The following is a 57671-nucleotide window of genomic DNA, read 5'->3' as shown; positions in this document are numbered from 1 at the left end:
TATAATTTTAAGATAGGTGCTGCCGCCCCATCAAATGATTCTGCGACACGCTTCCCAGAACCTGAGATAATAAATGTAACTGCATTTCCGCTTAACCAGCCATCTTGAGCAATAATTTCCTCAACGATGTTTGTAACGTAAGGTGAACGTTGATTAAGCCCCGCTTCACCTGTAGTATTCCACATAGCAACATCATTCCAATTTACAGAACTCATTGTTAGATCTCTTGAAGTAATATCATTTAAATTAGAAGTAAAAGTCCCACTCTCTGTTGCCAATTCCCCATTGATCATTAAATTAGTAATATCAGCATCTGCACTTGTTTCATCAGTTTGAAATTGCAAGTATGCTCTAGATAATACAGCACCCTCTGGCATTTGAACATTATCAAAACGCACACCAATGACTTGATCAATACCATCATAAACCAACTCTAAATCTGAGCTTTCCGTATAAACTAATCCTGTTCCTATTTCTTCTTCAGCATCATCACTAGAATTAAGCACCTCATTAATAGCTTCTACAACATCATCAGGAATTCCATTACAATTACAAAAACCATCTTCTTCATCATCAATTGTACTCGCATCGCCATCATCACATGGTGTACCGTAAGTAGGACAGTCATTAGACTCTAATGAATATGTTATAATTAGCTGAGGTGCTGCACCAGAATCACCATTAAATGACTCTGCTGTTCTTTCACCAGAACCTGATATAAAAAAGGACATAGAACTATATGGTAACCAATCTGGTTGATCTACAATTTCTTGAACAATAGTTCTTAAGCTTGGTGTTTTCTGATTTTCTCCAGCCTCTCCTACAGTTTCCCATGCAGGAACATCACTCCAAGTGACTGCGGCGTCTGTTTTTTCTCTAGATGTAATATTGTAAGCCTCTGTAGTAAAACGTAAACTATTAATAGCTTTCTCACCTTTGATAACTAAGTTAGTTGCTACTGAATTAGATTCATCTGTTGTAAATTGAATAGCTGCATCTAAAATAACAGCACCTTGTGGTAAGGTAACGCCATTAAAGCGCATACCAACAGTTTGGTTGAATTGATCTTCAAAAGCATCATAAACCATTTCTAAATCAGAACTATCTGTATACATCGCTCCACCTGCTTCTGCTTCTTCAGCATCATCATCTTCATGATTTATTTGGTAATTCAATGTTCCTGATTCTTCTACTCCAATACAATTACAGTTACCATCTTCAAAATCTAAAACCGTATTAGGATTTCCGTCATCACAAGTCGTACCTTCTGGATTACATGGCAATTGATAGAATAATTTCAATTCTGGTGCTGCCGAACCATCAAAAGATTCTGCGATTCTTACTCCTGAACCTGATAAAATAAATGTCATTGCATTACCGACTTCCCAACCTGTTTGAGAAATAAGTTCATATACAACATTATTTAAATATGGTGTACGCTGATTAACACCAGCTTCTCCTACTGTTTCCCATTGTGCAACATCGTTCCAGTTTACAGCGCTAACCGTTAATGGTCTTACTGAAATATCATTATTATTAGAAGTGAATGTTTCACTAGCTAATGATAATTCTCCATTAATGATTAAATTAGTTACATCACTTTCAGTACTTGTTTCATCAGTTTGAAACTGGATATAAGATCTATATAATGTAGCGCCTTGTGGGATTTGAACATTTTCAAAACGAATACCCACCAATTGATCGATATCATCATAGATTAACTCTAAATCTGTACTTTCCGTATAAACTAAACCTGTTCCAATCTCCTCTTCAGCATCATCACTACTGTTTTGTACTGCAATAGTTTCTTCTACTAATTCAAAATCTGGCACACCTTCACAATTACAAAAACCATCTTCTTCATCATATAAAGTCGTTGCATTTTCATCATCACAAGTTATACCTACAACAGGACAAGGATTATCATCTATATTAGAATTAGAGATAGTAACAACACTTCCTGTTTCTGGTGAAAAGATATTTAATGCTTCAGGCAATGTAAAAGGATCTGTATTACTTCCTTCTGCAACCTCATCTGCATTATTAACATCTATGGTACGTAACTCAATTTTTTCGTTATCAACAAAAACTAGTTTAAATTGATTGAAAGACCCTGAGTTTCTTGTCCAACTCTTATCGTCATCATTATCTCTTAATGGTGCTCCCCAACATCCTTCACCTGTGTAAACAGTTCCGGCTTGTTCTTCAATAACAAAACCTTCATCATTTCCTGGATCTGATGATGGTTTTATTGGCCATGTTGTTTTAGCCATGTGCGAATCACAATCTACAACCAATCTTACTTGTTGGTCATAAAATAATTGTGCCCATGCTCCATATTGTGCATTTCCTTCAGATTTACCTGAAGTATGTGGACGCATTGGCTTATGATATTGTGCCATTTTCCATGTTAAATAAGAAGACGTATTTAAATCATCTTCTAACCAAGTTAACTGATCACCAAGCACTGAAATTTCAGAATTTAACGTGTAAGTTCTAATCATATTATTTCCCCACGTCATTGCATAATAAGAATCCGCGTTTGGCGTATCAAAAAGGTCATATATAGAAGATGTGTTTTCATGATTACCTCTAGCTGGTACAATTGGAAACATTCTTCCATCTGCAGCTGTAGTTAATTGCCAATCCTCAAACCAATCTTGCCACTCTGAATCACTATCAGCATTGGTCATATCTCCACCAAATAAAACGGCATGTGGTTTTAACTTACTTACCAATTTATTAGCATTTTGTCTTGGTGTTCTGTTATTTCTAGAATCTCCTCCCGCAATGAAAAACAATCTACTGTCGTCATCTGGTGCTGTTCTAAACCAAAATTGTTGACTTACACCTTCGCTATCATTTATTAAAAAATAATAATTTGTATTTGGTAATAAACCAGATAATCTTGCAAACTGATTGGTCATTCCTTTTGCTGACGTCTCTCTATCTACCGTTTTATTAAAAGCATATGCACTAAAGTCAGTACCATGATCTATGGTATCATAATAAACAGAAGCATTAGAACCAGAAATTTGATTCCAAGCTACTGTAATTGTTGTTGCAGGATCATCTAAAAGAATAAGCCTGTACTTGTCATTATTTGCATAACCTAAGCGAACTAGGCCAAGCAAAATAAGAAACATTAGAGGTGATTTTAATTTCATAATAGGGTTTAGTTTTTAGTTTTAGTGTTTTGTTTTAAGTGTTTTATCATAAATGCCATATAACATTAAAGTCGCCAGAGGCAATAAACCATGCGGTAATCTATAGACTGTTAAATAGGAAAAGTGATGTATAGAATTAAGGAAGAAATCAGGATTAAAACCAGCAACTATTCGAGCAAGTGCTGTTAAGATTCCCCAAATGATGATATAAATAAAAGCAGGTTTCACCAATTTAGGAACAAACAGAAAAACTGCTGCTATGACATCTAAAAGGCCAACTGCAAACAATAGTTGCCTCGCATGAGTTTCTGTGACACCTAATATTTTAATGGTCATATCTATAAAATGACCTGGCACATATATGAATCCCATTGCAAAAAGTCCATGCGGAATAAACGTCAACGCAATTGATACTTTTAACCAAAAAATAAGTTTCTGCTTATTAAGTGTTTCAAAATCTTTAGTAAAGAAGAGTACTAAAGGTGCCGCAAATTGCATGGTAAGCTCAAAGAATTGTAAGAAGTCATAGTTTTTATCTTTCACCATACATACACCAAGTATAAATAAGATGAATAAACTAAACCCTATAATACTTTTTTTAAGTTTTATATAAGGAATCTGTTTCCAAAAGAGACTGACAAATGCGGACACAAATAATGTGACGCTAAAAAACAAGGTAAGATTCGCTATGCCTTTATTGGTTTTAGAACTTGTAGCATAATCATACCACGGCGTGTTAAAAACATTTTCTACAATAGGACTCATTAAGCTTTCATCCCAAAGGATGGCTCTAAATGGTGCTCCGAAAAAATAAAATTGGTAGGCTCTTGCTATAAAGATTAGAAAAGCGCAAATCTGGATTATAAAAAAGGGTTTCAGTTTCATTTCACAAAAAAATGAAATTAAAACCCCTAAGCTATTACGTAAATGTTATTCGATTATTACAATATTTACACAATAATGTTATGCATATTATTAAATTATTACCACAATCTAATTTTAAGACAAAATGATGAATACTGAATGTTTTTCAATTATAAAATTGAATGCTTTTGTTTAAAAACTTAGTTTTCTGTCACAAACTCTAAAGCACGTTTTTCGTTATAATACACATTCCCCTTATCTATAAACGCAACATGACCTTCAGGAATGCTCTAAGTTACAAATCAATTTTTAATAAACTTCTTAGTCAATTTTGATTCACTAGAATGAATCTCCAAGAAATAAACTCCTTTAGTTAAACTTGAAACATCTAAATCGTAGTTTAAATTAGATAACTTAATTTCTTTCAATAGTCTACCATTAATATCTACTATAGAAATTTTATCAATGATTTGGTTTGATTTTATTTCTAATATAGAAGTTGTTGGATTAGGATATAGTTGAACAGTTTGCTTATTAAACTCATCAACACTCAAAGGTTCTACAATTTGAGTATTAACTGTATTTGTTATAATTGGCGGATTAAAATCAAAATAAATATCGGCTACAGCACTATAAATATCACCTACTTGAACATTAGACTTTGGCTTTATCTTAAAAGCAATAAAACCATGAGAATTTGGCTCATCATTGGTACTATCTGGTAAATTGATAGTATTGAATATAAAACTGACATCAGTTTCGTCAATTATTTCCACACGACCCGCATGACTTAAACTTTCCAATTGCATAGTGGTCCAATCTAATTTACTATCCAATATATGTTCTACTCTTACATTAATTGCACTTGCGGTTCCTGTATTTTGAAAACGGATTAAATAGTGTAAATATTTGTCTGCTTCTTCAATCGTGATTTCATCACCTTCTAAGACTGTGATGTCGTTTGGATCGTAGGAACCTATAACAGTTTGCTTTAAAGCGAATACATTGTCTTCTTCTGTTTCGTCACCAGAAACTGGGTTTATGGTTGCAGTTGCCACTAGCTCATCATCGATGTTTGTGGTTGGTGGTGCAAACACGTTGAATTCTAAATCTACGGTGCTTTTTTCAAAAGGGTTTAAACCTATGAAATTGAATGTTAATGTGTTTGCTGTTTGTGACGTTATGGCTTCACTTGCGCTTAAGAAGTTTAGTTTTGAATCGTCGAACTCAAAGGAAACTGAACCGCTTAGTTGGGTTGTGCCAATATTGTTGTACACTATTTGGTAGGTGGTGTTGAAGCCTGGTCTTGGGTCATTTATTGAAGGATAAATACTAATATTTAAATCATTAAAAACAATTGTAGGCACTATGCAAAAATCGATTGTTTCACTATTACCTAAACCAACAAAATTTGAAGTATAAGTACCAGGACTTACATTATAATAATCTGGCAATTCCGTCGTCATTTCGGTTATAAAAGTTCCTTCTTGCGGAAAAAGTTGATAAATACCGTTAGGCAAGGTAAAACTTGATAAACTGTTCTGACCATCTGTTGTTGTAACTAATAAATTTTGTACAAAGAAATCCTCGGAACTACACCCATTCAAATTTAAATCAAGTTGTATTTGCCCTAATATTTCATTTGTTAATATTCCAAGATTTTCATACCAAATAATTTTATCCTTTGGCTCAGTAGTATTATTTCTCGAAAAAGCTGTGAGAACATCCATATCCCCATCACCATCAATATCTGTTACATTTAATGATTTTGCTACATCCGCGTTGATGTTGTCTGCCATATTTTGTTTTATACCAAAACTTCCTTGACCATCTAAATTTTCAAACCAAGAAACTCCCCATGGGTTTGTTGAAATTACATCTAAATCTCCATCATTATCCATATCCTCAGAAGAAACATTATTAGCTTGAATTACATTTTGTGATATTTCTCTGCGAGGACTAAAATTCCCTAATCCATTTATGTTTTCAAACCAATCAATTTTGCCTTCACTAGTTGAGGTAGACAATATATCCATATCACCATCTCCATCTATATCAGCGGCATAAACTGATGATGCTCCAAGAACATCTGTTGTTATAATTTGTTGGCTATCAAAGTTACCTTGCCCATCTGTATTTTCATACCAAGCAATTTTATTGTCATTGAATGACGCTGATACTATATCCATATCACCATCACCATCAAGATCACTTGAATATAATGATATTGCAAATTCTGCATTAGTAGTAATGATTTGCTGGCTTCCAAAACCACCTAAACCATCTGTATTCTCATACCATGCTATTTTATTGTCATAAGCAGAAGCAGAAACTACATCCATGTCTCCATCTCCATCTATATCTATTGCGTATACACTTTGTGCACCATCTGCATCTGTAGTTATTTGTTGTTGTTGACCAAAATTACCTAAACCATTTATATTTTCATACCATGCTATAACATCTGAATTTCTCGAGGCAGAAAGTACGTCCATATCTCCATCACCATCAATATCAGCAGAATAAACTGAATTAAATTCAGATCCATTAGATATAACTGTTCTTTGCAAACCCAAATCAAAACTACCTAAACCATCTATATTTTCATACCAGGCTATTTTACCATCACCTTTAGATGCAGACAAAACATCTACGTCTCCATCTCCGTCTATATCACTAACATGTGTAGAAGTTAAATTGTAAACAATTGCTGAAATAATTTGCGGAATACTAAAGTTACCTTGCCCATCAGTGTTCTCATACCACGCTATTTTATCATCATGTCTAGACGCAGACAAAACATCTATATAACCATCGCCGTTGAAGTCCCCAGAATATAATGATACCGCAAAATCTGCATTAGTAGTTATAATTTGTTGACTTCCAAAACTCCCATAACCGTCTAAATTTTCATACCATGCTATTTTATTGTCAGTTGCCGATGCCGAAATTACATCCATATCGCCATCGCCATCAAAATCATTAGAATATACTGATCTTGGAAAACTTACATTAGTAGAAATAACTTGTTGATTTCCAAACGATCCATTACTACCTAAGTTTTCATACCATGCTATTTTGTTGTCGTACAATGAAGCAGAAAGAAAATCTAAATCTTCATCACCATCTAAATCCATTGCATATAGACTATATGGTCCATCTGCTTCAGTGCTAATTATTTGTTGCGCACCAAAATTACCTAAACCATCTAAATTTTCATACCAAACTATTTTATCATCACCAACATGAGAAGACATAATATCTAAATCCCCATCACCATCTAAGTCAAAAGTAATAAATGAAGATAAATTACTACTAGTATTACCATTAGTATCCATTGCTAATAGACTTCGTTCAGCGAAGTTTCCATTACCATCTAAATTTTCATACCACCAGATACGACCTTGTATGTAAGAGGCTGCAAGCACGTCTATATCCCCATCGTTATCAAAATCTGTTGCATGAACTAATGTTGGTCGAGAACTAGACGATTGGGGTAGATCTATATGATTACCAAAATTCCCAAGACCATTGGTGTTTTCATACCAAACAATTGACCCGCTGATACTATTACCAGTACCTGAAATCACATCGAGATCGCCATCTCCATCTAAATCTGCTGCATAAATATTCTCTATAGGCCGTTGATCTGTACTAATTACTTGTTTAACTTTAAAATCACCATTTCCATCTACATTCTCAAACCAAACAATTTTATCGTCAGAGCTAGCGAGCACATCTAAATCACCGTCACCATCAAAATCTCCACTAAAAATGCTCGTTGGGTCATTTACAAATTCTCTCTCATTAATTATAAAATTCTCTTCAAACCCAATCTGCCCAAAACAAAATTGCAAACAAAAGACCAAAATAAGCGTAACGTAAAACTGTTTCATATATATAGATTAATAATCAGCAAATTAACATTTATTAACAAACTCCAAAGCACGCTGCTCATTATAATACACCTTCCCTTTTTGAATAAACCCAACATGACCTCCATATTTAGGCATTTCTAAATACACATTTGGGTTCTCTTTCGCTTCTTTTACAGGATAACATCCCGATGACAAAAAAGAATCATTGAGTGCATTAATGATTAAAGCTGGGATTTTAATATTCGGCAAAAACTGAGAACAACTCGATTTCTCATAATAATCTAAAGCATCTTTAAAACCATGTGCTTTTGATGTGTATATATCATCAAAATCTTTTAAGGTTTTAATAGCATTAAAATCGGCCATAGATATATCATTAGGAAATTGCTCTAACTTAGGCTTCAATTTATCTTTTAGATGTCCTAAAAATCGAATAGCATAATGTTTATTCTTCAAGCTTAGTAATTCGCCACATGAACCTTTTAAATCACAAGGTGAGGATACAGCTATGACAGACTTTAATTCTGTAGGAAGTGCTCTACCTTCTCCCACGTATTTTAATACCATATTAGCACCTAAACTTATGCCTTTAATATAGATTTCATCATATTGCCCTTTTGATAAAACATGTTGTACCACAGCATCTAAGTCTTCCGTAGCACCAGAGTGGTAACTTCTAAACAACAGATTTGGTTCTCCACTACAGCTTCTAAAATTTACAGCACAAGCATCTATATTGTTTTCATTAAATAGTTTTGCTGCTCCCGTAATATAAGGGCGTTGCGCACGACCTTCTAAACCGTGAAGTAAAATAATAACTTTATTAGATTTTTGTTTGGCATAGCTCCAATCTAAATCTAAAAAATCGGTATCTTCTAAAATGATACGTTCTCTCGTTTGCTCTACTCCTTTTACCTTTCGTGCTAAACCTGAAAACACGGTTGACACAAAACTTTTTCTTGCCCAAAATGGCGGTTTGTAGGTAGATTCTATTACTGGCATCTTTCTTAATTATCTCTATTTAAACTTACTCTATTAACCTGTCTTATAGTCGGTTATAATGAAATTGCTTTTTTTTGCAATTTTGTATCGAGAACTTTTTAAAGCATTAATTACTAAAAACTTCTCGATACAATTTCTCATGCTTCGAAATCACTCGAAGTGAGAACTCTGATGTGATTATTACATATTATTTAAGTACAGTAAACTCAATTGCTGAGTCATTATACACTTTATGTGTTTGTTTCTTGAAATCTGATTCCTTAGCTTCAAAAATATTATCTACATAAGTCTGTGGATTTGCATCTATATAAGGAAAGAATGTACTCTGTATTTGTACTTGAATTTTATGTCCCTTTTTAAACGTATGAAACACATCTTGTAACTTTATGTTAACTGCTGTTTTCTCATTTGGAATAAATGGCTCTGGTTCTGACATACTGTTTCTAAAACGACCACGTAACACTTCACTTCGCACCATCATGTGGTAATTACTTAGTTTTAAGTGATCTTGAACATCGTCTGTGTTTTCAGTATCTGCAGGATATACATCAATCACTTTTACAATCCAATCGGCTGCTGTTCCTGTTGTTGAAACCTTCAATTTTGCTAAAATATCACCAGCTAACGTGATATCTCCGTCTAATATTTCAGTTTCAAATGTTAACACATCTGGACGTCTTGAAGCAAAACGTTGATCGTCTGTCATGAATTTACGTGGTGTAAATCCAACACCTATATCTTCCGTATATGGCACTGGTTTCATTGGATCACTAACAAAATCAGATGTTGCTATCATACGATTTTCTTGTTGTGCTAAACGCTCGTAAGGTTGCATAAAGTAATCTTCTTTAGTTGTGTTTTCTGGTGGCCAAGTTTCAAAAGATTGCCATTCTTTTGTCCCCGTATTAAACATTTGCGCTTCAGCTAAACTAGTCTCACCATTAGCTTCACCTTTTAAGAAATGATTAAAGAACTTCGTTTCAATATGCTTCTGAAAGTAATCAGATATACCGTCTCCAAAATGAATATTACCAACCACTTGTCTTTCACTATTTCTAGCCCAATCACCATGACTCCATGGTCCAAAAACTACGGTATTATAATTATTGCTATTCTTTTCTATAGCTTTATAAGTATTAAAAGGTCCGTATAAATCTTCCGCATCAAACAAACCTCCAACAATCATTGTTGCTGGTTTTATATCTTTTAAATGTTGAATAATCCCTCTTGATTGCCAAAAGTCATCATAAGTAACATGTGTTTTCAGTTGCTCCATAAACACATTGGTACTATCATAGTACTTATCTAATTTACTTAACGGCATATGATCTAAGAAAAACTGATGCTGGTCTTCTGTTTGTAAATCTGGTAATGTATACCAAGATTCAGTTGTGGGTTGATCTTTCATATAACCAAATAAACCTGTTGCTCTCCAATAACTTAACATATAAGCGCCATTATGAATAAAATCATCAAAGAAAAAATCACCAATACACGCTTGTGGTGACACCGCTTTTAATGCAGGATGCGAATCTAAAAGCGAATAAGTGGCATAGAATCCTGGGTACGAAATTCCGTAAGTCCCAACATTACCATTATTATGAGCTACATTATTTACTAACCATTCAATAGTATCGTAGGTATCACTAGCCTCATCAAATTGTTTTCCTGTTTTATTAGGAATATAAGCACGCATATTATCGTAAACACCTTCACTATTCCAACGTCCTCTAACATCTTGATACACCATAATATTCCCCTCTTCCATCAGGTATTTATTTGGTCCAATTTTGGTTTTGAATTCATTTTCTCCGTAAGGCCTAGAGCTATATGGCGTTCGCATCATTAACATTGGATACGTTTTTGTGGTATCTTTTGGAGTATAAATGGTCGTATGTAAATTTATACCATCTCGCATCGCTATTGACACTTCTTGCTTTGTGTAATGATCTTGAACAAAGGTATCTTTGACTTCAACCTTGGTCTGTTCTTTAATTTCTGAATCGGTTGTTTTTTTACAACTTATAAAAGTGAATACAATGAATGTAATAAGTAGAATTCTTTTAATCATAGTAGCGTTTTAATTTTTGAAAGGTTTAAAGATAAATAGTGAATTTATACCTACAAGAATTTTAAAACCTTGCAAGATATAACAAGATATTAAGCAACTTCAACTGAGGTAAACTCAAATTTACCACCATCAAAAAGTCCTTTATCACTTAGTTTTAAAGCTGGAATTACCAACAGAGCCATAAATGATAAACTCATATAAGGCGCATGAAGTTTACTTCCCAATTGTTTGGCCATTTTATCGAGTTCTGAATATTGTTTCCCAATAACTTCGGCATTTTTATCACTCATAATTCCTGCAACAGGCAGTGCAACTACTTTCTGTTCTGTATCACTAACTGCACAAATACCACCTTCATTTTCTACCAATAAATTCACCGCTTTACAAATGGCTTCGTCTGAAACTCCAATAGCAATTATATTATGTGAATCGTGACCAACAGAACTTGCAATAGCTCCTTCTTTTAATCCGTAATTTTTAATGAATGCAATAGCAGGTTTATCATTTTTATAACGATTAACAACCGTCATTTTCAATACATCTGTTTCAGTATTAGACACCAGATTTCCATTTTCAATCTTAGAATCTACGATAATTTCATTGGTTACTAATTCTCCGTCTAAACACTCAATCACTCTAATTTCTTTTGCATCAGATTCAAATCTAAAATCTGAAACGTCTTTTTTATCGGTGTTGAAATTATTTAAATTCTGAAAATCTACATGCTTCACATGTGAAACTCCATTAGCAAATACCAGCTCACCATCAATATAGGTTTCAAGCGTTTTAAAATCTTTTAAATCTTCTACTACGATACAATCTGCATCATCTCCAACATTGAGCAAACCCACATCTAAATTGTAATGTTTCACCGGGTTTACACAAGCCGACTGCAAAACTTTAAATACATCAATTCCTTTTGCTACTGCTCTTGCACACAATTGATTAATGTGACCTAATAATAAATCGTCTGGATGTTTATCGTCACTACAAAACATCATATTCTCGTAATTCTCATCCAACAAACCAATTAAAGCTTCAAAGTTTTTGGCAGCACTACCCTCTCGAATAATCACTTTCATACCCTTTTGTAGTTTTTCTGCACCTTCTTCAAAAGTGAAACACTCGTGATCTGTAGAAATTCCTGCAGAAATATATTTTGTTAAATCATCGCCTCTTAAACCTGGTGCATGTCCATCTACTGGTTTATTATAGTGTTTTGCCCATTCTATTTTCTTAAGCACTTCAGCATCATCATAAATGACTCCTGGGTAATTCATCATTTCAGCCAAATACTTAATATCTGGATTCTCCATTAATGCCTTTATATCATCCGAATCTATAACCGCTCCTGCAGATTCAAAGCTCGTCGCAGGCACACAAGATGGTGCTCCAAAATTGAATTTGAATGGTGTTTCTTTTCCATTATTTATCATGAACTCTACACCTGCAACACCAAGAACATTGGCAATCTCATGGGGATCTGAAACTGTAGAAACTGTACCATGTTTTACAGCTATCTTAGCAAACTCGGAAGGCACCAACATAGAACTTTCAATATGAATATGTGCATCTACAAAACCAGGTAAGATGAAGTGGTTTTCTTCACAGTCTACCTCTTCAACACTTGAGATTTTACCATTTTTAATAGTTACTTCTCCTTTAAAGATTCTGCTATTTTCTATGTCTACTATGTTTCCTTTTAGTTTCAAATTATTTCTATTATATTTAAATTAAATATTTAATTTTAAAGTAATTAAATGTACTTTAAGTAAGTTCAACTTTAAGTATTGATTTTGATTTTGTTGTGATCTTAAATCTCTCATCGGCACGTTGTCCAATCACCCAAATCACCTTATCGTCGGACATTAACAACCAGATGTTTTCTTTTTCGACTAAAGATAATTTTTCGTCTTTTAGATATTTACTCAGCTTCTTTTTGCCAGTCATTCCTATAGGCTGAAAAACATCTCCTTCTTTCCAAAGTCTTAATTCTAACGGAAATTTTAAGAGGTCTTTATCAACATAAATAATTTGGTTTGATGTTACAGAAATCACATCAACTTCGCTAATAACCAAATTACCAAAAGGTGTATTTATAGCCTTGTCACTTTCCTGTATATATAGAGAGACTTCACTTTGCTCAGCATGAGATAACGTTGCTAAGATTAAATAATCACGATGTTTAATTAAACGATGCGAATTAGATTTTACCAGTTTACCAGATTGTGCATCTAACAAATCGACGATATCATTCCATTCTGTAAAGCCATAACCCTTAAACATATTAAACAAATAAGCTTTAGGATTATGAACGGCCTTAAATTCCGAAATCTTATACGTCATTCCAGAGTCATCATTACTAACCATAGCTCTTTCCACAAAACCATTCAGATTATCTTCTACGAGATCTGCTGTATCATTAAGATTCGAAATGGTATTTTGGAAGCTATCTAGTAATTGCGGATTGATTTCTTTTAAAATTGGAACCACTTCATGACGCAATTTATTCCGTAAATATTTTCTAGAGGCATTACTGGCATCTTCGCGCCAAATAATGTTTTCCTTATTAGCATACTCTTCAATTTGCGCTCTTGAAAATGGTAACAATGGACGCACCACATTATTATTTAGCATTGGAATACCAGTTAATCCATTTAAACCCGTTCCTCTTGTAAAATTAATGAGGAAGGTTTCAAGATTATCATCTGCGTGATGTGCAGTTAAAATATAATCGAATTTTAATTGTTGTGCCAATTCTTTAAACCAATCGTAACGCAATTCGCGTGCAGCCATCTGAATAGAACGCTTATTTTCGTCAGCATAAGCCTGCGTATCAAAATTCTGAATAAATATTTCGACATCTAACGCTTCGGCCAATTCTAGTACAAAATCTTCATCTTTATTGCTTTCTTCTGCTCTTAAATTAAAATTACAATGTGCGAGCGAAAAATTCAGATTTAAATTTTTACATAAATGTGCTAATACAACACTATCTATTCCACCCGAAATAGCAATGAGTAACCTACCCTCTTTTAAAATAGAAAGGTTTTTATCGATGTGATTATTGAAGTCTTTTTGCACATCTCAAAGGTATTGAATTTATTCATTCCTTCAGAAGTACATATACTCAAACTTTTAAGGTAACTGAACTTTATTCTCTGGTGTTAAAATGACTTTTATCATATTGATGTGTATTCTTTTTAATTAACTTTAAAAGAATTTAAAATTATTAGGTCATGAGTGTAACAGAAAAATTAACATCAGAAACGACACGAAATGCCTTTGAAAAAAAGGTGCTTTCTGCCATACCGCATTTACATCCTTATGTAAAACACAGAATCTATATTGCTGAAACTACAGGCATTTTACCAAAAAATATGTTTTCGTCTAACGGAATTATTGACGAGAGTATTATCATACTTTATGATACTGATTTTGACGTTGAAGCAGAACCATTAGCTATAAAACTTGAACTGTTTAAAATAGTGGATAATTATATGAATCTACTATTTAAAAACGAAGCTTATCACAAAGAAACGATTAGTACAGATGCGATACTTAAAAAAGAATTATCTAAGCTTACTGAAGACTATACCGTTGATGGTGACTTTGATTTTATCTTAAACACAGAACTTAACGATATCTCTTATCATCAAAATGAAAATGAAACGTTACAATTATATTCAGACAAAGAAACGTCGATTTTAACTGCTTTTGAAGTTGAGGATTTATCTACGAAACAATCGCCAAAAGTATTTGATAAACTATATAACTGGTTACCTTTTAATGTGTCTAACATTATGGATTTGTACATTTTTGGTAAGTTAGATTTTGAATCGATTGCAAAAATCAAAAAACTAGAAGAGAAACGTGTGGTCGATATTTTTGATAAGGTTAAACGTACTTTTAGACGGCATATTGAGTAGTAGTTGTTGGTTGTTGGGATAAATAAACTAATACACAAAGTTGCACAAAGAAGGCACAAAGATGCGCAGAGCGTTTATTTTAAATGATTTCTGGAATAGAAGGTTATATAATTTGAGAAACCGCTCACTGTGAATGAACGTTATCCTTCCAACGCTTCTCGCATAGCTTTTGCTTTAACTAAGCACTCTTCATATTCTTTTAAGGGATCGCTCTTTGCTGTAATGGCTCCACCTACAGAATATGAAATGTATTGTTTTGATTGGTTATATAGAATACTTCTAATAATCACATTAAAATCAAAATCACCATGTGGCGTGAAATAACCAATTGACCCAGAGTATAAACCACGTTTGGTTTCTTCGAGATTTTCGATAATTTTTAGAGCCGAGAGTTTTGGCACACCTGTCATACTTCCCATAGGGAACGTTGTTTTTATAATATCTACAGGATTGATTTCTGGTTTTACTTCAGATTGAATCGTAGAAATCATTTGATGGACTTGCAAAAACGAATGGACTTTACACAATTCTTTTACTTCTACACTGCCTTTTATGGCTGTATGTGATAGATCATTCCTTACCAAATCTACAATCATGATGTTTTCACTACGTTCTTTTTGGTCTTTTAATAAGTCTTCCGCGAGTTTTAAGTCTTCAGCTTGATTTTCAGAGCGTTTAGCTGTTCCTTTAATAGGTTGAGAAATTACAGTAGTTCCATTTTTTTTAATATAACGTTCTGGTGACGCAGACATCATATAATTGTTTTCGAATTTTAAAAAGCTAGCAAAAGGTGGTTTTGAAATGGCATTAAGCTTGTTAAAGGTTTCAACCGGATTTATTACACTGTCTTCTGCATAAAATTCTTGACAAAAATTAGCCTCATAAATATCACCACGTTGAATATGAGCTAATATTTTATTAACTTTCTTGAAGTAGTCATCTTTATGAATTCTTAGTTTTATTTTTATTGAATTATCGTTCTGGGATTTCTCGTTTTCACTCGAAATACCATTTGTTATAATTTCTAAATCATCCTCAATCTCATCATCAACCATTTTTAGGTACTTAATTTCAACCTGATTACCTTTAATTAAAAAGAGTTTTTTCGGTTGAAAGAAATACAAATCAGGAAAATTTAAACCATCAAAATTATTAGACTTTAACTGTTCTGTGGTGTTTTTTAAATCGTAAGTGAGGTAACCGAAAATCCAGTCGTCTGTTATGGTCTGATACTCTTTTAAACGTTCAAAAGCATCAACATAATCGGTTCGTATGGTTGTAAAAGCATCAACAGCCAACACAGCATCATAATTGCTGTATTGGTCTTTATGATTATTAGAATCTAACCAAACGATATCATCAAATTGCTGACTCCAAAGCAAGAGGTTTTGCTTAAAGTTTGCAATATTATTAGGATGGTGATGACGTGTTGTTCTCAATAGAAAAATAATTGCTGCAAGTTACCGAAATAAAATTATTTCTTTAGTGTAGATTTTATTTGTTGAAGGTTCAAAATTTAGAATTACACCCCTAAAGTCCCCTCAAGGGGACAATCACATGGTTACGAATAAAAAAATCTTGCAGAATAAATAATTAGAATTGTATATTTCAAAAAAAATAAAACGCATGTATAGTTTAAAAAACGACCTATTACAAATTCATATAAAATCTAAAGGAGCTGAGTTATGTAATATCACTTCAGCAAAACATAAAACCGAATTTATGTGGCAGGCTAATCCTGAGTTTTGGGGAAGTCATGCTCCAAACTTATTTCCAATTATTGGGTGTATGAAAGATGACCACTACATCTACAATAACAAGACATATCCAATGCCAAAGCATGGTTTTGTGAGACACAATGATAATTTCACTATTAAAAAGCAGTCAGATTCTAGCGTAACGTTTTCACTAGTTTCTAATGAAAAACTGTATTCTTATTACCCTTTCTTATTTGAATTTGAAATTACTTATACACTTTCAAAAAATAAGCTAATGGTGACTCATACGATTACAAATTTAGATGATAAGACACTTTACTTCTCTTTGGGAGGTCATCCTGCTTTTAATTGTCCGCTTTCAGAAGATGAAAATTATACCGATTATTATTTAGAATTTGAAAAAAACGAAGACAGTCAATCTTATTTATTAAATATGGCAAATGGTTTATTAACCAATGACACCAAACCTGCATTTTCAGAAGGAAACAAAATTCATTTACGACCAGATCTATTTAATGAGGATGCTTTAGTTTTCAAGGATTTAAAATCGAGAATTGTAAGTTTAAAACACAATACCAAAGGAAATGTGTTCACTGTAAATTTTAAAGATTTTAAACATTTAGGTATTTGGGCAAAACCTAATGCACCATATGTTTGTATTGAACCTTGGTTGGGTTTTGCTGATCACGAAACTACAGATCAAAAGATTGAAACTAAAGAAGGTATTACAAAACTTGACGCGGCATCTTCGTTTAAAGCAAGCTATAGTATTGAGATTGATCAGAAGCATTTATAATAAATTAATTAAACTACTTTTTTAAGAATTATAGATGACTATTTAAATTTTATTGAAGCAACATGCTCTATTATTTAAAAAGTATATTACTTTGCTTTAACAAAATATTAACAACTACACCATGAGCTACCTAATCTTAAAAAATAATAGTGTATTTCGCTTTTTTATAACCTTTTCACTTTTATCTCAATTAACTTTTGCTCAAAACAACGATGCGTATAGTTTGTTATGGAAAATAGAAGGAAACAACTTAGAGTCTGCCTCTTATCTATTTGGAACCATGCATATAGATGATGCTAGAGTATTTAACTTTAGTGATGCTGTTATGCCAGCCATAGAAAGTGTAGAGTATTTTGCTTTGGAGGTTAATGCAGATTCTCTAATGACAGCAATTACAGGCAAGACATATGATATTTCAGCAAGTGAATACTATAAAACGCTACTAAAACCTAAGGATTATAAACGACTTTTAAAACGGTTTGAAGAAGTTAACGAATTTTCTCTAGAAGACTCAGAAATAATGAGTCCAGATCAGGTAGTCAGTATGCTTATTCCAGATATTCAAAAGGACGATGACAAATCTACATTTGTTGATTTCTATCTTTTAGGTCAAGCGCGTACTATGAATAAAACGATTGTTGGCTTAGAAGATGTAAAAGACCAAATGAATTATTTTGACAATCTTTCTGATGAAAAGAAAACAAAAGAAATTCTTAGCCATTTAGATATTGATGTGGATAGCATTAATAGAACTAAAGAAATAATGACCAAACTATATGCTACAGGTGATTTAAATAAAATCGCTGAGTTTATAAATAATTATGATGTTATTGATAGCACTATGATTGCTAGAAATAATGTAATGAAAAACAGCATTATAGACATCATGAAAAAAGGGAGTCTGTTTGCCGGAGTTGGTGCTGCTCACTTAGTGGGTGAGAACAATGTTATTGAATTATTAATAAACGAAGGCTACGACGTTAGCGTTGTTGAAGCAAAATTTACAGGAGTAGCTGACACTTATAAAATAGACAACTCAAAAGGGATTTGGTATAACTATACAGATACCGATTTAGGGTTTAATCTCCAATTACCAAAATCTCCAAATATTAAACAAGATTTCGACAAGTTTACTATTCATGGTTATGGAGATATACCTACTAAGACGAGTTACCTCTTTACGGGTTTTGATACAGGTTATGCGCTAACACAATCTCAAATTGACACCTTAATGGAAAACATGGTATCTAATGTCATTGAAAAAAGAGAAGGTGAAATTATTAGTCGAGAACAACTTCCGGATACCGATAAATTTGGCTACGATATTATAGCTAAACTGCCTAATAATGTTATGGTAAAAGCTAGATTTGTTGTTAAACATAACCATTTTTATTATTTCTCAGTCGAAACGCCACAAGAACAAATCAATGAAAATTATATTGATCGTTATTTTAATTCCATTACAATTGATGGTATAGAACCTATTATTAAAACTAAAGGTTGGCGAGAGTTTAAAAGCGAAACGGGAGCTTTTACCCTTCAAATACCTGTGGATGCAAAGGAAGTCTCTAGAGAACACCCTAACCCTATTGATGCTGAAGGTGAACCTTATTTTCTTAATCTTTATATGGCTACAGATACCGAAAATTTAAATAATTATTTGATTCGGTATAACGACCAACCCATGGGCTATTTTCTTCAAAATCCTGAAATTGCATTTAAAGAAACTGAAAACGGATTAACACAAACGTCAGAATTACTAGCAGAACCGAAAGTTATTTATTTAGATAACATTCAAGGACGAGAATATGAAATATTACTTAATAACAAATATCATTGTATCGTCCGTGCTTATTTCAGAGGAAACCGAACATATCTTTTGATGAAACAAAAACTTAATGAAACAGAGAAAGTGAGCGTAGACGATCTGTTTTTTAAAAGTTTTAAGTTACTGCCTTACCAAGAATCTCAACTTTCGGATTATGAATCACCCAATAAAGATTTTAAAATAAAATTATTTGAACGGGTAACTGAAGATATCGACACACTAGATAGCAATGATTCTAATGTTATTGATTCGTATGATTATACCACCATAAACCCTAAAACGGGTAACATTTACCAGTATGGTTATAACAATATTGGCAAATACTTCAGAATTCCAACACACAAGAAATTTCTCGATGACTATAAAAACGGCTCACTAGAATATAATGATAGTATTGTAAATGAACGCATTTTAGTTAAAGATGGTGATTCATTAATTCAGTTTACAGTCAAAAATAAATTATTCGAAGATACACAACGTGTGACGGTCCACCAGATTTGGTATAAAAATTACAGAATGCATATTGCTAAAGCTATTATAAATGAGGAAGAATTAAATACTGGCATTGTTGATCAAATATTTAATTCAATAAATGAAAAACCGGTTACGTCTGATATTAATGTTTACGAATCAAAAGCGAAATACATTATTGAAGATTTAAAATCTACTGATTCCATTGTATATAATAGAGCCTTAAAAGCTTTTGAATATTACGAATTTGATAAAGATGATTTGCCAATTTTAGACGATGCACTTAACTATAGTTTTTCAGAAGACACTAACGATGTGATTAAGGCTAGTTTAATAAATGAATATAGTTTAATAAATGATGAAACATCTTTGGAAACTTTGGAGTCATTTTACAACAAATCATCAACATCAGATGTCTTAAAAACGGCTATCCTTATTGCTATTCCTATTATTGAATCAGAGCAGTCTTTACCGCTTTATAGCAAACTGTTCTTTTCTAATCCACCAACTGAAGAGGATTCATATGACTATAGTGTATTTCAACCTTTTAATGACTCATTAAATTATGCGATAGAAAATTACAGTAAACTACTATCGCTTATGTCTGTAAGACAATACAGAAATGACATTATATATTTATCTAATGATATTCATAACTCCGACTTAGATACAAATGACATTGTAAAGTCAAATTACAATAAGATTCTAAATTATTTAACGACTGACGCTGAGGTATTTTTCAACATACCTCCACCTAGCGATGAGTACGATGAAGATTATGACTACACGTATTATAATTTAATGGTGGCTTATTTAAATAGCCTCAATACAGTGAAATATGACGATAGTACAAGCAATGCTTTCACCTCTAAACTTTTAAGCAGAGATGATGACAGATGGTTGCGATTATTAGCTATTACTTCGCGTATATTTAACAATTATTCTATTTCGGAAGCTATACTAAATCCCTATTTAGAAGATTTCTATTTCAGGTTTGAAATCATAGAAGCTTATCATAAAATCGACAGACTTCAAGATGTAGATAAAAAATATCTTAAAGAAGAAGCTTTCGCTAAGCTTTCCTTTTACAACTATGTTGGTGAAGATGGAGGTTATCCGGACGAAATTAAGATTTTGAAAAAAATTAAGAAGAATGATTCAGAGTTTTACGCTGTTAAATTCGACTATATAGATGAAGATCCAAATGAAAATGTTTCTTACATCGGTATTGTCGGACCACTAAAAAAAATAGATCAAAACACTGAATTTACAATGTATAGCTCTTATACGTATTGGGATGAATATGACGATGACTGGAAGACTAAAATAGAGACTCTAATTACAGATTTTTTAGAGTTGTAGAAATAGTTATCTAATTACAACTATCTTTGCACCTTAAAACAGACACGTGACTTTTAACGACCTTAATTTAAATACACCATTATATAACGCTTTAGATGATTTAGGATTTACAACTCCTACTCCAATCCAAGCAGAATCTTTCAATGTAGTGGCTGCTGGTAAAGATGTAGTTGGTATTGCACAAACCGGTACAGGTAAGACTTTTGCTTACATGCTACCTATACTTAAAAACCTTTCGTTTTCTCAGCAAGAAAATCCAAGAGTATTAATTTTAGTGCCCACACGAGAATTAGTAGTACAAGTGGTTAGTGAGATTGAAAAGCTTTCTAAATACATTAACAATCGTGTGTTAGGAGTTTATGGTGGAACCAACATCAATACACAAAAACAGGCCGTTGCACAAGGACAAGATATTATTGTTGCAACTCCAGGACGATTATATGATTTAGCAGTAAGTAGAGTTTTACAATTAAAATCGATTCAAAAATTAGTGATTGATGAGGTTGATGTGATGCTAGATTTAGGTTTTAGACATCAACTCCTTAATATATTTGATATTTTACCTCCGCGTCGTCAAAACATCATGTACTCGGCAACGATGACTAAAGATGTTGATGATTTAATTACTGACTTCTTTAAAAGTCCTACAAAAATATCAATCGCAGTTTCTGGTACTCCATTAGAAAACATAAAACAAGAACGTTTTGATGTTCCTAATTTTTATACCAAAGTAAATCTATTAGAACATTTACTTCGCGATAAAGACGAGTTTTCAAGAGTCTTAATTTTTGTGGCTTACAAGAAGATGGCAGATCGCCTTTTTGATCAGTTAGAAGAATTATTTCCTAATGAAACCTGTGTCATTCACTCAAACAAAACCCAAAACTACAGGTTGCGCAGTATTGAGCAATTTAGAGAAGGTGAAAATCGCTTATTAGTGGCTACAGACGTCATGGCAAGAGGTTTAGATATTGAAGGAGTATCTCATGTTATTAACTTTGACACTCCGGATTATCCTGAAAACTATATGCACAGAATTGGTAGAACTGGTCGTGCTGAAAAAGAAGGACATACCTTTTTATTTACTACTGAAAGCGAACAAGAAGGTTTAGAGCGCATTGAGGAATTAATGCAAATGAAAATTGAAACCCTTGAGATTCCTGAGGATGTTACAATTTCAACTGAATTAATTGAAGAAGAACGTCCGCAAATACGCGAGCGAAATAATCCGACCAAACGTCGCGATGAAGATGCTCCTGGACCAGCATTTCATGAGAAATCTGAAAAGAACTCTAAAGAAAATTTAGGTGGTTCTTATAAATTTAAAATTGCCGCGAAATACAAGAAGCCAAAAACGAGAGGTGATAAAAATTATAATAGACGAAATAAGAAATAAACACTTCTACTCTAGTTTTAATAAGTCATCACAATGTCTATTATAATCTAAACAAAGAATTTCTAAGGTTTCTAAAAGTAACGCGTTCAATTCTTTATGATCTGATTTAATAGAATGGGCCAGTTTGAATTCTGAATATGCTCCAGAGATTCTTCCTTTGTTTAATCTCTGTTTACCAGATTTTAGTAAAAAGTTAAATGCCATATTATCTTTTTTAATCACCCAAGCTAATTCTTCTTTGTGTCGTAACCTAGAATCTTCTATCCAACGTGGAATTGATAAAGCAGTTATCAAAACCATTACGAAAAACAAAATGATTCCAAAATTATAGCTTCCTTTATTATTTGAGTATTGAAGTTTAAATTTTCTATGATAGGTTGGAACCGCAGTAAATGAGCCTTTTCGTTGCATAGAAAATGGCTTACGAGGACGCATCCCGTAAATCCATTTTTGCAAACCCAAACCCATGTAACCCATACTATTGTCTTTATAGTATAGGTCTGAAATCTGAAGGTTTTGTTACAATATTATGATGTAAAAACATAAAAAGACCTGTCAGGTTATTAAAACCTAACAGGTCTATAATTAGTTATTAATACAATTCCTTTTCTATCAATTTTCTCAGCTCTAAAATTGAAATACCATCATCAATACGCAGTTCATCATTCCAATGTTTAAAATCGATGGATCCAACTTTAGTAATTGTATTGAACTCGCCTAAAATATGATCGAGATATAAAAAAGCTAATGTCTTAGACTTATTTGGATACGAATTCATGTTTTTAATATAAACCTCTAAATCAACTTTTTCTTTCTCCTCATTAAGTTGTGTTCGTATTGTTATATCTGAACTGGGATATTCTACACCGTCAAAATTTAACCCTATCTCGTCATTTGGATGCCTAAATTTTTTAACAATCCAATTGTCTAAATTTGGTTTGGAGTCATAAAGTTTTTGCGTTGGAAGAACCCCGTCCTTCATACCATCTGGTGTAATGATAAGAACTACTTTGTTTTCAGAAAGTGTCATCTCAGGAAACAATAATGGATTGTACTTTTTAAGTGCGTTGCTCAATCCATTATAAACGGTATAATCTTCAAAGTCGGAATGAATAAAAGATTCAAGTTTTGTTTTATTTTTTAAAACCCAATTCCAGAATTTTTCTTCTTTTGATGACGTATTGAAAAAAGAAAGGAACATAATGCTGATATAATTAAAAGTTAAAAGAAGCTACTAAAGTATTGACTGTTTTGAATTATATACAAAAGCAAACTCATACCATAACCGAGAATAAATGCCATAAGATTATATGATGACAATGATTTTTTTTGCAAACCATAAACACTCATAAACGTTCGGGTTTTATTAAGTATATAAATTGATAGTAATGGTAAAATTAAAAAAGCAATCAAAATAACCGTAAACACATCTAATTCATCATCAAACGTTAAATAAAATAATAGATTAGCAATAATGCGACAAAACAGAAAATAAAAGTAAATCAGTATAAGTACCCAAGTTAATCTGTTTTTGTAAAAGATAGCAACAACAGGAATCATAAAAATCACGAATGATTTAAATATTCCATATACTGAAATGGTTCTATAAATAGATTTTAAACTATAAGAAAAACCATTTAAATCATGAATATTTACAAGTCTAAAGATATTTGCAGTAAGATATAAAACAAAAATTAAAAGAATGATAGCATAAACAATATAAACTTGTTTCAACTTTTTCATTGCATTATTGGCCACCAACAGCCTTCAACGAATCCAGCTGACGCTGCAAAGCATTTATCTTTTCCGTATTATCTTCAACCTTTGGAATACGCATTAACGAATCTATTTCTTGTTCCATAATATCTTCATCTTTTGGCTTTTCATTATAAAAATACCCAATACCTTCACTAGATCTCCAAGCTTCATTTAATTGATTATAAACTTCTTGATCCCAAGTGCTTGGATGTTTTACATCTATCCAAATGACATCTCTGTATTCACTATCAATCAAGACCAAATCTGGTGTTGCAGAACCATCAAATTGCTGTGCATCTGTTGAGCTTATAGAAGAAATTGTACCTAAGAAAAACATACGCTTTCTTCCTGCAATATCTTTAATATAAGGTCTAAATTCTACTGGTGTACTTGCTGTCCAATCGTATTCTTTTTTAGATTCTTTTACTTTTAATGGCATCGCAGAAACACCTGCATAACCTTGCTTTCTAGTGGCATGATCATAATAATATAATTTGTCAGTTCCATCAGCAGGAACAAACACACTATAACTTAAACTGGTACGCTCATCTCCTACCGGCTCTAGTCCAAACCAATGATATAAACCGTTATAAGCATCACTATTAGAACCCGAAAAATTAAAATCAGTAACATAAGGTTGTTGATTCTGATCTTTTGGCATCACAGGAATTTTAACAGCCGTTTTCATGTTCCAAGGTAATGGATCACTAAAGCCTCCTAAGAATTTTAAAGATTCGGCCTCAAGTTGAGACACCTTTTCAGATAAGGTATTTTGCTTCATTAAGAACGGATAATTCTTTATGTCATCAGGACTTACATACGTTCCTTTTCCAATTAAAATACGCTCCATATAATCATTAAAATCGTGTTCTCCATTTTCTATAATCATCACACCACCAAAACTTGGATACGGAAAAAAGAAACCTTTCCATTTAATTAGACTTACGACCTGAACCCATTCGTTTTTATCATTCTTCATGTAAAACGTATCACTAGGCTCATGATTAAATAGCATCCAAGGATTAAAACGCTGTACGACGGCATTGTACGTGTTCCTACTAAATTTTAATGATTCACCAATTGAAAAAGTCACATCAATACGATTCTCGTTAGAAAATCGAGGAAATGGTGTGGTACTACTTACCGAAAACACTTCTTCCGTATTATCACTAATACGTTGCATAACGTACTTTTCACTAGGTTGAATGGCCATGGTCCATTTATTCTGACCATCAACTCTTACTAAATGCGGTAAGGATACATCTTTAGTTTCTCCTACACTTTCATTGGCCATTGAAAAGACGTTTCTTAAAGGTTGAATACGCTCGTTTTGTGTTAATGGCAATTCGTCTATTTCAACCTTGTTAAGGCTATTGAATACATTATAAGTTTTCATGTAGTCGTACATTTTATAATGCCAACCTACAACATATAATGCCCCGAAGAAGATAATGAGTAATGCCAATACTCCAAGTCGACTTCCTACTCTAGCGGAATTTCTGAATTTTCGTAAACCGAAAAATAATACTAACGCACTAACTAATAAAACGAAAATATACTTTCGTAGAAATAGCAAAATAGGTTGATAATCGTCCCTAAAAAAGAACAACAACACTAATAATAGTAATATAACGAAGCCTGTGATTCGTTTTTGTTTACCTCCTTTGTTCCAATATGATTTTATCATGGTAATTATTTGTCATTGCGAAGTTGACTTTTTTTGTCAGCTGTGGCAATCTGTTCGTTATTTTTATAAATATTTTAATGTTAATGAGATACTTCGACTGCGCTCAGTATGACATTTAGGATTACATCAATCCTTTATCTTTCAAACGATCTCTTGCACTTGGCTTCTCAACTTCAGGCTCTCTTTCAATTTCTTTTTTAGCTTCCTCAACCACTTTCGGTTCTTTTGTTCTTAAGTCTTCAATAAAATCTTTTCCTTTTTCCACGACATCATCAAATTTGTCTTCTAAAGATTCGCTTTGTTCTTCGATAACTTCAGTGGACTTAATGACAAAACCAGCCACATAGGTTCCTATGAGCGTTCCAACAGCAAAAGATGCAAAGGCCGAAACACCATTATAACTGCTAAAAACAGCAATCGGTGTTAAAAACTCTACAATTAAAGCGGAAACTAAAACCAAGCTAACCACAAAAATAATACGTGGCAAAAGTGATTGTTTGTAAACAAATCCTTTTGGATTATCTGGACTCATTTGTAGCTCTTTGCTATTCACAATTTTATTTAAAAAGCGATAGACATTATTACTATTCGATTCTCTCCAATACAGAAAGATTCCGAATAAAATAGCAGCTATAAAAATGACGAGTTCAATTCCCATGGTTGTAAAAGTTAGAAGTTGGAAGCAACTAAGCACGAAGCACGAAGCTTGAAGCTAGAAGTTTGCTGACAACTTGAATTAATATTTTCTTTGTGTCTTTGCGAGCAAAAAAAGTGCTCTACTAAATTAGTCTAAAATTATCAAATATTGTTACGGATTCTTTCAATTACCCAATCTTTAAAGGAATCATCCCAAGTCAAATAATTATTATAAAACTGCTCTTTATCGTACCAATACAAGAATAATACATCTTTTGGTTCAATATTAATGAGTAACTTATGAATTAAATCGCGATGTCTAGCCGATAACGACGAATGAGGTTGATGCAAAGCGAAATAAAAATCTTGATCTACAATATCTTCAATTTTATAGGCATTACTGCGTTCTAATTTTTCGAGATATATTTCAACACTCATTACCTGCTTTCTGGCCTTAATGTCTATTTTGTTTAAGTAACTTTTGAATAACACTTTATCATTCAAAATGGCTGCAATTGGATGTTCAGTCTCTTTTAAAAACTGTGCTAATTCATACTTTTTAACGCGATCGTAGTTTGGTGTTTTTATTATCTGCTCTAAATCGCATTCAATAATGATATGATCTTTTAACTTATCGATGAGTTCTGGTTGCTCAATATGATAAATCAAAACATCGTGAATCGTATCTTTTATAGCTTCCTTATAATGTTCTCTACTTTCAAAAATGACAATTGGTTTTATGAAATCGCGAAGCAAATACACTCCATCAAACGCTCTTGTATAAAATGAATCTGTTGCAAATTGTAAGGGATGCAAGCTTAAATCCCGATCTCTTAAATCGCCATAAGTCTTTGCTGAATCTAGTAATTGTTGATGAATACCTTCATCTATAAAATTATTGCCTGTATTAAATTTATCAACCAGTCTTAATTGCTCTTTTTGAACCTGTTCTAAGTTATCAATAAGCTTGAATGTGATATTAACTTTATCATATTTTAAAACATCTAAAGGCTCATAAAAGACATCTATATCTTGATCAAAATCGATACAAATAGCAGAATCTCTGGTAATATCATTAATTTTTTGACCATGGGTTCTAAATACATATTGCATCATTTCTCTGTCAAAAGAATGAAACGGTAAATACACAGGCTTTCCTTTTTGTAACGGAGTAATAATAATGCCATTTGGATTTGCATCGCCATGATTAAGGTAATGCATATTATTCTTTTCTTCTGCAATATCTGGACTCCAGCCAATGCCATCGATAAAAAACGACGTCAACTTGGTTTCTGAAAAACCTAAGGTTTTTAAGCACTTGTTATAACGCTCAACGAGTTTTCCGCTTATGGGAATAAGATCACTTCTATATAGGTTGGCTTGCTTTAATTTTTGCATCTTAATCTAACAAATTATTTATCTGTGCATACTGCAACAACATAATTGTTTTTGCATCAATAATGGTTTCGTTATTCATCATTTCTATAGCTTTAGAAAATGACAACTCTAAAACTTCTATTTCTTCATCTTCACTTTCTAAGCCACCACCATCATTAATTTTTTGTGCATCGTTATATTCTGCTACAAACAAAAACATTTTCTCTGTCAACGCTCCTGGTGATGTATAAGCTGTGAGTACTTGTTTTGCATTACTTATTTTGTAACCTACTTCTTCTTCCGTTTCTCTAATTATTGTTTCTAAAGGCTCATCGTTATTATCAATGGCACCAGCACAAGCTTCAATAGACATACCTTCTTTTGGATTATTCTCATAAGATGGCATTCGGAATTGTTTGGTTAAAATTACCGTTTGTTTTTCAGGATTGTATAACAATATGGCTGCACCATTCCCACGATTATAACATTCGCGTGATAAACGTTTCCATTTTCCATTACTGAATTGATAATCGTAATCTATGCGATCTAATTTTGCCCAATCGTAAGAAAGAGTTGTTTTTGTTATGTTTTTTAGGTTGTTCATGAGATTCCTCGTCGCTCTTGCCTCGCTCTGTCGAAATGACAAACACGACACACGTTTTACTTTACACTGTTTAACTTTTAAATTTATTTCCCAAACTGCTCTCGCGCCTCTGTTTCAATATTCATCTGATTCACTCTAGCATCTACTTTTCGTTTAAAGTCTGTATCAGCTATCGTTGCTACATTATCCAAATAACGAATCACTTCTTGTCGTCTTATATCTGAAAAATTTAAACCTTTCATATTAGATTTCATTAACTCTTGAAGCATATTAAACTTTGTGTCATAGTCCTTTTTAAAATACGTTTCTGGGTTTTCAAACCAATCTTGTTCTAAATCGAAATCCGTAAGTCGTAATGAAATGGCAGATTGAATATTTCGTACATCTCTTGAAGAGAAAAACGGAAATATCTTCTGAATCTCTTTATACAATGCAGCATAGAACATATGATCAGTCGTTTCATGAAGCTTTTCTACTTTATCAAAGGTTTCATGAACACGGGCTTCAGAAGGTACATCTATAGTATTTAAAATCTCTCCCATACTATTAGCCAAGCCTTGTTCTGATAAATACTTATAGACTTCAGGATCATTCATGTTTACAAAATCTGGCATGGTGTCTTGCCACTTTTTCCACCAAATATAATCTTGATCCACAAAATCGTGCTCTGAGCGTGCTCCATCAATTTTAAATCGTCCTTGAACTCTAGAGATTACGGCCTTATCTAACATTTCAGGTAAATTGGTAAATAAACCAATAGAACTGTTTCCGTAATTAACCGCATAAGCTCCTTCTGTATATCTTAAAAATACACCAATGACTTCTTTTACACCTGCAGAAACACCTTGTGCAGTTCGTTCTTGTAAATTATTTTCGGCATCATCTATAGGTGCAAAAATCAATTTAGTAGGGTCTTGTAAAGGCTTCATCCATTCTACCATTTTTTCGGCAGAACCACCTTGAAACGTACTAATTAAAGTATCTGGCATAGGGTGAAACAAAAACGGAATGTCTAAATTATCGGCATGTTCTTTCAAGCGTGTTGCAATGGCAGCAATCAGCATACTTTTCCCTGTTCCCGGAATTCCGTAGCCCATAAATACAGGCATAAAACCACCTAATTCTTGAAATGGATTTTTCTTTGCTTCAATATCATAACTCAACAAACGCTCTGTTAAACGACGACCAAAATGCTTAGCATCTTTGTTCCCGACAATTTGTTCGAACTGAATTTTATTGAATTCAATACTCTTTGCGGTTCCTGAAAATGCATTGTCCCAACCTGAAATAGCAAACTCTGATTTTTCGAGCTTATAGGTTCTATCTACAATAGTCTCTGTATATTCTAAACTGCTTTTACGTAACTGAATCTCTTCAATTAAAGCTTCAAAATAAACCACCGTAAAATCTAAAACATCTTTATCTGATTTAACAATCTCTGGATGCCCTAAATATTTATCATAATAAAACAATTGACACGAAATTCCTTTTAAAGGGGATAAAAAAGACACCTCCGGAATTCCTGCAAATTTCTGTTTCATCACTGATAAATCATCGGAAGCATGAGGTTTTAAATCGTGTAAAATCTTATAAGCTACAGCAAACAACATAAATGCTGTTGACGTATGCATTTTACTTTCGTACTCACGTCTTCCTGAACTATCTAATGCTGATTTATTTTCACTTAAACTCGATAATCCTGATGCATCATAATAGGAATCCTTAATCCAAGTTCCTAACACAATCCCCTCTTGAACGGCAAATAAAGTCTGATTTAAGAAAATAGGAAGCGCAACAGATTCTGGCAATAAACGTTTTTTTAGTGCCAAAATAGTTTTAGAAACGGAAGTTACATTAACATTACTTCCATTATTGGCTCGCGATAAATACAAAAGAATAGATTCGTCTTTAGCATCATTATCTTTGTTTTTTGCACGTTGACTCTGCTCCCACTGAATAGATTTTAAATAAGTGGTAGCTTCATCACGAAGCATATCTAGTTCATTTTGTTTTATAGGAAAAGTTGAGTTGTGTTCCATATTTTTATAGTCTTCAGTCCTTAGTATGCAGTCTTCAGTGCTTACTGTTGAGGCTTATCTCGGACTTATTTATATTTTATAATCCGAATTTATTAGGGTTCTTGATCATATAATTGATAAGTTTTCCTATTTCTTCGCTTTTATATTGTAATTCTTGTTTCTTAATTTCTGTTATATATCCACATGCTAAAGCAAAATCTAACCATAATTGTGTTTCAGAATTTTCACTATCTGCATCCGATAATTTACTTTTAAAATGCTTTTCATATTGCCGTTTTCGATAACCTTCAGCAATATTTGAACATACAGATCTACTTGACCTAACCATTTGTGATGTTAAACTAAACATTTCAGACTTAGGAAAATCTTTGGTCAATTGGAATATTTCCATTGCTAATTCGAATCCTTTTTGATAAGCCAATAATGTTTTAAATGACATATTCTTTTTTACTTTTCATTATTGACAACTGAAGACTGGATACTGCTTACTTGAACTGGTGACATCGCCAACTTATTCATAATTTCAGGTGTTTTATTGTATAGCATTTGAATGATACGATGTGGTGCAAAAATATAACGCTGCCTATACATAGCATCCCAGCGTTGAAAGGTTTGTTTACTAAAAAAGCTACCTTCTTTAAATTCGCTGCTCGATTTTAATTCATCTATTTTAAGAGATATTGCATAAGATTCTAACGGAATCTCTTTATTTGCTATACTCTGTAAAATGGCGTGCGTTAATTTATTTTCGTCCTTTGCAAATACATTGTGAATTGGGCCTAAATCCACACGTTTTATAAGCTTCGGAAATACTTTTGGTAAACGTTTATCAATTCCGTAAGCCATGGTATCGAAAGCCATTTCTCTATCTGCAACATTTTTTAGGGTTTCATAGATTTCATCTTTATAACTTTCTACATTTTTACCATCGTAATTAAAATACATATAACAAACAAACGGTCGGTTGTGAGATACATCATAAAAACTCCAACTTACTAAATGTTCTGCTACAGAACCTTCTGGTGCAGGTATAATCTTTCCTTGTACAAAACGATTAAAAATATATTCCTTTTTAGCAGAAGAATAATAGACTATGGATGCTGCTTGAAAGAGTTTTCGTTTCGGAATTGGTTCTTTTTTTCGCATTAACGTATCTAAGAATTCATCTTTTAGCGTTTCAATTCCTGTAAGTTTTTCTAAGTAATCTTCTCGTAAAGCTAAATCGTTAAAGAGATAACGGAATTCTAAATAATTTGGAAAACTAGAATCTGTTAAATCTACCTTCATATTTTCCTCGTCGTCATACATGTATTTTACACGCATAGCTTCTATAGAATACAGTAACAAATCACTGTATTGCTTAAATAAGAGTAATTCTTGTTGATTTAATATTTGCTTTTCTTGTACCGCAACAATGAGTTCCTTGAGAGAGAAATCTATCATTTTGTGATAGAACACGTATTGCTCTTTGGAATCTAATATGGCGGAATCTAAAGGTGTAACGATCATTTTTAGTAAACAGTTGGTTGTATTCAATTAACTCTAAGTTATGTTATGAATACATTTTTTAAAGATTATACTTTTCTTTACATATATGAATTTCGGAAACAATTTTCTCTTCATTTTTGCCATAATTGATTTCCGTTTTTAACTCACATTCTTCATGATCATTGGTGTGAATAATAAAAATTACAGAGCCAATTAAAATTAAAATGACAATCATTGAAAAAAGAAACGTGTTATTCACAATCTATTTTATTCTAAAATCATTTTTTTGTTTTATATCCCATTTACGCTTTACAATAAAAATTAAGAAAAGGAAAAAAGAAGAAACTGCAGAAACAGATAAAGTTGAAATAATATCTTTTTCATAAAATAAAAAATAACTCACAATTGAATTAATTACAAAAAAAACAATTACGAATAGTAATAATCCTCTATTAGTCATAGCCTTAATTATGTTTTAATTATTAAATTTTCTCTTTTTTGAGAATTATTCTTCCTTTTTTGAGCTCGAGTAAACGCGTTAAGGATTAATTTCTCATTTTTATTGTTCTCATGATTACTTTCCCAAAAAACGGCATCCTTTTTTCTTTTTCTTAAAAAAGATATAATGGAAAGCCTAACCTACTTTTGCCTTTAAAACAAAAGTAGGTAACGCTATTATTAAATTACCCTAACAAATCATCTTCAGTAGATGCTGGTTTTGGTGCACTAGCTGGTTTTCCTGCTGTATCTCCTGAAGGAGCATTTGCATCTGCTGCGTAGTAATCTTCAAAAATTTCTTTCATATCAATGCCGTAACGCTCTGCAAAATTCTTCTGAATAGATTTATCCTTCTCTCTAATTTCTTGCAACGCTTCAGCATAACTTCCGTAAACACCTTGCATAACTTTTTCATGCACAGGAATATTGTCCATCATTTCTTGACGTGCACGAGCACTTGCAGTATGCATTGCTGCTAACGTTTCACCAATATGCTCATCTGTTTTAACCCCTAAATGTTCTAGTATTGCTGCAAATTCTTGATCTGTACGTGCTTTTAAAGCCACAACATAACCATCGTAATACTTAAGACGCTCATCCGTATCTGACTTTAATTTTGCACGATGTGTTTGTAAATTACTACGTAACGACGTTAATACTTTAATCGTTAAATTATGCTTGTGTACAAAACTATCTTTTGAAGCTGCAAGCGTAGTGTAAGCATTTTTAAGCCCTTCTAACTCCTCTACTTTTTGCTCTAAAGTAGTCACTTTACTAAGTGCTGCTGAGTATTCTGTAGATTGCTTATCCGATACTTCTTCTAAAGCCTGACGTGCTTGTTTTAATAAAGCATATTCCGTTTCCAGCTTATCCTCTACTTCTTTTTTCTTTTGAAGTGCTTTTGTATGATTATTAGAAGCGTCTACAATAGCCGTTTTAAGACTTTCTTCGACTTCCTTAATCTCTACCTCTCTATCTTTTAAACGTTTGATAGCTGCCTGACTCTTAAATGACAATTCATTTAATAAAGTCTGAATATCTGCAGTTTCAATACGTTGTTGAAACATCGCTTTTGCTTCATTATCTGCTGCATCACGTGTTTTCTGTGCATTTTTAAGTTCTGCTTCCGCATCGCTAATTTTACTTTTTCTTCCCCAAAGATTATTCCACCAAGTATCTGGTTTATTATTAGCATCTTCAAGTTCTACTTTAGCACGCTCTAAACGTTTAATAGCATCGTCTATCACCTTTTGCTCTGATGCATTTAATGCCGAAAAACCTTCAAACATAATTCCCACCTCATCCTGGTAGTCAGTTAAGTCTTTAATAGCATCTAATAAGGTAGAACGGTCTTTTTCTGCCATATCAACAACATTATCTAACGTTGCATTCAATATTTTCTGACGACTTTCGGGATCATCTTCCTGAGCAAGCTTAGACTTCATTTGGTCTATGGCTTTTCCCCAGTTAACATCGACTTTCTCAGTTTTTTCTTGTGAGTTGGTTTCTAATAAATCAAAATCATCAGGCATATAGTGTAGTGTTATTAAGGTTGAACAATAATCTGTTAAGCAATTTCGGTAATTTTTTAAGACTATAAAAACTTTAGTTACTAAAATATAGGTAGCAGTTTTTAAAAAATTGTTACATAAAAAGAAAAAGAATTTGAATTTATTAATAATTTAATAACATGGTATTCTCCCTAGAAACACTGCGCTTTAACGGACTTAACCAACAGTTAATCGAAGCTAATGTTGATTAAAAGTTTGTAAATTATTTACTATTAAGTATTTAACATTAACTTTTTTTATATATTAGCACTGTAGAACCCAAATCTAAGATTAATACTAATGCATAATAATCTGTTTTCAAAGGCATTAATTGTAACTACCACGCAGCTTACAATGATTTTAATAGCCGTAGCATCTATTTTTATTATTTTTATCTTAATTGCAATTATTAAAATGTATAAATTGAAATCGGAAAACAAAAAACTAATGCAAACTAATGCTTATAAGGATTACGAAGAATCTGGAGAAGATATGCATAGTGGGCATCTTTATGGCGATCATTAATTAATAAATTACTATGGACTTAATAACGATAACGAATATTCTAGATAGTCCTTCTCAACGAATGATAAGTATTTTGGGAATTGGGTTTGTTACAATGACAATTTTATGGGCTTTACAATATTTAAAATCTAGAAAATTGAAAGAAAAAATAAAACAATTAGAAAATAAATAATCAAAAAAACATATAACAAAAGAGCCAGCAATTTGCTGGCTCTTTTGTCTTGAAAACAATAAATATTATCTTACTAGTTTTCTATACTTAATTCGCTTAGGCATTAAATCACCACCCAGACGTTTCTTCTTGTTTTCTTCATATTCACTAAATCCTCCTTCAAAGAAATAAACTTGAGAATCTCCTTCAAAAGCTAATATATGAGTACAGATCCTATCTAGGAACCATCTATCATGACTAATAACAACTGCACAACCCGCAAAGTTTTCTAGACCTTCCTCTAAAGCTCGCAATGTATTAACATCTAAGTCGTTAGTTGGCTCATCTAAAAGTAGTACATTACCTTCCTCTTTAAGAGTCATAGCTAAATGTAAACGGTTACGCTCACCTCCAGAAAGTAATTTCACTTTCTTGTTTTGCTCACCACCAGAGAAATTAAATCGACTTAAATAGGCTCTAGAATTCACTTCCTTTCCGCCCATCATTACCAATTCTTGTTCATCACTAAAGTTCTGCCAAATGGTTTTTTCAGGGTCGATATTAGAGTGCTTTTGATCTACGTATGCAATCTTTGCTGTTTCTCCAACCTTAAATTCACCTTTATCTGATGCTTCCTCACCCATTATCATTCTAAAAATCGTCGTTTTACCAGCACCATTTGGTCCAATAATACCAACAATACCTGCTTGAGGCAAATTGAAGTTTAGATTGTCATAGAGTAATTTATCATCATACCCTTTAGCAACGCCAATGGCTTCAATAACATTTGTTCCTAAACGGGGTCCATTAGGAATATAGATTTCTAATTTTTCATCAAGTTGTTTTTGATCTTGACTCATTAATTTATCGTAGTTCTTCAAACGCGCCTTTTGCTTTGTTTGACGACCTTTTGCGCCTTGACGTACCCAATCGAGCTCACGCTCTAAGGTCTTTTGACGCTTGGAAGCAGTTTTGCTCTCTTGTGCCATACGTGTTGATTTTTGATCTAACCAAGATGAGTAGTTTCCCTTCCAAGGAATTCCTTCACCTCTATCAAGCTCTAAAATCCAACCTGCCACATTATCCAAGAAATACCTATCGTGTGTTACAGCAATAACAGTTCCTTTATATTGCGCTAAATGATGTTCTAACCAATGTACAGATTCTGCATCTAAGTGGTTGGTTGGCTCATCTAATAACAACACATCTGGTTCTTGAAGTAATAAACGACATAAAGCAACACGACGACGTTCACCACCAGAAAGTACTCCAATTTTCTTATCACCATCTGGCGTTCTTAGAGCATCCATTGCTATTTCTAACTTGGTGTCTAATTCCCAAGCTCCGGCTGCATCAATCTGATCTTGCAATTCTGCTTGACGGTTCATCAGCTTTTCCATTTTATCTGGATCACTATATACCTCTTCTAAGCCAAACTGGTCATTAATACTATTATATTCATCTAGAATAGCAACGGTTTCTGCAGCACCTTCGCGCACAATTTCCATAACCGTTTTATCATCATCTAATTGCGGTTCTTGCTCTAGATACCCAACTGTATAACCTGGCTGGAAAACAACATCTCCTTGATAGTTTTTATCAACTCCAGCTATAATTTTTAAAAGTGTGGATTTACCAGAACCATTAAGACCTAGAATACCAATCTTAGCACCATAAAAGAAACTTAAATATATATTTTTTAAAACCGGAGTATTTGCACCTGGAAAGGTCTTTGTTAGACCAGACATTGCAAAAATTACTTTTTTATCGTCACTCATAATTGTTCGTTATTTATTGTAAAATTAAACTGCTAAACATCAATATTTAATTACACACGTCCTTTTAATGCATTAAAAACCCATGCAATACAGAAAAATCCACCACCAACAGCAGCAAACCCCCAACCAGCAACATCATCATATCGAAATGCTCCTAGAGCAATCAATCCTAGTCCGACAAAGACCATAATCCATGTTGCCCAAGCTAATACTGTATTTTTATTCATTGCCATAATCAATCTTAATTTTAATCGTTAGTTAGTTTACAAATATCGCATTTTAAATAAAAAAAGCACCACTAATTGTGATGCTTCTAATGTAAATTATGTGAAAAACTAAAAATTAATCATAGGAACTTCTATAAATAATAGTTCCGTATCCGTTTTAGTTGCTACATTAAAGCTATCCGTTTCTGAAATCCCAATAGCATCTCTTAACTTTAATACCTCGCCCTCGATTACAACTTCACCAGAAATCAGCATGATATAAACACCGTGATTTAGACTCTTTAGATGATATGTGAATGCTTCTCCTTCCGACAAATCAATTCTAGAAAGCCTAGCATCTTGATGAATTTTAAGACCTTCTTCTCCACTATCGTCAAAAGAATTGACTAAGACTTGAAGTTGTCCATTTCTATCTTCGGCTTTAAATGCCTTTTGATCATAACGCGGCTTAACATTTTGTTTTTGTGGAATTATCCATATCTGAAACAGGCTTAAATGCTCATCGACTGAACCGTTAATTTCAGAATGTTGTACACCTGTTCCTGCAGACATCACTTGTACCTCACCCGGAAGTAAAGCCTGCCAATCATTCCTCATATTATCCCGATGCTTTAAAGTACCTTTTAATGGTATGGTTATAATCTCCATATTGTTATGAGGATGTGTTCCAAATCCCATATTTGGTCCTATGGTATCATCATTTAAGACTCTTAATACTCCGAAATGAACGCGTTCAGGGTTATTCCAGCTTGCAAAACTAAAGGAATGCCGAGCTTGCAACCATCCATGATCTGCAAATCCTCTACTGTCTGCTTTATGAATTACTTTTTTCATAATAATCTCCTTTTATTTAATTTTACTATCGCATTTTATCTAATAAATCACTTAATTGTTCCGCCTCGTCCTCACTTAAATTTTTAATTAAGAACTTGTTCATATCACTCGGAATTGTATTTAACAAATTCAAGCCTTGTTCGGTGATCTCAATTTTAACCACACGTCTATCGTGTTCTGATGGCAAACGTTTAATTAAATTTTTAGCACAGAGTTTATCCATTAATCGAGTTGCATTAGGTGAGCGTTCTAACATTCGATCTTTAATAGTCTGCACTTTTAAAGGCTCACTTGCTCCTCTTAAAATTCTTAAAATATTATACTGTTGTTGCGAAATTCCAAAGTCTTTTAAAGATTCACTTTGAATACTCGTAACCCAGTTAGCTGTATAAATAATATTTAGAAGTGCCTTTACCCTATAATTTTCAAATTTTGAATTAATATCTTTAGATAAATCTCCCATGTTTTAATACTATTAAAATCCTATTTAGGCTTTGATATCATTATATTGATCTGTTTCACCGAATACTTTAACCACATAGGGACAACTTGCCTTGACTTTTAAATTATTTTCTCTTGCGTAATCTGCAACTGCATCTATTAATTGTAAACCAAGATTTTGACCTCTATAATTTGAATCAATATACGTATGATTAAGATCGATAAGGCCTTCGCTAACATAAGCATACGTGATTTCTCCAATCTCCTTATCATGATCCAATAGATAAAAGCTGTTTTTTGATTCTTTGTGTTTTAATTCCATAGTTATAAACTCTCTTTAAATAATTTTACTTTATTTAACAGCTCCAGATGAATTACCTCATTAGAAATTTTACCCTCAGAAAAATTCTCATAAAATGATGGTAGAGAAAACTGAGCTATTATATTGGCATCGTGTCGCGGAAAACGATCTGAAGCCAACTCTAAAACTGAGGCTCCTCCTCTAGCCCCTGGAGATGTTGCCATAAGCAATAGAGGCTTGTTTAAAAACGTCTTTTGTTCAACTCGAGAAGCCCAATCAAATACATTTTTAAAAGCTGAAGAATAGGCGCCGTTATGTTCTGCTAAAGAAACTATAAAACCATCAGCACCTTTTAAATGGTTAACAAAATCTACAGCTTGCTTAGGAAACCCTTGCGCCTGCTCTCTGTCTGAACTATAAATAGGCATTTCAAAATCGTTTAAATCCAATACTGTGACGTTAAGATCGTCTACCAATTGCGATGCGTAAGTAGCTAATTGTTTGTTAATTGAAGTCGTACTATTACTTCCAGCAAATACTATAATATGCTTCATTTGTTTATTGTTGGGTTTTATTTATTTGTTATGAAAAGTATCAGATATTATCAGGAAAATAAAAGCTAACATAGTAGCTATAAGGTCCTAGCTTCATAATAGATAATCATTCATTTTTTTTATGACGTAAATTTACAACAAAATAAATTATTTCCCAAGGAAAATAATTCCATGTAACATTATTTTGCAAACCATTCACTTTCCAAACATCTTTTCGTTTTGTAAATTCGTGCAAAACAAAAACTAAGTTTTAACTTATAAATAATACCCACTTCAACGGGTTACGCATATGGATATTAAATTCAATAAAAACGAAGACCATAATAAACTTCTTCTTTCCGATCTTAAAAAACGTTTAGTTAAAGTGAAATTAGGTGGTGGTGAAAAAAGTATTGAGAAGCATAAGGCTAAAGGAAAAATGACTGCACGCGAGCGCATTAACTATTTATTAGATCCCAAAGCGAAATCGATTGAGATAGGTGCTTTTGCTGGTGAGGGCATGTACGAGCAATATGGAGGCTGTCCTTCTGGTGGTGTCGTTGTTAAAATGGGTTATATAAAAGGAAAGCAGTGTATCGTTGTTGCGAATGATGCCACAGTTAAAGCGGGTGCTTGGTTTCCTATTACAGGAAAGAAGAATTTACGCGCTCAGGAAATCGCTATAGAAAATCGTCTACCAATCATTTATTTAGTAGATAGTGCTGGCGTTTTTCTACCAATGCAAGATGAAATTTTCCCAGACAAAGAACATTTTGGTCGCATTTTTAGAAATAACGCCATAATGAGTAGTATGGGTATAACTCAAATTGCTGCCGTTATGGGAAGTTGTGTTGCTGGTGGTGCTTATTTGCCAATTATGAGTGATGAAGCATTAATCGTTGACAAAACTGGAAGTATTTTCTTAGCAGGAAGCTATTTGGTAAAAGCTGCAATAGGAGAGACTATAGATAATGAAACTTTAGGAGGAGCTACGACGCACTGCGAAATTTCTGGAGTTACGGATTACAAAGCAAAAGATGACAAAGATGCTTTAGACAAAATTAAAAATATCGTTGATAAAATTGGAGATTTCGATAAAGCTGGTTACAATAGAGCTGAATCTAAAAAGCCGAAAGAAAATCCTGAAGACATTTACGGTATTCTTCCAAAAAGTCGTGCAGACCAGTATGATATGAAAGAGATCATAAAACGTTTGGTTGATAATTCTGAGTTTGATGAATACAAACAAGATTATGGCAAAACCATTATCACGGCTTATGCTCGGATTGAAGGCTGGGCAGTTGGTATTGTTGCCAATCAACGAAAATTAGTAAAAAACGCAAAAGGTGAAATGCAGTTTGGTGGTGTTATTTATAATGACTCAGCAGATAAAGCTACGCGTTTTATTGCCAATTGCAATCAGAAAAAAATTCCCTTAGTATTTCTACAAGATGTTACCGGTTTTATGGTTGGTAGTAAATCAGAACATTCCGGAATCATTAAGGATGGTGCCAAAATGGTAAATGCTGTAAGTAATTCTGTAGTTCCAAAATTCACAATTATATTAGGTAATAGTTATGGTGCAGGAAACTACGCTATGTGTGGAAAAGCTTACGACCCAAGGTTAATTGCGGCTTGGCCAAGTGCAGAACTCGCAGTAATGAGCGGTAATTCTGCGGCCAAAGTTTTATTACAAATTGAAACTGCTTCACTTAAGAAAAAAGGAGAAAAAATCACTAAAGAAAAAGAAGAGGAATTATTTAATAAAATAAAAGATAGATACGACGACCAAGTCTCTCCATATTATGCCGCATCTCGTATTTGGACCGATGGGGTTATTGATCCATTAGATACAAGAACTTGGATTTCTATGGGAATTGAAGCTGCTAACCACGCTCCTATTGAAAAGCCTTTTAATATGGGTGTTTTACAGGTTTAAATTAACACAAAAAAAAAGAGCGCAAATTGCGCTCTTTTTTTTTATATAATAAAATGCTATTAAAGGGTTAACCCTTCACGTTTAGCTTTCTTTTCTTCTCTTACTTCTTTAAAACGTTCCATTGCTGAACCAAAAATCCAATATGGTACTACAAAGGTTAAAAGGAAAATCATTAACCAAAATCCTATAGTTAATATGGTTAAAAATGCTAAAAATCCTAAATATTGATCAAAGTCGAACATAATTCTTGTGTAGTTTTCGTTTTGTTAGTACAAAGATATAACCAAAATATAAATTTTACAACAGCCTTGCCTAGTTTTATTAACAGGTTATTAAAAAAAGACTATAAAGACTTCATTAATAAATCGGCTGTAGCTGGATTTGTAGCCAATGGCACATTGTGTACATCACATAATCGCATTAGCATAAGAATATCTGGTTCATGCGGATGGCGATCTAATGGATCTCGAAAGAACAATACCATACTACATTTTCCTTCTGCTACTCTAGCTGCTATCTGAGCATCACCGCCTAAAGGTCCTGAAAGTAAAGCATTAACATTAAAACCTGCTTTAGACACTTTTTCTCCTGTTGTCCCTGTAGAAATTAAATTAATGTTTTTTCGATGTAAAACGTCGCTATGTTCGTTTAAAAACTGAACCATTTCCGCTTTTTTACCATCGTGAGCAATAATAGCTATTTCCATATTATAGGTTTTTAACGTGATAATCTACCAAACCTTCAATTGGTCGTCTTACAAAATTACCAACTTTAAATCCATATTCTTTAGCTACTTGCTTAATTTCTTGTTGACCAAAAAAGGCGATAGAACCTGCAAAATGAACAGGAGCTCCTGCACTTAACTCTTCTTTATATTGAAGAATCATATTTTCTGCAAATAAGCGAATACCTTTAGTTATAATATTACTTATGTATTCTGAATCTTTATTAATAAACATAAATTCTGCATGATCTGCTAAATAGGCACTTGGATTCGTTTGCTTGTAAAGATTATACTTAATGAAATCAGCATCTAAATTGTGCTTATGAGCAAATGCAACACTTATGGTATCTGGCATTTTTTTAAAGTAGTAATCTCTAATTAATTGTTTACCAAAATAGTTTCCACTGGCATCATCCATTAATATAAACCCAAGACTATTTACACGTTGGTGCAAATCTTTACCATCATAATAGCTACAGTTAGAACCTGTACCCAATATACAAACTACAGCAGCTTCATCATTAGAGTTGATACATGCTCTAACCGCAGCATAGGTATCTTCTCTAACTTCTACTGTTGCATTTACAAAATACAATTCTAAAATTGACTTTAACAACAGCGTGGGTTTCTCGGTTCCACAACCCGCTCCGTAAAAATATATATGAGTAACATCATTAGCAACAGCCATCAGTTCTTTACTCTTACGAATTATTTTATTGAGCTTCTTCTCCGCTACAATTGCAGGATTTAAACCTTTGGTTCTTATTTTATCAACAGCTTGTTTACCATTAGAATCTATTGCAATCCAATCGCATTTTGTAGACCCTCCATCTGTAATTAAAATCATAATAATCTATATAATTAAAAATTCCGTAGTTTATGAAAACTCATAATTCTACGGAATTTTCAGAATTAATAATATGTCTTAAAGGTTATTTACCTTTTGAGCTAAATCAACTAATTTGTTTGAATATCCAAATTCGTTATCATACCAAGAGATTAACTTGAAGAATGTAGAATTTAATTCAATTGAAGCATCAGCATCAAAAACACTAGTTCTTTCCTCACTTACAAAATCTTGAGACACTACAGCATCTTCAGTATAACCTAAAACACCTGCCATAGATCCTTCTGATGCTTTTTTCATAGCAGCTTTGATCTCAGCTAAAGTTGTTTCTTTTTTAGTTTTAACTGTTAAATCTACAACAGAAACATCTACAGTTGGTACTCTAAATGCCATACCTGTAAGTTTTCCATCTAATTCAGGAATTACTTTACCCACTGCTTTTGCAGCTCCTGTAGAACTTGGAATAATGTTATTAAGTGCAGAACGTCCTAAACGGTAATTTTTACGTGAAGGCGCATCTACTGTAAACTGTGTAGACGTTGTTGCGTGAATCGTTGTCATTAAAGCTTCATCAATTCCGAAGTTATCTTCAATAACCTTAGCGATAGGTGCTAAACAGTTTGTTGTACAAGATGCATTAGAAACGATAGTGTCACTATCTTTTAATGTATCATCATTTACTCCCATTACAAACATTGGAGCATCTTTACTAGGTGCCGAAATCACAACTTTCTTCGCACCTCCATCAATGTGATATTGTGCTGTTTCTAAAGTTGTAAAAATACCAGTACATTCTGCAACTACTGTTGCTCCTACTTCATCCCATTTTAAATTTTTAGGATCTTTTTCTGCTGTTACACGAATTGTTTTTCCGTCTACTACTAAATGTCCATCTTTTACTTCAACAGTTCCGTCAAATCTTCCGTGAACTGAATCATATTTTAATAAATATGCTAAATGCTCTACATCTAATAAATCATTAATTGCTACAACATCGACGTCATTACGTTTTACTGTTGCTCTAAAAACTATTCTTCCTATTCTACCGAATCCGTTGATTCCTAATTTTAAATTTGCCATTTCTCTATTTTTATTTTAATTTTTATTCGTTATTAAATTGTCATTATATCCGAAACTCTTAAGAGTTCCATGTTAATCTTCGATTTTCCTTTTACGGCTTGATCGAATGGTGTTAAATCCATCATATCGTTTTTCATACCAACCATATAGTTGCTCTTGCCAGTTAAAAGGCTTTCTACTGCTTTTACTCCCATTCTACTCGCTAAAACACGATCGAAACACGATGGCGATCCACCACGTTGCATATGTCCTAAAACAGAAACACGTACTTCGTACTCAGACATGTTTTCTTCCACATAATCCTTCAGTTCAAAAACACTTTTACCAATTTTATCCCCTTCTGCAACGACCACGATGCTCGATGATTTACCAGATGCTTTACTTCGTCTTAAAGACTCTAGCAAACGATCTAATCCTAAATCTTCTTCAGGAATTAAAATCTCTTCAGCACCAGCACCGACTCCAACGTTTAAAGCAATGTGTCCAACATCGCGCCCCATAACTTCTATAAAGAATAGTCTGTTATGCGAACTTGCTGTATCTCTAATTTTATCTATAACTTCTACAACGGTATTTAAAGCCGTATCATAGCCAAGTGTATGTGTTGTACCAAAAATATCGTTATCTATAGTACCAGGAATTCCCATAACAGGAAAATTGAACTCTTGATTAAAAACCATCGCTCCCGTAAAACTACCATCACCTCCGACAACCACAAAAGCATCAATCCCTGCTTTTTTCAATTGGTCGTAAGCTGTTTGTCTTCCTTCCCTAGTTCTAAATCTTTTTGAACGCGCAGATTTTAATATTGTACCACCTTTATTTATGATACCTTTTACACTACGTGCGTCCATTTCAACAAAATCTCCATCAATCATTCCCTCATAACCTCTATAAATACCGTAGCATTTAATATCATGAAAAGCACATGTTCTTACTACAGATCTTATTGCAGCGTTCATTCCTGGAGCGTCTCCTCCAGAGGTTAAAACACCTATTTTTTTTATTGTTTGTAGCATTATCTTATTTATTTACAGTAAAATTAAGAAACTAAACATATAAAAAAGTGACTATTATCATAAAATAACTACCAACAAAGCAATTCAAACGTTTTCGTTAATAAGTATTTAATAACTACAAACGAATTAACGAAGTCTAAGACTTGCTTTTTTTCTTTTCTTCCTTCATAGTCATATAACTTGGCAGTAAATCAGTATCCTCTTTCTTCTTCTTCTCCTCCTCTTTTCCTCTGCTATTATCTTTTTTGTTCTTACCTGAAAATATAATTTGAAGAAATTCTTTAAACGAATCAAATTCTACATTGTAAGATAAACCGACACCTTGCGTGTACCCAATTTCTTCACCAAAATTTCTAATACTGTTCTCTCTGTTAAATACTTTAGCTCTTAACGTACCGTCCTCATTTAATAATAAATCGATTTGCACATCTCCACTGATCACAGTTTGACTAGCGCTTCCAAATGGTACACCAACCTTACCGTTCACTAAAATTTTATCACTTATTTTAGTTTGAAGCGTTAAGCCAAATTTATTATTAGTCTGTAAATCTGGCGTATCTTGGCCCAATTCAAAATCGATACCAATATCTAAATTTCCATTATTTGTACCAAAAAGATTATTTACAATTCCTGTAAGTCGTTCTGAAATCGTCCCTGTAAAATTAGCCCCACCTAAGCTACTTGAAAATCCTCCTGTAGCCAAAAATATAAGAGCTTGATTATCGCGCTCGTCTTTAGAAGACAAACGATATTCTAACTCTGATTTAACTGTTGAACTCACATTGGGGAATCTAAAATCGAATTGAGGATCTGGTTGTTCTAACTTACCTGTTAAATGAATTTCGACTTCAACATCGATACTCTGATTTATAGGATTATCTAATAAAACAGAGGGGTTAGCATTACCTTCATATACCGCTTTTAAATTTAATTCAGCATTTAGAGGATCACCTTCCCAAACGATACTTCCTCCTTGCTCAACCTTAAATTTCTTTTCTACAAAGCCTCCGTATTTAAAATTATAAAACCCTTCATAAACCACAAAATCCCCCCACATATTAAAGGTTCCATTAGTATTAATTAAAAAGTTTAAACCACCTACTCCTCTACCTTTTATAGTGCTTCCTGCTTCTTTATCTATTACTATTTCTATAACTGCGTTTTCGTTGACATTTAAATCAAAATCTAAGACTAAACCTTTAATTTCAATTTGCTCCGAAATCTCTCCTTTAATTCTAGCTGCTTTTTCTTCAGGACTTAAAAAATGAATGAACGAGTTATCACCAAAACTTTCGGAATCATTAAGTGGAATAAAAAACTCTGTTCCGGCTTCCGTTCTTCCATTTATAACTTTAATAGTCAGTTGGTCCGTAGGACCTTTTATTTCTGCCTTTCCAGAGATAAATCCTGTACCATAATACAATTCGTCTTCAGATTCTTCTGTATTTAAAACTAACAGTCTGTTGGTGTCTAATTCTAAACCTAATTTCCAATCTGAAAAGTTATTATGAGCAATGAAGCCATTTAAATTCCCTTTAGAAAAGTATTTAGAGTCTGTCATGGAGACGTCATTAAAAATAAACTGTTGACCTCTAAGTGAGACTTTAGAATCAAAATCAAAACCATAATCGACATTAAGATACGGAATGGACATACCTGCTCTATCGAGCAATAGTTCTCCATAAATCGCAGGTTTATTTAGGCTTCCGGTTACATTTGCGTAGCCGGACACCAAGCCCCTTATATTATTTATAACACCTTCTCCTAACGGATTTAAGGGGTCTAATAAAAACTCTTCAAACTTAACGTTTAAGTCAATAACGGGATTGTTCTCGGCAACATCTATAGTACCTTTTGCGTCTAACGATTTTAAATTATCATTAACTAAAGTGACATCAACATTATAATTAGTAATTGAATTATTACCTTCTATTTTGGCCTTAAGATTTCCTAAATCATAATCATTTACAAAAAAGCCGCTGACTTCCACATTTGATTTTGGCAAATAAACTCCAGCATTCTGAACTACGTCTAGCTTTCCATTTACAATACCTCTTAAATCCAAACTATCAATACGAGGTGTAATTTTAACCAATTGCACATCTTTAAAATCTACATTAAAGTTTTTATTAATAGAATCTTTGACTTGGCCCGAAACCAGTATTTCTTCATCCTCATGTGTAATCCGTATCGGAAAAATATCAAAAGCTTTAAAATCCCTATCAAAAGTTACCTTGTTTAAAGTGTCTTTTTCCGAATTTAAAAGCCAATCGAACCCTTTAAATTTGACTTCAGATTTTCTTAATCCTACAACCGACTTATTTGATTTATCTATCGTATAAAACAGACTTAAATTAAAATCATCTGCATTGTTTATTCCACCTTTAAATTCAGTTTTAATCAATAAAGTATCGCGCTTAGTAACATTAATGAGGCTAAATTGAGAAGCGTTATAAATGCCAGCACTAAGACTATCAATTTCAACAAAAGTGTTAAATAGAGGGTTACTGTTATCTATACTTACATTAATATTGTTAGCAAAGTAGTCTTTAAACTTAATTTCTGGTGAATTAAACGTGAGTTCAAACCCTTTTTCATCGGTTTCTATCCGACCTTCAACAAATGTATTTTTACCTAGTATAAGGTCTTTATAAAACACCGTTGCAATCTTAGAATAAATATTGAATCTAAAATTGATATACTGATCTTTTTCTACAACATTCGGTACAAATTTGGTATAGATACTCCCAACAGAGTTCTCTACCAAACCTAAAATATCTTTTGTTTTAAACTGACCTGTAATTTTACCATCAATAATATCTGGTGAATTTATAGCTAAGGTGCGTTCGTTATTATCAAAGGAAGAGACAATATCAAAATCCTCAAAACTGTAATCACTATCTTGATTTTTATACGTTGTATTTTTAATATTTATAGCACCCACAGCATTATCTATAGTTGTGCCTGTGGCAGTCATCGTTACTAAACCTCTAAATTCTGAAATGCTATCTCGTTTAACAAAATTTAGTTTACTAAGGTTAGCATAACCCACATTGGCTTTAAAATCGAATTTCTTAAGGTCCTCTGAAAAATCTGCTAAGCCATTAAAATCGAGTTGTAAATTGAGATCTTCAATTTGTACAATCCCGTTAAAAATACTGTTTCCAAGATCACCAGAAAGCTTTATATCTCTGTACGTATAGCCATTATAATCTAGTACAAATACATCTCCTTTTACATCTGTCCTTAAGTTTTTAATAGTAAAACCTTTACCATCAACATCTAGATTTAAAGACGCATTTTTAACTAAGGGGTCATTAATGAGCTCTCCAATATTAAATTCATCTAAAACAATATTTCCGACGTAATTAGCATCATCGATATTATCAATATTTGTAAGCTCTAAATTAGATTTTATAAAGCCTAAATCCGTATCAATTTCTAAATCGGCTTCAACTCGCTTGGCTGTAATAAATGAGGTTCCCTTTATTTTAAAATTACCTACCTTAGAAATAACACTGGGGATAGAATTTCCCAATAGTCGTGGTAGTAAAGCCGTTAAATCTCTATAATTTGAAGCTAAATTTTGAAAACTTCCCTGTAAAGCAAAACTATCGTCCTCTTTACTAAATAAATTTTTAAATGTAATATCTCCAATAATTCTCGTATTCGTTGTAGTACTTATATTGAGGTTTGTAGCTTGTAAATTATTTAAAGTTCCTGATAAATCGGCATTAAACTCCGCATGTTGGTCGGTACCAAATTCATCAAAAAACACGTTTAATTCTGTTAGTGAAATATCAGAATCTTTAAAGCTTGCCACTACATTTACTTTATCTGTAAAATGCTTAAAATCTTCTCGATTGTAATCAAATCTTAATTCTCCTTTTATTTCAGATTCTTCTGTTTTGATGTTAAGGTCACCAAAACTCATGTGATCTAAGGTGTACTCAAAATTTGCCATTAAGTTTTTAACAGCAATACCTCTACTATCTCTAAAGCTAAATTTATTAATCCGAGATCTTACCTCAGGACCATTAATTAAGAAATTGGTTGTATTTGCATTAAGCTCGGTAAACTCAAATATTTCTGGTGTTTCTAAGTTTTCATCTATTAATCTAAAAATACCATTTTCTATGGAAACATCACTAGATGAAAACAAAAACTCACTAGGACCAACTCTTGGATTGTCATTATCAAACTTGGCAACGAAGACATCTAAATTGGTATCTGATTCTCCTTTGTAGGTTTTTAAATTAAAAATAACATTCTGAAGATCAATATCTCCAAAATTAAGTTTACTATTTAATAAATTTTGAAAGCTAATTATAGAGCTATTTAACTCCCCAACACTGATCAGTGTATCCTTTTTATAATCTCTAATTAATATTTCTTTCAATTCAATATCCCCATTGAGCTGAAGTCCAACACGACCAATATTGATATTGGTTTTAAAATCGCTATTAATTCTATCTGTAGCATATCTTCCTAATTTCGTTTGCACGGCAGGAATAGATAACACTAAAAACAAAATAAAAAAAAGCAACACTATAATTGCTACTATTTTTCCTATTATTTTGAATATCCGTTTGATAGAATTTATGAGATTTATTTTTTACACCTATTACACTTTAAAATAATCGATTAAATTAGTTTCTTTTTCCTTTTTATAGCATTCTAAAATAAAACCGCAGCTATAGCTATGCTTAGATTTTTTTTAGGTCCTAAAAAGAAAAAATAATTCAAATTTATTATCAACCATTTTAAAATTCATTTGGTCTGATTTCTTATTACCTTTGCCCATACAATACGTTGTTAAGTATGGCAATGGACTTTAACTTGTAAAATTAACAATTATTGTGCCCAATATCGACTATGAAAAAAGAAAATATTTATATCCTCGGAATTGAGTCGTCTTGCGATGACACAAGCGCAGCAATACTATGTAACGACCAAATTCTAAGCAATGTTGTTGCTGACCAAAAAATACATACAGAATACGGAGGCGTTGTACCCGAACTAGCATCGCGTGCACATCAACAAAATATTGTACCTGTAGTACACCAAGCTATTGAAAAAGCCGGAATTAAAATGGAGCAATTAAGTGCTGTCGCTTTTACTAAAGGCCCTGGATTAATGGGGTCTTTATTAGTTGGTACGTCTTTTGCCAAATCACTAGCTTATGGACTCGATATTCCATTGATTGATGTGAACCACATGCAAGCCCATATTTTAGCCCATTTTATTGACGAAAAAGATCATAAAAAACCACCTTTCCCTTTTTTAGCGATGACCATTTCTGGGGGACACACACAAATTGTTAAAGTGAATACGCACTTTGATATGGACGTTATAGGTGAAACTATTGATGATGCCGTAGGTGAAGCTTTTGATAAAAGTGGAAAAATTTTAGGCTTAGGGTACCCTGCAGGACCTGAAATTGATCGACGTGCGCAAATCGGAAATCCAAAAGCATTTCAATTTACCAAACCAAAAGTAGATGGATTGAATTTTAGTTTTTCAGGATTAAAAACTAACATTCTCTATTTTGTACAACGTGAGGTAAAAGCGAATCCTAACTTTATTGAAGAAAACCTTAATGATATCTGTGCTTCTATTCAATATACTATCATTGGCATATTAATGGCAAAATTGAAACTAGCTGTGAAGCAGACTAGCATTACACACATTGCTATAGGCGGCGGTGTTTCTGCGAATTCTGGTATTAGAAAAGCTTTGAAAGATGCCGAACAGAAGTTTGGCTGGACAAGCTATATTCCAAAATTTGAATACACAACCGATAACGCTGCTATGATTGCTATTGTTGGATATTTGAAATATTTAGAAAACGATTTTTCTGATTTTGATGTGATGGCTACTGCGCGATTAAAGATATAATTTTTTAACATCAAGTGTTTACAGAACGATTAACTAATTAGCCAAAATTAGCTTACTACTTTTTAATTTACCTACATAACTCATAGTGTGTCAGCGAAAAAAGTTCACCTAACGGTTCCTAATAAGAATGTATTTTATGAAAAGAGGCGTGTAAAGTGGCGTCCTATTCCTTGTTTTGCAGAATTTTCACTCCTTACAAAATGGCTTCCTTTTTTAAATTGTTAAAACATCTGTTAACATTCTTACATTCTTTACTTCAATTATAACCTAAAATTTAGTTGCTTTGCAGTACCCCAAAATCTAACTAAATTCAATTCTAAATTATGAAGCATTTATTTACACTTTTACTTTTAATTCCGTTATTCAGTTTTTCTCAAGCGTCTTTTGAAAAACAATTAGATTCAATTTCGACACCAGAAGAAGCAACATCATTTTTAAAAGAAAACAAACCTGCACATGGTAAGCTATTTACCTTTAATAAAGAAAAACACAAAACTAGGTTAGCCGACGACTTGTTTAACCTTTCTAAAGGTGGAAAAAAAGTGACCAGAACTGACTTTAAAAGAACTTTTTATAAAGTTGTGGATAAAGCCGACGTGGATCATTTTAAATTTGACATTATTGTAATCGACGCTTCTAAAACTTCAGAAGAAGAAGCCATATTAAAACGAGAGAAAGTCTTTGCATTATGTCAACAAGGCTATAAGTTTAAAGATTTAGCAAAGCACCACTCTTCTGGAAACACAGCAAAAACAAAAGGTGATACTGGTTGGATAAAAGTTGGTGATATGCCTGTTGCTTTTGAGGCGGTGGCAATACATGAAAATCATGACATCGGTGATGTTTTCCCTATCGATGATATTGAAAATAAAAAATATTATTTAGTTCTTAAGACCGAAAACAGAACCCCAATTGAAGAGATTACAGTCTTAAAATTCACTGAAGACATTGAGTAATGCAGTTATTTTATAATCCAAATATTTCTAGAAACGATACAAGCTTTAGTTTTGATAAAGACGAAAGCAGGCATATCTCAAAAGTTTTACGCAAAACTATTGGTGACACTTTGCATATCACCAATGGAAATGGTTGGTTATTTACTGCAGAAATCACATTAGCAGATCAAAAACATTGTACGGTTTCTATAACGTCTAAAAGCCTGCAACCTAAACGAGATTACAATTTACATTTGGCTGTTGCTCCAACAAAAATGAACGACAGATACGAATGGTTTTTAGAAAAGGCAACAGAGATGGGTGTAGAAATTATTACACCCATTATTTGCGACCATAGTGAACGGAAAGTGGTAAAAACGGAACGATTTGAGAAAATTATTCAATCAGCAATGAAACAATCGCTGCAATGTTATTTGCCTAAACTAAATGCTCCAATAGCTTTTAAAGACTTTATTGATCAAGATTTTACAGATCAAATTTTTATAGCTCACTGTGAAGAAACGGATAAAAAATCTTTAAAATCGCAATTAAAAACAGCATCGGATTGTACTATTTTAATTGGACCTGAAGGTGACTTTAGCGTTAAAGAAATTGAAATGGCCTTGCAACACCGTTTTATTCCTGTAACTTTGGGTAAGACGCGCCTAAGAACAGAAACGGCGGCTATTGCAGCTTGCCATTCTGTGGCATATACTAATGAATAATATGAAAGTAATTTTTTCTCTTTTCTTTTCTCTCTTTTCCTTCTTCTTGTTTTCCCAAGACGTAGCTATACTAAAATACAAAGGAGGAGGAGATTGGTACAGTAACCCAACAGCTTTACCAAATTTAGTAAAGTATTGTAATGATAATATTGATACAAACATTAACGAAAGTATTCAAACTGTAGAAGCAGGAAGTATTGATATTTTTCAGTTTCCTTTTTTACATATGACAGGTCATGGCAATGTATTTTTCAGTGATGACGATGCCCAAAACTTAAGAAACCACCTTATTTCAGGTGGCTTTCTACATATTGACGATAATTACGGAATGGAGCCTTACGTTATTAAAGAATTGAAGAAAGTTTTTCCGAATAGTGAGTTAATTGAAATTCCTAAGGATCATAAAATATTCAGTTCAGCTTTTGAATTTCCAAATGGTTTGCCTAAAATCCATGAACACGATGGTAAAGCACCAAAAGCTTATGGGATTTTTCATGATAGCAGATTGGTACTTTTATTCACCTTTGAAAGTGATTTAGGAGATGGTTGGGAAGATCAAGAAGTTCATAATGACCCTGAAGATGTTAGAGAAAAAGCATTGAAAATGGGTGCTAATATTATGAAATATGCTTTTGAGAATTGATTATTATTTAGATTAAAGACGAAAGAGTTAAGACCAAAGACTAAATAGATTATGAAGAAGTTTTCAATACCATATAAAATAGCAGCTACTTTACTAGTTTTAGCTTTTACTTTTCAATCTATGGAATCAATAAATAGTCACACTTACTCTGTTGGTCTATCAAACATCCATCAAAAGTGCCTAAAAGGGGTAACATGTTGTTTTGGGCATTCGTACCATTCTATTTATAAATGCGGAAAAGCCAATCATATTAATTAATCAAATTGAGAACAACTTTTGAATCAGCTCAACCACTACAATTCCAACTTCAAAAAGCAAAAACATCCAATCACAGTACTTTGCGATAATGTAGCTAATGCTCCAAATATTGGAAGTTTATTCAGAACGGCAGATGCCTTTGGTGTTGAAGAACTAATTTTTTGTGGTTCAGATATTCCGTTAGGTAAACGAATGGCAAAAACGTCGCGTTCTACTGAAAAATATGTGATTCATAGTTTAAAAAACGATATTGAAACACAAATAAAAACTTTAAAGGCAAATAACTATTACTTAATTGCTTTAGAAATTTCAGAAAATAGTCAACCATTAACGGCCTTTAAATTACAATCAAAACAACCTATTGCACTTATTTTAGGTGATGAAAATTTTGGAGTTTCTGAAGGTGTACTTAAGCAAGTTGATGCCGTCGTTCATATTAATATGTTTGGTAACAATAGTAGTATGAATGTTGTACAAGCTACTAGTATCGCTCTATATGAAATTACAAAGCAAATGAACGCTCAATAACATGCTAAAATTAATCCCAACATCTTTAAGTATATTTATCACCTAAAATGAACCTGCTCAGAGTAATTTGAACTAAGTAATTTATTAATAGCGAACAACATGTGCCCTATTAAGACATTAAACAGAAACACATGAATTCGAAAATTATAGCCAACGGTATTTTAAGAGCATTAGGGATTATTCTAGCTGTAATTCTTGTATTATATTTTTTATTTGAAATTCAATCGGTTATAATTTATATCGCTGTTGCTGTTGTTATTTCATTAATCGGACGACCAATCATACTATTTTTAAGAAAACGTCTAAAATTTAACAACACAATAGCTGTAGTTACAACTATGCTATTGCTTCTGGGGCTATTTGTCGGCCTCATAGGGCTCTTTATTCCATTAATTATTGAACAGGGGCAAAATTTAGCTTTATTAAATATTGAACAATTACAAGGCAATATTGAAAACCTGTACAACCAAATTATTACCTATTTCGAATTCAACAATATTGACATTGAACAATCTATAGAAGATTCTCATTTACTATCAAAACTCGATTTTGCTATTATACCTAACTTTTTAAATAGCTTTATAAGCGGCTTAGGCAGCTTTAGCATCGGTTTGTTTTCCGTACTCTTTATTTCATTCTTCTTTTTAAAGGATAGTAAGCTATTCGAAGATGGTTTAATGACCTTTATTCCAAGCGGAAATGAAGAACGTTCTAAACGTTCAATCACAACCATAAAAGACTTATTATCGCGCTATTTTGTTGGACTTATATTTCAAATTTTAATCTTGTTTGTTATATACACTATTGTTCTACTCGTTTTTGGAATTGATAACGCTATCGTTATCGCCTTTTTATGTGCGCTTCTCAATCTTGTGCCTTACGTTGGTCCTTTAGTGAGCGGATTTTTAATGCTTTTATTAAGTATGTCTAGTAATTTAGGAGAGAGTTTTAGTGAGGTAATTTTACCAAAAACGACTTATGTTATGATTGGTTTTATTTTTGCACAACTCGTCGACAATTTCTTTAGTCAGCCTTATATTTTCTCTAAAAGTGTAAAATCACATCCACTAGAAATTTTCTTAATCATCATTATTTCTGGTATACTCTTTGGTGTTGTTGGTATGATTATAGCCATACCCACTTATACTGCTATAAAAGTCATTTTAAAAGAGTTTTTATCAGATTACAACATTGTTCAAAAACTTACTAAAAACCTATAATTTTAAATTGAATAAATTATTACTAAATACTGAAATTCAAAGTTTTATTCAGAACAATATAACCTCAGACACTTCTGAATTATTACTAAAAGGTATTCCGTTTAACACCCTAGATTCAAAATTAATCATAGAACAGATTGAAGCAAAAAAACGATGCCGAAAGAAGTTACCCACTTGGTTTTATACTGAAAATATATACTATCCGAATAAACTTAATATTGAACAAACCTCTTCAGAGACTACTGCCAAGTATAAAGCAAATTTAATCACCGGAGATAGCCTAATTGACTTAACGGGAGGGTTTGGAGTTGATGCTTATTTTTTTTCAAAACGAATAAAACAGGTCACACATTGTGAAATCAATTTAAAACTATCAGAAATTGTTAGGCATAATTTAGAAATTCTTAGTGCTGCGAATATTAAATGCCTAGCCAAAAGCGGAATTGAAACCTTAAAACACGCTAATACCCCCTTTGATTGGATTTACGTTGATCCGTCTCGTCGAGATGATTCTAAACAAAAAGTTTTTTTACTTTCCGATTGTGAACCCAACATAAGATTACATCAAGATTTATTTTGGAACCACTCTAAAAATGTAATGATTAAAACGTCTCCATTATTGGATTTATCAGCGACACTTTCTGATTTAAACTATGTAAAAGAGATTCATGTCGTAGCCGTTAGCAATGAGGTTAAAGAATTATTATGGCTTTTAGAGTATAATTTTAACGGTGACGTTTTAATTAAAACGGTGAATTTACAAAAAGATGCTTCTGAGAATTTTAATTTTAATTTCAAAGATGAATCTGAAGCCATAGCTACTTATAATGAACCACTCACCTATCTATACGAACCTAATGCTGCTGTTTTAAAATCAGGTAGTTTTAATTCGGTTAGTGCGCTTCTTAAAATAGACAAATTGCACAAGCATTCACATTTATATACATCAGAAACGTTAATAGATTTTCCGGGTAGACGATTTATAATTAAAAAAATATTACCATTCAATAAAAAAACATTCTCAAAAGAAAAAATTTCGAAAGCTAATATCACTACTCGAAATTTTCCACTAGCTGTAAATGATATCCGGAAAAAACTAAAAATTAAAGATGGTGGAGATACCTATCTCTTTTTCACTACAGATTGTAATGATTCTAAAATTATACTCGTTTGCTCTAAAGCAACTTTATAATTTTAGAAACCATATAATTGTGCGTTTTTCACTTCAAATTTATCTCAGACAAAAATCCGTGTTGAATTACCACCATATCACTTCCCCAAAGTTTAACTAAGAACGAAATATCAATAGGAAAAAAAGAGGATGATCCATCAGAATTATATTTTACCGGACATTCTAATCGACTGTCATTAATAATACGACACTTATTCTTTCCATTGTCCGAAATAAATATAGCACCAGAATCTATCTTTTCATATACTTTTTTCAAGTCGATAACAGCATATTTTAAAAATTCGGATGATTTATTTACCTCCTTTTTGGAGCAATTTAGAATACCATAAGTAAAATAATGAGCCTTCATTTTAAAATATTCAGATTCTTTACGGTCATCATGTTTATTTTCATCGCGTCTGTAGCGAATTGTAAAATCATTAAATGCTTTATATTTTTCTTCTCTAAAACGTTCTTGTACACTTTTTATAGCATCTCCATTCCTAAAAATGTAATCAATGCCTACCGTCATGTCTATAAATTCCGAATAGCTCTTTTTTAACACAACCTCCTGCCAATCAATATGTTCATATATATTAGGTAAAGCAATATATTTATGGACATAATCCGTAAACGCTCTATCTTTTTTATAACTAGACATTTAACAAATTAGAATTTAAAAATGAACACTTTATTTAAATTAGCATTAAATAGATATAATAAAAATGAGTATAATTCTTATATCTCTCTGATAAATATACACTTAAATATGCAACAAAAAATATTCTTAATTTTTTTTAAAAAAACTCAAAAAAATTGTTGCGTTCTTTAAAATGTTAAGTTACATTTGCATCCGCATTTAAAGAGAATGTTCTTATGCTTATTGGAGAGGTGCCTGAGTGGCCGAAAGGAGCGGTTTGCTAAATCGTCGTAGGTGGAAACACTTACCCAGGGTTCGAATCCCTGTCTCTCCGCAAAATTTACTGCAGCATATGCGACTGTAAGTAATAATTAATGATAACCAATTCGGGGTGTAGCGTAGCCCGGTTATCGCGCCACGTTTGGGACGTGGAGGCCGCAGGTTCGAATCCTGCCACCCCGACTTTTATTGAATTTTAGAGTTTTACTCTGAAATGGTCGCATAGCTCAGCTGGATAGAGCACCTGCCTTCTAAGCAGGCGGTCCTAGGTTCGAATCCTAGTGCGATCACAAAAAGCCTTAACATTTATGTTGAGGCTTTTTTGTGTTTTAGAATTAGGAGTAACTTTACTGATATTCTATCTTATGAAGATTTTATATTGGCCTATTAGCCAATCTAACAGATAGACTTAAACGTCACAATACTCGCAGAAGCAAATCAACTACAGACGGAATTTCGTGAAAGATTGTTTATATAAAAGAGTTTTAACCAAATTTGAAGCTCATGTTTATTTTAAATATTTACATAAAAAACTTACCAAAATGCCTATCAGAAAAACAAATACCGTTTTAACTTCATATCGCAATAAAGCAAAAAAAAGCCTGAACATACTTAAATGTTCAGGCCTTTTATATTTCATAATTACAATTTACCTCTTTAAAGTAAAATGGGCTTTAAATTCTTTACGTACCCCGTCACTTGGTTCGTCGTATTCTACTGTAAACCAGTAGTCACTCGTTGGCATAGCTTCTCCTTTAAAGGTTCCATCCCACCCGTTACCATCAGGACTTAATTGTTTCAGTAACTTTCCGTACCGGTCAAATATATAAATTTTTGCATTACTTCCAATACGTTC

46 protein-coding genes and 3 tRNA genes (1 of these 49 running past the window's edge) are annotated in these 57671 nt (G+C 32.8%); 16 read left to right on the top strand and 33 right to left on the bottom strand.

The features are described 5' to 3' along the window. From HM986_RS15400 to tilS, 7 genes are all read right to left on the bottom strand, one after another. Window positions 1-3167: the 5' portion of a T9SS type A sorting domain-containing protein gene (locus HM986_RS15400; protein WP_179335967.1), read on the bottom strand. It extends 907 nt beyond the left edge of the window; the window shows 3167 of its 4074 coding nt (coding positions 1-3167); the start codon lies at window positions 3165-3167; its stop codon lies off the left edge, out of view. A gap of 21 nt (window positions 3168-3188) precedes the next feature. Then, on the bottom strand, window positions 3189-4052 hold the full coding sequence (locus HM986_RS15395; protein ID WP_179335966.1) for a hypothetical protein: 864 nt from the start codon (window positions 4050-4052) through the stop codon (window positions 3189-3191). Window positions 4053-4333: 281 nt separating this feature from the next. Next, entirely contained in the window at window positions 4334-7927 is a 3594-nt protein-coding gene (locus HM986_RS15390) for a T9SS type A sorting domain-containing protein (protein ID WP_179335965.1), read from the bottom strand. A 24-nt stretch (window positions 7928-7951) separates the two neighbouring features. Then, window positions 7952-8911, bottom strand: a complete 960-nt coding sequence (locus HM986_RS15385) for a YheT family hydrolase (protein ID WP_179335964.1) — start codon at window positions 8909-8911, stop codon at window positions 7952-7954. 187 nt (window positions 8912-9098) lie between these two features. Next, window positions 9099-10982 carry a CocE/NonD family hydrolase gene (locus HM986_RS15380; protein WP_179335963.1) on the bottom strand — a complete coding sequence of 628 codons (1884 nt, stop codon included), beginning with the start codon at window positions 10980-10982 and terminating at the stop codon, window positions 9099-9101. 89 nt (window positions 10983-11071) lie between these two features. Next, a complete protein-coding gene (ade, locus tag HM986_RS15375) occupies window positions 11072-12694 on the bottom strand; it encodes an adenine deaminase (protein ID WP_179335962.1) in 1623 nt (540 codons plus the stop codon). Between the two features lie 55 nt (window positions 12695-12749). Further along, window positions 12750-14066 (bottom strand): tRNA lysidine(34) synthetase TilS, encoded by a 1317-nt coding sequence (gene tilS / locus HM986_RS15370; protein WP_179335961.1) that lies wholly within the window; start codon window positions 14064-14066, stop codon window positions 12750-12752. A 155-nt stretch (window positions 14067-14221) separates the two neighbouring features. Between tilS and HM986_RS15365 the strand changes: the two genes are divergently transcribed. Next, window positions 14222-14911 (top strand): hypothetical protein, encoded by a 690-nt coding sequence (locus HM986_RS15365; RefSeq protein ID WP_179335960.1) that lies wholly within the window; start codon window positions 14222-14224, stop codon window positions 14909-14911. 140 nt (window positions 14912-15051) lie between these two features. Here the strand turns inward: HM986_RS15365 and HM986_RS15360 are convergent, their stop codons facing one another. Next, window positions 15052-16350, bottom strand: a complete 1299-nt coding sequence (locus HM986_RS15360) for an anthranilate synthase component I family protein (RefSeq protein WP_179335959.1) — start codon at window positions 16348-16350, stop codon at window positions 15052-15054. Window positions 16351-16537: 187 nt separating this feature from the next. Between HM986_RS15360 and HM986_RS15355 the strand changes: the two genes are divergently transcribed. From HM986_RS15355 to HM986_RS15345, 3 genes are all read left to right on the top strand, one after another. Continuing rightward, a complete protein-coding gene (locus HM986_RS15355) occupies window positions 16538-17425 on the top strand; it encodes an aldose 1-epimerase family protein (protein ID WP_179335958.1) in 888 nt (295 codons plus the stop codon). A gap of 121 nt (window positions 17426-17546) precedes the next feature. Beyond that, entirely contained in the window at window positions 17547-21086 is a 3540-nt protein-coding gene (locus tag HM986_RS15350) for a TraB/GumN family protein (protein ID WP_179335957.1), read from the top strand. Between the two features lie 46 nt (window positions 21087-21132). Further along, the gene (locus HM986_RS15345) at window positions 21133-22482 is read left to right on the top strand and encodes a DEAD/DEAH box helicase (RefSeq protein WP_179335956.1); all 1350 of its coding nucleotides are present in this window, start codon (window positions 21133-21135) and stop codon (window positions 22480-22482) included. 6 nt (window positions 22483-22488) lie between these two features. Here the strand turns inward: HM986_RS15345 and HM986_RS15340 are convergent, their stop codons facing one another. From HM986_RS15340 to HM986_RS15290, 11 genes are all read right to left on the bottom strand, one after another. After that, a complete protein-coding gene (locus tag HM986_RS15340) occupies window positions 22489-22959 on the bottom strand; it encodes a hypothetical protein (RefSeq protein WP_179335955.1) in 471 nt (156 codons plus the stop codon). Window positions 22960-23074: 115 nt separating this feature from the next. After that, window positions 23075-23683, bottom strand: coding sequence for a hypothetical protein (locus HM986_RS15335; RefSeq protein ID WP_179335954.1), 609 nt, complete (start codon window positions 23681-23683; stop codon window positions 23075-23077). Between the two features lie 20 nt (window positions 23684-23703). Next, window positions 23704-24225: a hypothetical protein gene (locus HM986_RS15330; RefSeq protein WP_179335953.1), complete on the bottom strand. Its 522-nt coding sequence runs from the start codon at window positions 24223-24225 to the stop codon at window positions 23704-23706. 4 nt (window positions 24226-24229) lie between these two features. Further along, a complete protein-coding gene (locus HM986_RS15325) occupies window positions 24230-25927 on the bottom strand; it encodes a hypothetical protein (RefSeq protein ID WP_179335952.1) in 1698 nt (565 codons plus the stop codon). Window positions 25928-26048: 121 nt separating this feature from the next. Then, entirely contained in the window at window positions 26049-26585 is a 537-nt protein-coding gene (locus HM986_RS15320) for a hypothetical protein (protein WP_179335951.1), read from the bottom strand. 140 nt (window positions 26586-26725) lie between these two features. After that, window positions 26726-27961 carry a DUF6638 family protein gene (locus tag HM986_RS15315; RefSeq protein WP_179335950.1) on the bottom strand — a complete coding sequence of 412 codons (1236 nt, stop codon included), beginning with the start codon at window positions 27959-27961 and terminating at the stop codon, window positions 26726-26728. Between the two features lies 1 nt (window position 27962). Beyond that, complete coding sequence (locus HM986_RS15310; RefSeq protein WP_179335949.1) at window positions 27963-28544, bottom strand: NUDIX domain-containing protein; 582 nt, start codon at window positions 28542-28544, stop codon at window positions 27963-27965. Window positions 28545-28627: 83 nt separating this feature from the next. Then, window positions 28628-30583: an AAA family ATPase gene (locus HM986_RS15305; RefSeq protein ID WP_179335948.1), complete on the bottom strand. Its 1956-nt coding sequence runs from the start codon at window positions 30581-30583 to the stop codon at window positions 28628-28630. A 76-nt stretch (window positions 30584-30659) separates the two neighbouring features. Then, on the bottom strand, window positions 30660-31022 hold the full coding sequence (locus HM986_RS15300) for a four helix bundle protein (protein ID WP_179335947.1): 363 nt from the start codon (window positions 31020-31022) through the stop codon (window positions 30660-30662). An 8-nt stretch (window positions 31023-31030) separates the two neighbouring features. After that, window positions 31031-32092: a hypothetical protein gene (locus HM986_RS15295; protein WP_179335946.1), complete on the bottom strand. Its 1062-nt coding sequence runs from the start codon at window positions 32090-32092 to the stop codon at window positions 31031-31033. Between the two features lie 662 nt (window positions 32093-32754). Beyond that, window positions 32755-34101, bottom strand: a complete 1347-nt coding sequence (locus HM986_RS15290; RefSeq protein WP_179335945.1) for a coiled-coil domain-containing protein — start codon at window positions 34099-34101, stop codon at window positions 32755-32757. A 318-nt stretch (window positions 34102-34419) separates the two neighbouring features. Between HM986_RS15290 and HM986_RS15285 the strand changes: the two genes are divergently transcribed. Beyond that, window positions 34420-34644, top strand: a complete 225-nt coding sequence (locus HM986_RS15285) for a hypothetical protein (protein WP_179335944.1) — start codon at window positions 34420-34422, stop codon at window positions 34642-34644. Window positions 34645-34881: 237 nt separating this feature from the next. Here HM986_RS15285 and ettA read toward each other — a convergent pair whose 3' ends face one another. From ettA to HM986_RS15255, 6 genes are all read right to left on the bottom strand, one after another. Continuing rightward, the gene (gene ettA / locus HM986_RS15280) at window positions 34882-36573 is read right to left on the bottom strand and encodes an energy-dependent translational throttle protein EttA (protein ID WP_179335943.1); all 1692 of its coding nucleotides are present in this window, start codon (window positions 36571-36573) and stop codon (window positions 34882-34884) included. Window positions 36574-36623: 50 nt separating this feature from the next. Further along, complete coding sequence (locus HM986_RS15275; protein WP_040757621.1) at window positions 36624-36806, bottom strand: CAL67264 family membrane protein; 183 nt, start codon at window positions 36804-36806, stop codon at window positions 36624-36626. A 102-nt stretch (window positions 36807-36908) separates the two neighbouring features. Continuing rightward, complete coding sequence (locus HM986_RS15270) at window positions 36909-37634, bottom strand: pirin family protein (protein ID WP_179335942.1); 726 nt, start codon at window positions 37632-37634, stop codon at window positions 36909-36911. 25 nt (window positions 37635-37659) lie between these two features. After that, a complete protein-coding gene (locus HM986_RS15265) occupies window positions 37660-38097 on the bottom strand; it encodes a MarR family winged helix-turn-helix transcriptional regulator (protein ID WP_179335941.1) in 438 nt (145 codons plus the stop codon). A 24-nt stretch (window positions 38098-38121) separates the two neighbouring features. Further along, window positions 38122-38397, bottom strand: coding sequence for a GNAT family N-acetyltransferase (locus HM986_RS15260; protein WP_317167404.1), 276 nt, complete (start codon window positions 38395-38397; stop codon window positions 38122-38124). Between the two features lie 2 nt (window positions 38398-38399). Next, window positions 38400-38930, bottom strand: a complete 531-nt coding sequence (locus HM986_RS15255; protein WP_179335939.1) for an NADPH-dependent FMN reductase — start codon at window positions 38928-38930, stop codon at window positions 38400-38402. Between the two features lie 289 nt (window positions 38931-39219). Between HM986_RS15255 and HM986_RS15250 the strand changes: the two genes are divergently transcribed. Continuing rightward, window positions 39220-40848, top strand: a complete 1629-nt coding sequence (locus tag HM986_RS15250) for an acyl-CoA carboxylase subunit beta (protein WP_179335938.1) — start codon at window positions 39220-39222, stop codon at window positions 40846-40848. 59 nt (window positions 40849-40907) lie between these two features. On the opposite strand, the gene HM986_RS15245 is transcribed toward HM986_RS15250, so the two are convergent. From HM986_RS15245 to HM986_RS15220, 6 genes are all read right to left on the bottom strand, one after another. After that, window positions 40908-41090: a hypothetical protein gene (locus tag HM986_RS15245; RefSeq protein WP_115812458.1), complete on the bottom strand. Its 183-nt coding sequence runs from the start codon at window positions 41088-41090 to the stop codon at window positions 40908-40910. Between the two features lie 101 nt (window positions 41091-41191). Beyond that, window positions 41192-41554 carry a methylglyoxal synthase gene (locus tag HM986_RS15240; RefSeq protein WP_179335937.1) on the bottom strand — a complete coding sequence of 121 codons (363 nt, stop codon included), beginning with the start codon at window positions 41552-41554 and terminating at the stop codon, window positions 41192-41194. 1 nt (window position 41555) lies between these two features. After that, complete coding sequence (locus HM986_RS15235; RefSeq protein WP_179335936.1) at window positions 41556-42419, bottom strand: N-acetylglucosamine kinase; 864 nt, start codon at window positions 42417-42419, stop codon at window positions 41556-41558. Between the two features lie 78 nt (window positions 42420-42497). After that, the gene (gene gap / locus HM986_RS15230) at window positions 42498-43499 is read right to left on the bottom strand and encodes a type I glyceraldehyde-3-phosphate dehydrogenase (protein ID WP_179335935.1); all 1002 of its coding nucleotides are present in this window, start codon (window positions 43497-43499) and stop codon (window positions 42498-42500) included. Between the two features lie 32 nt (window positions 43500-43531). Beyond that, a complete protein-coding gene (pfkA, locus tag HM986_RS15225; protein WP_179335934.1) occupies window positions 43532-44518 on the bottom strand; it encodes a 6-phosphofructokinase in 987 nt (328 codons plus the stop codon). 136 nt (window positions 44519-44654) lie between these two features. Further along, window positions 44655-49022, bottom strand: a complete 4368-nt coding sequence (locus HM986_RS15220) for a translocation/assembly module TamB domain-containing protein (RefSeq protein ID WP_317167403.1) — start codon at window positions 49020-49022, stop codon at window positions 44655-44657. 371 nt (window positions 49023-49393) lie between these two features. On the opposite strand from HM986_RS15220, the gene tsaD reads away from it, so the two are divergent. The 7 genes from tsaD to HM986_RS15185 all read left to right on the top strand — a co-directional run bounded on the left by tsaD (window position 49394) and on the right by HM986_RS15185 (window position 55917). Next, complete coding sequence (gene tsaD / locus HM986_RS15215; protein WP_179335932.1) at window positions 49394-50416, top strand: tRNA (adenosine(37)-N6)-threonylcarbamoyltransferase complex transferase subunit TsaD; 1023 nt, start codon at window positions 49394-49396, stop codon at window positions 50414-50416. A gap of 323 nt (window positions 50417-50739) precedes the next feature. After that, window positions 50740-51372: a peptidylprolyl isomerase gene (locus tag HM986_RS15210; RefSeq protein WP_179335931.1), complete on the top strand. Its 633-nt coding sequence runs from the start codon at window positions 50740-50742 to the stop codon at window positions 51370-51372. Beyond that, window positions 51372-52076 carry a 16S rRNA (uracil(1498)-N(3))-methyltransferase gene (locus tag HM986_RS15205; RefSeq protein WP_179335930.1) on the top strand — a complete coding sequence of 235 codons (705 nt, stop codon included), beginning with the start codon at window positions 51372-51374 and terminating at the stop codon, window positions 52074-52076. Before HM986_RS15210 ends, HM986_RS15205 begins: the two co-directional genes overlap by 1 nt. 1 nt (window position 52077) lies before the next feature. Then, window positions 52078-52719 carry a DUF4159 domain-containing protein gene (locus tag HM986_RS15200; protein ID WP_179335929.1) on the top strand — a complete coding sequence of 214 codons (642 nt, stop codon included), beginning with the start codon at window positions 52078-52080 and terminating at the stop codon, window positions 52717-52719. Window positions 52720-52995: 276 nt separating this feature from the next. Next, window positions 52996-53505, top strand: coding sequence for a TrmH family RNA methyltransferase (locus tag HM986_RS15195; RefSeq protein WP_179335928.1), 510 nt, complete (start codon window positions 52996-52998; stop codon window positions 53503-53505). Window positions 53506-53636: 131 nt separating this feature from the next. Next, window positions 53637-54725: an AI-2E family transporter gene (locus HM986_RS15190; RefSeq protein ID WP_179335927.1), complete on the top strand. Its 1089-nt coding sequence runs from the start codon at window positions 53637-53639 to the stop codon at window positions 54723-54725. Between the two features lie 7 nt (window positions 54726-54732). Next, window positions 54733-55917 (top strand): THUMP-like domain-containing protein, encoded by a 1185-nt coding sequence (locus tag HM986_RS15185; RefSeq protein WP_179335926.1) that lies wholly within the window; start codon window positions 54733-54735, stop codon window positions 55915-55917. Window positions 55918-55945: 28 nt separating this feature from the next. On the opposite strand, the gene HM986_RS15180 is transcribed toward HM986_RS15185, so the two are convergent. Continuing rightward, complete coding sequence (locus HM986_RS15180) at window positions 55946-56557, bottom strand: hypothetical protein (RefSeq protein ID WP_179335925.1); 612 nt, start codon at window positions 56555-56557, stop codon at window positions 55946-55948. Between the two features lie 224 nt (window positions 56558-56781). Here HM986_RS15180 and HM986_RS15175 point away from each other — a divergent pair. From HM986_RS15175 to HM986_RS15165, 3 genes are all read left to right on the top strand, one after another. Further along, window positions 56782-56870 (top strand) — tRNA-Ser (locus HM986_RS15175). A gap of 53 nt (window positions 56871-56923) precedes the next feature. Then, a tRNA-Pro gene (locus tag HM986_RS15170) sits at window positions 56924-56998 on the top strand. Between the two features lie 33 nt (window positions 56999-57031). After that, window positions 57032-57105 (top strand) — tRNA-Arg (locus HM986_RS15165). Between the two features lie 359 nt (window positions 57106-57464). Here the strand turns inward: HM986_RS15165 and HM986_RS15160 are convergent. Continuing rightward, window positions 57465-57671, bottom strand: a 207-nt coding sequence (locus HM986_RS15160; RefSeq protein ID WP_179335924.1) for a T9SS type B sorting domain-containing protein, incomplete at its 5' end; no start/stop codon positions are given.

The sequence above is a fragment of the Winogradskyella costae genome (assembly GCF_013403865.1).
Lineage (GTDB): Bacteria > Bacteroidota > Bacteroidia > Flavobacteriales > Flavobacteriaceae > Winogradskyella > Winogradskyella costae.
Note: the sequence above shows the minus strand (reverse complement) of the source record. Positions and strands in the feature narration are given on the sequence as shown.

What these genes read in the sequence shown, in the direction of transcription:
- HM986_RS15395 (WP_179335966.1), bottom strand. Translation starts at nt 4,052, where the DNA reads ATGAAACTGAAACCCTTTTTTATAATCCAGATTTGCGCTTTTCTAATC.
- HM986_RS15390 (WP_179335965.1), bottom strand. Translation starts at nt 7,927, where the DNA reads ATGAAACAGTTTTACGTTACGCTTATTTTGGTCTTTTGTTTGCAATTT.
- HM986_RS15385 (WP_179335964.1), bottom strand. Translation starts at nt 8,911, where the DNA reads ATGCCAGTAATAGAATCTACCTACAAACCGCCATTTTGGGCAAGAAAA.
- HM986_RS15380 (WP_179335963.1), bottom strand. Translation starts at nt 10,982, where the DNA reads ATGATTAAAAGAATTCTACTTATTACATTCATTGTATTCACTTTTATA.
- HM986_RS15365 (WP_179335960.1), top strand. Translation starts at nt 14,222, where the DNA reads ATGAGTGTAACAGAAAAATTAACATCAGAAACGACACGAAATGCCTTT.
- HM986_RS15355 (WP_179335958.1), top strand. Translation starts at nt 16,538, where the DNA reads ATGTATAGTTTAAAAAACGACCTATTACAAATTCATATAAAATCTAAA.
- HM986_RS15350 (WP_179335957.1), top strand. Translation starts at nt 17,547, where the DNA reads ATGAGCTACCTAATCTTAAAAAATAATAGTGTATTTCGCTTTTTTATA.
- HM986_RS15340 (WP_179335955.1), bottom strand. Translation starts at nt 22,959, where the DNA reads ATGGGTTACATGGGTTTGGGTTTGCAAAAATGGATTTACGGGATGCGT.
- HM986_RS15335 (WP_179335954.1), bottom strand. Translation starts at nt 23,683, where the DNA reads ATGTTCCTTTCTTTTTTCAATACGTCATCAAAAGAAGAAAAATTCTGG.
- HM986_RS15330 (WP_179335953.1), bottom strand. Translation starts at nt 24,225, where the DNA reads ATGAAAAAGTTGAAACAAGTTTATATTGTTTATGCTATCATTCTTTTA.
- HM986_RS15325 (WP_179335952.1), bottom strand. Translation starts at nt 25,927, where the DNA reads ATGATAAAATCATATTGGAACAAAGGAGGTAAACAAAAACGAATCACA.
- HM986_RS15320 (WP_179335951.1), bottom strand. Translation starts at nt 26,585, where the DNA reads ATGGGAATTGAACTCGTCATTTTTATAGCTGCTATTTTATTCGGAATC.
- HM986_RS15315 (WP_179335950.1), bottom strand. Translation starts at nt 27,961, where the DNA reads ATGCAAAAATTAAAGCAAGCCAACCTATATAGAAGTGATCTTATTCCC.
- HM986_RS15310 (WP_179335949.1), bottom strand. Translation starts at nt 28,544, where the DNA reads ATGAACAACCTAAAAAACATAACAAAAACAACTCTTTCTTACGATTGG.
- HM986_RS15305 (WP_179335948.1), bottom strand. Translation starts at nt 30,583, where the DNA reads ATGGAACACAACTCAACTTTTCCTATAAAACAAAATGAACTAGATATG.
- HM986_RS15300 (WP_179335947.1), bottom strand. Translation starts at nt 31,022, where the DNA reads ATGTCATTTAAAACATTATTGGCTTATCAAAAAGGATTCGAATTAGCA.
- HM986_RS15295 (WP_179335946.1), bottom strand. Translation starts at nt 32,092, where the DNA reads ATGATCGTTACACCTTTAGATTCCGCCATATTAGATTCCAAAGAGCAA.
- HM986_RS15290 (WP_179335945.1), bottom strand. Translation starts at nt 34,101, where the DNA reads ATGCCTGATGATTTTGATTTATTAGAAACCAACTCACAAGAAAAAACT.
- HM986_RS15285 (WP_179335944.1), top strand. Translation starts at nt 34,420, where the DNA reads ATGCATAATAATCTGTTTTCAAAGGCATTAATTGTAACTACCACGCAG.
- ettA (WP_179335943.1), bottom strand. Translation starts at nt 36,573, where the DNA reads ATGAGTGACGATAAAAAAGTAATTTTTGCAATGTCTGGTCTAACAAAG.
- HM986_RS15275 (WP_040757621.1), bottom strand. Translation starts at nt 36,806, where the DNA reads ATGGCAATGAATAAAAATACAGTATTAGCTTGGGCAACATGGATTATG.
- HM986_RS15270 (WP_179335942.1), bottom strand. Translation starts at nt 37,634, where the DNA reads ATGAAAAAAGTAATTCATAAAGCAGACAGTAGAGGATTTGCAGATCAT.
- HM986_RS15265 (WP_179335941.1), bottom strand. Translation starts at nt 38,097, where the DNA reads ATGGGAGATTTATCTAAAGATATTAATTCAAAATTTGAAAATTATAGG.
- HM986_RS15260 (WP_317167404.1), bottom strand. Translation starts at nt 38,397, where the DNA reads ATGGAATTAAAACACAAAGAATCAAAAAACAGCTTTTATCTATTGGAT.
- HM986_RS15255 (WP_179335939.1), bottom strand. Translation starts at nt 38,930, where the DNA reads ATGAAGCATATTATAGTATTTGCTGGAAGTAATAGTACGACTTCAATT.
- HM986_RS15250 (WP_179335938.1), top strand. Translation starts at nt 39,220, where the DNA reads ATGGATATTAAATTCAATAAAAACGAAGACCATAATAAACTTCTTCTT.
- HM986_RS15245 (WP_115812458.1), bottom strand. Translation starts at nt 41,090, where the DNA reads ATGTTCGACTTTGATCAATATTTAGGATTTTTAGCATTTTTAACCATA.
- HM986_RS15240 (WP_179335937.1), bottom strand. Translation starts at nt 41,554, where the DNA reads ATGGAAATAGCTATTATTGCTCACGATGGTAAAAAAGCGGAAATGGTT.
- HM986_RS15235 (WP_179335936.1), bottom strand. Translation starts at nt 42,419, where the DNA reads ATGATTTTAATTACAGATGGAGGGTCTACAAAATGCGATTGGATTGCA.
- gap (WP_179335935.1), bottom strand. Translation starts at nt 43,499, where the DNA reads ATGGCAAATTTAAAATTAGGAATCAACGGATTCGGTAGAATAGGAAGA.
- pfkA (WP_179335934.1), bottom strand. Translation starts at nt 44,518, where the DNA reads ATGCTACAAACAATAAAAAAAATAGGTGTTTTAACCTCTGGAGGAGAC.
- tsaD (WP_179335932.1), top strand. Translation starts at nt 49,394, where the DNA reads ATGAAAAAAGAAAATATTTATATCCTCGGAATTGAGTCGTCTTGCGAT.
- HM986_RS15210 (WP_179335931.1), top strand. Translation starts at nt 50,740, where the DNA reads ATGAAGCATTTATTTACACTTTTACTTTTAATTCCGTTATTCAGTTTT.
- HM986_RS15205 (WP_179335930.1), top strand. Translation starts at nt 51,372, where the DNA reads ATGCAGTTATTTTATAATCCAAATATTTCTAGAAACGATACAAGCTTT.
- HM986_RS15200 (WP_179335929.1), top strand. Translation starts at nt 52,078, where the DNA reads ATGAAAGTAATTTTTTCTCTTTTCTTTTCTCTCTTTTCCTTCTTCTTG.
- HM986_RS15190 (WP_179335927.1), top strand. Translation starts at nt 53,637, where the DNA reads ATGAATTCGAAAATTATAGCCAACGGTATTTTAAGAGCATTAGGGATT.
- HM986_RS15180 (WP_179335925.1), bottom strand. Translation starts at nt 56,557, where the DNA reads ATGTCTAGTTATAAAAAAGATAGAGCGTTTACGGATTATGTCCATAAA.